This window comes from Pseudoalteromonas sp. ABE4_541 (assembly GCF_056312285.1).
Genome location: NZ_JBSVEM010000002.1, coordinates 57,672 through 115,342, shown reverse-complemented (window position 1 = coordinate 115,342; position 57,671 = coordinate 57,672). Strand labels below are relative to the sequence as shown.

The following is a 57,671-nucleotide window of genomic DNA, read 5'->3' as shown; positions in this document are numbered from 1 at the left end:
ATCAATATTTAATCTCAAAACCTGAGGCCACAGTAAGTCAGCCTTTTGGTGAAGGGGTCGATGTCTATAAAGTCAAAAACAAGATGTTTGCCACTTTAGCGCGGGGCGATAACATGGGCGGCAATGATGCGAGTCATTGGCGAATGAATCTGAAGTGCGATCCAGATGAAGCTCAAGCGTTAAGAGATATTTTTCCCTCTGTGCTGCCGGGCTATCATATGAATAAACGCTTGTGGAATACTGTGTTGTTGGATGGTTCTATCCCTCGAGGTGAAATAGAACGCATGATTGATAATTCATACTTACTTGTTGTGCAAAAAATGCCTAAGAAAGAGCAAGCATCTTTATTACTACATATCTAGCTGATGATATTCAGTACCCAAAAATGAAGCGTATTGCGTCGTGTCGTATCAACACCTTCCTGAAGCTAAATCGTTTTAGTTGCGTATACATTGTTGTAAACTTTTGTTTTATATAATAAAAATTCAGTTGTACCAATACACCTTAAGCCTAAATGTCGATAAAAGCCATTTGCCTCGTTTTCAACCCAGGTAACAAGCCAAAACTGCGAGCCAAACAGCGCAGTGATCTCATTCAATAACGCTTTGCCAATGCCTTGTCCCATAAAGTTTGGGTGGATATAAAGCTTCTCTACTTCATAACCATTTAAAGGGGTTTGGTAATGTGAATCCAGTTTGACTTGAACGAAGCCACATAATGCACCATTTTGCTCGCAAACTAATATCCTTTGGCTGGTTGATGCAAGATAATGTGAAAAAGACTTTTCTGAGAAGTGTTCGATCGCATATAGAGAGTGTTCATTATGGATACCTTCTTTGGCATAAGTATTCAGCCAGACTTGAATACTTAGTGCGGCTAAGTTGATACAATCTTGCTGCTGTGCGGGGCGTATTTCCATGGTAAATGTGTGACAGTTTAAAATTCCATTATGTCGCTTTTTATATTTTAAAACCATATATAGATCAATTAATTATAAATTTCTTTAAAAAAGATCCTTGAAAACATTTGCATCGGTCCATAGATAGGAAAGTGAGGACGCCGACAGGGCCTCATCTAATTTAAGTTAATGTTTTATATGCTGTTTATTGGTTTTTTTAAAGAGTGAACAGCATTTGTTATTGCTCTATGAGGATACAAATTATGCAAACAGTTGATCTATCTCCACTATACCGTTCTTTCATTGGTTTTGACCATTTAGCGTCCCTAATGGATGCCGCTGCTCGCAGCGAAAAACAGCCTAGCTTTCCGCCGTATAATATTGAAGCTTTAGGCAAAGACAAATATCAAATTACCATGGCCGTTGCAGGTTTTTCTGAGCAAGAGTTATCGCTACACTCAGAAGGTAATGCTTTAACGGTTAAAGGTGAAAAGCAAAATAAAGAATCCGGTGAAGATAACAAACAGGCGCGTAAATTTATCCACCAAGGAATCGCACAGCGCAACTTTGAAAGAAAATTCCAGCTTGGAGATCACGTTAAAGTTATCGGTGCTGAACTTGAAAATGGGTTGCTCCTTATTAACCTAGAGCGAGAGATCCCCGAAGCACTGAAACCACGTAAAATTGAGATTGGTGTGTCTAAATTACTTGAGAGCAAGTAAAAAAATAACGTCCTTAGTTCATGTTGATTTCCACAAAGCCGCCTTTTTGGGCGGCTTTTTTGTCGTCTATTTGAGGCTTTTTTGATTGGCGCTAGTTAAGTACTTTAAGTTGCGTTAAATCGGTCACTTTTACAAAAGTTTGAAAGTAGTACGCGTCAGTTCTTTTGTGTTGACAATAAAAATCGATTTTCATCTGTCGGGCTTCGCCAGTCACTTCAATTTGTTTGTTTATGAAAAAGTCCTTTGGTTCTTGGCCATACAGTTTGATAAATTGGCGTTTAGCTTTGGGTGTTAGTTCAATGGTGATCGCGCGTCTATCTCTATAGTCGAGCTCGGTATTGAGGTACGTATATCCGCGCTGTTGGCCTACTGCTTTGATAAAAAAGCTGAACTTTCCTTTTACGGCATTGGGTGCCGCTGCTTCTGTTTGTGCGATCAACTTCATTGTCGCGAGCGTGTTAGCATCTATTTGTGTGTGAGATTGGGGTAACGAGCTACAGGCACTTAATGTAAGGCTCGCGACTAACGTAAAAACTCTCATTGCTTCGTCCATAAAAAAGGTAAATAGGCTGGGCAATTTACCATTATTTTATGGACTTGTGTGAGTTTTTGCTCCAATAACCAGCCAATAAAGAGCCACTGACATTATGCCAAATAGAAAATATTGTGCCTGCGATGGCACTGGCGGGGGTGAAGAACTTCATGGCCAACGCAACAGCGAGTCCCGAGTTTTGCATGCCTACTTCAAATGCGATAGTACGGCATGTTTTTTCATCTTGCTTGAGTAATTTAGGAATGAGGTAGCCGAGTACGAGTCCAAATGTATTGTGTAACACCACAGCCATTAGCACACTGGTACCCACAGACAATAATTTATCGTGACTTAATGCCACAATAATTGCAATGATCACTGTGATTGCAAGGACTGATATAGTTGGTAGGTATTTACTCACTTTGCAAATTTTCTCTGCCATAAGGGTATTCAATAGCAGTCCAATTCCTACTGGTAGCAAAACAATTTGCAGCAAACTTTTTAGCATGGCAAATGTGTCGATGTTGACCACTTGTCCTATGAAAAGCGTCGTGAGTAATGGGGTAAACAACACCCCTACCAAGGTGCTGATAGCCGTCATTGATATAGAGAGGGCAACATCGCCTTTAGCCAGATAGCACATTACATTACTGGCTGTGCCACCAGCAACGGTGCCAACTAAAACCATGCCAATGAGTAATTCGTCATTGAATGACATAAGTTGAGAAAGCACAAAGGCTAGTAGCGGCATAACACTAAACTGAAGCGCTATGCCTATTAGAATCGCTACTTTATTCTGTAAAGCACGCCTAAAATCAGTTGCTGACAGTGTTAACCCCATAGACAACATAATAATCATAAGCAGCGGGATAATTGTGCTTTTCAAGTTGATGAATAGGTTGGGTATCATCATTGCAATCATGCTTAAAGCAATTGCAAATGCAGGGAAGTATCTGACTATTAAAGACATAATATGGCGTTATTTGGGCAATAAGCGTCAGATACTAGCGTGGGTGGCTGCAAAATACCACCCATAAGCTCAATCAGTGAAACACTAAAATTGATAGTTTAGGGAAACCCCTACTTGACGGGGGGACGCTAAATAATACTCCGATACACCAAACGCAGCGGTGAAGTCATTGGCACCAATAACATGGTATTTATCGGTCAAATTAGTCACAAACAACGATGCTTTGAGTTGCTCTGTAATAGGGTAATCAGCATATAAGTTAATCAGAGAAATATCGTTTTGTTTTGCGTGTTCATTGTTGAATACATCATTATAAACATCGCTTCGATATGCCCAGCTTAGCCTTGCAGTGAGAGCTTTTGAGTTGTTGATCTGCCAGCTTTTTTTTATGCTAATTGTACTTGTCCATCTCGGTGTTTTGATTAAAGTACTGTCGGTTGTCACTTCCGTGGCGGTGCCAACGTCGGTGAATTTAGCATCCGTATAAGATACGCTCATAGATAAACTAGTGGCATGGGCAATCAAGGCCTCCAGCTCTAATTCTGCACCTTTAGTTTTGGTTGTACCGACGTTATCAATGAAGATTTCAACACCTGAATCTTCACCTGATTCACCGCCTCGTAGCTGCATATCTTTATGGTCAATTAAAAATGCTGTGGCATTCAAACGTAGTTGACTATCAAACCACTCAGAGCGCACTCCCAACTCATAAGAAGTTAAGTACTCGGGTTCAAAGGGTCGAGCGGAAACAGCGGTGTTGGCCACGCCGTTGAAGCCACCAGACTTAAAACCTCTTGAGGCATTAGTAAACCACATGATGTCTTCTGACTGGTGATATTGTATCCCTAGCAATGGCGAAAACACTCGCCAACTTTTTTCTATTGGCCCATCGATACTTGAGTCGGTCCTATCTATGACAACTTTATCGGCGACGTTTAAACGAGTGACAATCTGTTGCTTTTTATCTTCCCAAGTTAGTCGACCACCCAAAGTGACTGTCCATTTGGGCGCAAACCGGTAATTGCCATGTGCAAAAATAGCCAGGCTTTTATTATCTATTTCATTGTTAAAGGTATTGTCTAGATCAAGTCCAATATTTAAAGGATTGTTTGGTCCACCAATGCTGGTTGGGTTCTCAAGGGGCGAGCCGTCAAGCGGCCCAGGAATTGTTTCCAGCCCCAAATAAAGATTCTCGAGGAAGACAAATCTAAAGTCGTAGTCAATGTGCTCATCAATTGCAAATAGCCCTAATAGCCATTTAAAACCGCTTTTGTTATCGCTAGATAGGTTGAACTCTTGGCTGATTTGTCGCTGCGATTGTTCATCACGGGTGAAGCCAATATTAACGGGGTTGTTATCAAAATCACGGCCATAAATGGCACTCATGTCACGATAACTTGTAATCGACTTAAAATGCATTGTATCGGATATATGCCATTCTACCGTGCCACGATAACCGATTTGATCTAAGCGATTTTCATTCTCTGCATTGGACGCATTGAGATAGGGATCAGAAAACGTTTTTAACTTGGGTATAGGTTCAATTTCGGGGGAATAGAGCGCTATAAAATTAAATAAAGTAATTAAGTCGGCTTCGTCATTTTTTTTGCTTAACACCGATGGCGCGCTGCCATTTTTTTGCAGTTGACGATCAGCACTCAGTTCAATACTAAATTGATTGGAAGGTTTATAGCGCACTTTGGCTAAAAGGCTAAGTTCATCCTGTCCACCTTCAGTTTCACCATTGAGACGTTTTACAAACCCATCTCGAGTATTTTTAGCGATGGCAACACGAGTGGCCCATTCGCCATTGATTGGGGTATTGGCAACCATGGATACGTCGAGACGGTTGAACTCACCCGTTGTTAAACTGGCCTTGGCAAGCTGTTCATTGCTGACCTTATTGGTTAAGACATTAATCGCGCCGCCTATTGAGTTTTTGCCATACAAAGTACCTTGCGGCCCCCTGAGTACCTCGATACGCTCGATGTCTAAAAACTGTATGATGGAGCCTGCGGCGCGGGCGTGGTAGACACCATCAATATATAAGCCAACACTGGGATCTGTGGTTGGGATAGGGTCAACCTGGCCAACACCTCGCATCGTTATCCCTGCGCAGTGCGTACACCCCGAATTTTCACCGACAGTTGTGATCTCAATGTTGGGAATGAAGTATGAAGTATCGACTAGGTTATCCAAACCACGTTCGCTGAGAAACTCATTTGACATCACAGACACTGATATGGGGATGCTTTGTAAATCCTCCGATACTTTTCTTGCTTCAACCGTCACGTTGAGTAACTCATTCAAATCCAGAGAAAACAAGTCCACATCATTTCCTGCATAGGCAGGGGTTATCAAAGTGAGCATTGCATACTTGCATGCGCGTGCAAGCTGGTTTCGAAAATGCATTGTGTATCCGATTGGCTTTATAGGTACCTTTACTCTTAGTATAGACACATCAATATGTTATTTATTAGTTAACATGCGTTTTTTGATATTGGCTGGGTGTCATGCCTGTTAACGTTTTGAATGCTTTGTAAAAAGAGGAACGGGTATTGAAGCCTACGGACATCGCAATCTCCAGCACCGTATTATTCTCCGTTAAAAGCTTCACTTTTGCCGCCTCAACACGGGCTTTGCTGATACATTCGAAAAATGACGTCTGTAGCGTTTGGCTCAGTGTTTGGGATACGTATTGGCTTGGCTCACCTAGATGCTTGGCAAGCTTATATAGGGTTAAATCTGGCTCTAAATACAGCTGTTCATCAACCAATGCATGATGAATTTTTTGAGCAATGTTTTGCGCATGAACATTGGATAATGCCGAACGTTGGTAGCTTGGTGTTTGGTTGCTCTGCACATTTTGCGACGGCGCTGGCTCTAGCGCTTGTATTTCTTGGTAGGTGGTTATAAAACCAGGTTGTTGCTTCATACCAAAATAACTGAGCCACCAAGTGGTAAATAAAATAAGGCATTGGCCCCATTGTGCTTCTAATAAAGGTATGGGTAACTCATCTAAAACGAGTGCCAATACGGCCCAAAGCCAATTGACAATAAAAACGCTTGCTATCACTAACAGCCATCGTAATTGTTTACTGTGAATATCGCAAAATACCTGCTTGAGCATGAAGTGGTATTGTGCGCAAAGTTTAACGAGTCGATAGGCATAGAGCACTGTTTGTAAAAACCAGAAGGCGATCACAGCCATGATTGCCACACTGATAAAAACAACCAAGGGGGAATTTACAACCGTTTCATCAGTAAAAAACATGCTATGAAGAGTGCCTGATGGCACGATGAGTATTGCGAATGACAGGCTTAAAGACAGTAGTGCGGGGATATAATGTATAAGGTGCTTAGGTTTAAAACTCCAAGGTTTATTTGCAACCAAAGCATTGCTATATAACCAAAGACTGGGTGCTAACGTTAAAAAGCAGGGGGCGAGTAAAGCAATATATATCAGTGAGTACTGTGCAAATAAGTTGAAAATTACGCCACCCAAGCTGAGCAAAGTTAAAGCCAGCAGGAGTAAAAGCAATGGAATATAAAAGGCTGATTGGCGTACTTTGGTAGCGAAAAAGTGGCTGGAAAAAACGCCAATACCTAAGGCTAGACTCGAAAAAAGCAACTCCAATGGGTTATACATATAACTTCTCTGATTTTTATTTTATTGATTCTTAAGCTTATTTATTTTTTCTGTGTCCATGTTACGTGGCGTGGACGATATCCTTTAAATACAAGCTTAGCATGTACCTAACTTGAACGGACAATTTAATTGGGAGTGAGTATGTCACAATCTTTGGTACTTTATTTTCACATTCTAACTGGCACTATCGCGGTACTGGCAGGCTATATCGCATTATTTTCCAAAAAAGGTCAGTCACAGCATATTAAAGCCGGCAACTGGTATGTGGTTACGATGATCTTAATGGCCATCTCGGGTGCGGTGGTTGCGTATCTCAAGCCAATGGATATTAGTGTGATAGCGGGTATTTTTAGTGGTTACTTGGTGGTATCTGGCGTAGCCGTGTTTAGGTATGCCAATGAAAGAAAAGGTACGCTTAATGTTTTGCTTAGTTTACTTACTTTAGCAACTGGGTCGTATAGTTTGTACTGTGTGTACCTTGTAGAGCAGTCTGGCGTTGGCCATTACCAAGGCTTTGCTGCAGAACCTTATTGGATGTTTGCTATTTTACCCTTATTGAGCTTCATGTTTGATTTAAAGTATATGCTGGCTACAAACATTTCATACACCAGCCGATTGACCCGCCATATCTGGCGTATGTGTTTTGCAATGTTTATTGCTGTTGGCTCTTTTGTCGGTCAAGGGCTGCAAAGTATGCCTGAGGCTGTGAAATCGTTCGTATTAGTAGAGTACGCGGATCTGATTATTTTGCTGATTATGCTGTATTGGATAATTCGTTCACGCCGTATTTTTCCTCGTATAAAAAACAAACTGCTAGGTTTAGGTTAAGGAGTAAAGGGATCTTCAATCCTCATTTTTTCAGGTAGCTTCACTGCAAGAGCTGGGTGAAGCTTGTTGTTAATATAGGTGTGTAATGTAATCTCTACGAGAGGTCGTGTTAGAATTTGAATGTCCATATGTAAATTTGCTATTTCTGCTAGTAAGCGCTCGGCTGTGGACTTACTCGTTATGGCTATATTCCACGCGCTCAATATTTTATAGCTCAAGTGTAGGCTTGTTAGCGATACAAAGGTGGCGATGGGGCGTTAAAGTTGGCATTGATTGAGGTGAAATTCAGAAATTGAGCGAAGTCGCTAAAAAGTTTTAAGGGTTAACCCCAAGGCACGTAAAATGCGCTCAGGGTTAATGTTGGGGAGTTAATCTGCTTGTTTGACAGCAGCCACAACTGATACTTCTACTAGCAATTCTGGCCTTGCCATTGCCGCTTGCACGCAGGCTCTTGCTGGAGCATGACCTTCAGGTACCCATGCATCCCAAACTGCATTCATATCAGCAAAGTACTTCATATCGCTAATGTAAACGGTAGCACTTAATAAATGGTATTTGTCACTGTTTGCTTGCGAGAGTAACTCATCTACCTTGGCAAGCATGGTTTGGGTTTGCTCCGTGATACCTTGCGTGGCATCGCTACAAACTTGCCCACATAAATAAACCGTATTGTTGTGGACCACAATTCGGCTCATTCTCTGATTTGTATGCTGGCGAGAGATTGTCATATTTAGCTCCTACGTAAAACTGTAATTGTACACATAACACGGTCAATTTAGTTAGATAACAAGTTTAAATTAACCTTTATTTAACCTTTTTCAGGGTTCCATTCTTAACCATTGCGTTATCCTCACTTGTTTTTTTGTTTTACTCCTTGTAAATCATTGGTTTAAGTTGGTTTTGGCGAGTCTTTTATTTTGTGTTTTGCAAATGTTAATTTTATGGTGTAGCTTTGCTCTTTGAGTGCAATCTCACAGATCAAAGGAAACTATTATGACAACCATAAAAAGACGGATCGCCTTGTGCACAAGCTTACTGATGCTCGCTTGTCACGTTGTGGCGGTTGAAAATACTCAAACTGTTCTAGCAAGTAGTAAAGTCAACAGCTCGGACGAGGAGCCTAGCTTGGATGAAAAGTTAGCCAAGTTGATTGAGCAACATGGATTAACAGGAGATTTAACAACGGGTGCCAATATCCCCTCAGTTGACGAACCTGAGGTCAAACTTGGTAAGTTGCTGTTTTTCTCAAAAGCGCTGAGTGGTAACAAGGATGTAGCATGTGCAAGCTGCCACCACCCTTATTTAGGGGGAGGTGATGGTTTGGCATTGCCAGTAGGCACGTTAGCGAAAGATCACGATGTTTTAGGGCCGGGCAGGGAAACAATAACCGGGCAGTTTTATGTGCCAAGAAACTCGCCAACTTTATTTAATGCTTGGACTGAAAAGCGCAGCTTATTCAGAGATGCGCGCGTTGAGTTTTTAGACTGGTTAGCGCCAGAAAAAGGGATTAGTACGCCAGATGTGCCTTTTCTTGAAGCTGATCCGAATGCGGGTGATAGCTTGCTCGCAGCGCAAGCACGCTTTCCTGTTGTTACAAATTCGGAAATGCGCGGCTTTGACTTCATGCCTGGGCAGCCAAATGAAGCGGTACGGGCGCATTTAGCCGCACGTATCGGTGACTATGGTGCCGCGCAAGGGGAGTTATTCAAAAACAACTGGCGTGAACATTTTGAGCGTGTGTATGGGGCTGATACACCCCAAGGACAGGAGGTTGTGACTTACGCTAATATTAGCAAGGCGTTGGCCGCTTATCAAAAGTCGATGAACTTCACCAACAACCCTTGGTTTGCTTATGTACGCGGTGATAAATCAGCTATCAGTGAATCACAAAAACGTGGTGCCTATTTGTATTTGTTCTTGCCACCGCCACCGTCAGACGGGGGAGAAGCACCTGAGGAAATTCCAACTCAATGTATTGGTTGTCATAACACGGATAGTTTTACGCAAACCAAAGTATCAAACTATCACCGCTTAGCATTTCCACAAATAGGGCCTGGTACTAATTCGGGGGAAACCATGACTAACGACCTTGGTCGAATGCACCGCAACGGTAGCGAAGCTGACATGTTTAGTTTCCGCTCTGGCACATTACTGAATATTGAAGTTACAGGGCCATATGGGCATGCGGGTAATTACGATACGCTCAGAGAGGTTATGGACCATTACAACGATTATCGACCAGTACTGAGAGACTACTTTGATAACAAAGGCTGGTGTAAGCAAGCTCAATTTAAACACCGTGCCGATTGTGAAAGCTTGTTTCCTGACGCTGAGGTTAATACTGAAAAAGCGGCGGAAATTGTTGACTTTGAAATTCAAGATGGTGCGCCGGTACTCGTGCCGTTAGAGCTAGACGAGCAAGCACTGACCGACTTGGTAAACTTTATGAAAGCACTCACCGATCCTTGCGTGAAAGACGCTGCTTGTTTACAAGCTTGGCTACCGCAACCTCAAGAGGGAGACCCAGATGGTTTACAATTGCGTGCTAAAAATGAGTTGGGCGCGCCTTTGTATTTACCTGCGAATTGCCTAGAAGGAGATACGGTAAGCTCGGGTGATATGCTTGCATTAGATCAGGGTGAATGTATCAGTGGCAAACAGCAGTATTTTAAAGTGCGTGTGGAGCAAGACAATACCACACTCTATTTCAGCACTCGAGGCGCTCAGGCGAGTACGCGCCTGCTTTATAATGTCAATACATGGGCATCTCCTGAAAATGTGCAGGTAAGCTCTGAGTCCATTAATGGTGAACAAGTATTAAAAGTAACGGTGAATAAAGGCATACATTATTTAAGTGTGTCAGACCCAGTTCATTATCAATCCATGATGATCGCTGCCAGTTTTGAAAGTGCATTAAGGGAGCCTGGAGAAAAACCTAAAGTGATTGAAAATGCCTGCGCCACTTCTGCCCCCATAGATTACGGGCAACTTTTTGACGAGCAAGCGATGTGCATCGCGTCGGGTAAGTCACATTTCTATATCAAAATTGAGCAGCCAAATAGTCAAGTTGTGATCCGTACTGAGCATGGTCTGGGTAATACTGATATTTATGCTGGCTCTTTTTGGCCAAGCCGTAGTTTCTATGATTTTGCCTCACAAAATAGGGGTAATCATGAATATTTAAGACTCGATGGACTGGCACCTGGATGGTACTTTATTTCTGCTATTGGCGATGGCAGTAATATTGGTTCGTCAATCGAAGTAGATATTAAGTAGCAATTATTAAAAAGCGAGCCAATAGCGGTTTAAGCTATTGGCTCCAAAGTCACTTGCAGTGACTTAGGGTTGGGTAATTATCCATTTAGCAGAGTCTTGTTCTGGCTTACCATGGCGATTTAGGTGAATGCTATTGTCGCTGCTATCTAGCCAAAAGTACTGTTGCCAGTGCGTATTTTTGATATTCCATATGCCACCTTGATAGATAAGTTGATAGGCAGACTGGCGAGGTGAATCAACCAGCTTGGCATCGCCTGAACTGCGGCTGCTATAGCTAAAAAATAACTCAGGGTTATTTTTGCTACGCAGGTAGAAGCTGTTCTGTTCGAGGGGAACTTTGATAAACTCTGTCGCTTGCGGATCGTCGGCAAATAGTTTGGCATTATTATTTAAGCCTGAACCGCTGCTAACTGCTTGACCACTTAAGGCGGACTTTATGGTGATCACTTCTCCTTTATCAGCAGGTTGCGCAGTGGGTTGCCAATCACTTGGTGGGGTTTTCCAAGTCAGAGATTTCCAACGCCAGTTATACGGCATATTCATATGCGGGTCGAATAAATCTTCATAACCCGATTGTGCCTCTATATTGTATAAGCATTGACGGCGTTCAGAATCAAGTTGTGCGACGCGCTCTGATTGGCTGAGTGTGCCTACTTTTAGCTCGCCCATGCACTCGCTGAGGGTTTTACCAATACCAGTTTCACCAGGTGCTAGTACATAGGTATGATCGCGGTGATTTTGTTGTTCGTACCAGTTCAGCATTGCTTGCTCGTCAAAAGACAGCCAATTGTTGACCAATTGCTGCGCTTCTGCGCGGGCCACATTTTCTCTTTGTTCTGGGAGTGTGGCCATGGTACGAATAAATGCGGCCCATAAGTCTTTGCTGGCTTCAAGTGCAACCAGTGCTACGGGCTTCATGCTACTCGCTTTGTAACTGTCCCAGCCAGCTTCTAATCTGGTCGACTCGTTCCAAATTACATCACCGCTGGTGAAGTCCAACACATCTTTGGTATCGTGGCTATGCTGTTCAGCACCCTCTGAACATAAGTAGGCTTTTACTTGCCACACTTTTTCGTAGTTGTCTGCAGGCAAACGTACTGTGTGTTCTGGACTAAATGAGTCTTGGAATAGGTGGACGGCGCGACCAAACAAAAAGTAATTATGATCCACCTCTGTTAAAGCTGAGTATCCGCCGCCATCCCATACTTTAATCCGTTTTTGTTCTGCCATAGCGGCATCTATGAAATGTTGTACGAAGCGCTGCTGGGCGCGGCTCGCTGCATCTACACCGCCTTGACCACCTACATCATCGTAGCGTCGCATGAAGTGATCTTGCTGCAGATCAGCAGGTTCTTGCGAGACTGCGCTAAAGCAGTTTGGCCCCGTAGGGTCTACACTGGCATTGGACACATTGAAACCTGCGATGTCTACCCAACGCTCACCGACAATCGCCGCATAAATACTGTCAAATCTAGGCTGGTAAAGCTTATTACTATTTGCCTGTGCGCTAATCTTTTCAATTTCGCTGTAAGCACTGCTCAGATCGGTATTTTTAGCGAGCCCTTTTTGCCAATTCACTCTAGGATCATTGGGGTCGGGGGTAATGATGTGCTCTGCATCTAGTATTTCCAGTGCAGCTGTGCGAGTGAGCCATTCGTGCCCCATTGGCATCACACCGCTACCGCCGAGTTGTGTAAATGCAAAACTCGATGACGTAGTTGTTAATGCAATAATTAGAGCAAGATTGGTTGCTTTCATAGGATCTCCCGTGGATAACTTATTATTTTTATAAACATTCATCCTAGAATGTTTTATCCAAGAGACACTAAATCATTTTTATTAATATTACAAATTTTTTACTTTGTGTGGTTTTTTGTATCAAATTTACCTTTTTTGTATCTAATTTTCCCCTTACAGGTAGCTCAATACGAGCCTATTAGAACGACGTTTTAAGGCTGCATATTGTTTACATGGATAGTAGAGAATCGCAATGAGCAACATCCAAACTAAGTAACTTAGAGTGAGGTTAGCTTGATAATTACTTGGTAAGTTATTTGCGAAAAAGAGGTTGAGTGGCTCACCATATTGCAACCAGGTGTAAAGGTGTGCCCCGACATTAATAATCGGCACATGAACGACGTAAAAGAACAACGGCACGGAGCCAAACACTTTAAGCCACAGTAAGCTTCGGTATAAAAAAGGACTTGTGACTAAGCGTTCAAGCTGTGCAAGCAATACCAAACCAGGGCCTAACGTCATACACAAATACTGTAACGAAGGCGGGTATTTATGGGTATTTAAAAACGACATAACAGAGCTTATCCACTCGCTTTGAGTTTCGAACACGTTGTTGTCACCATAAAAATTAGTGGCACGTAATAACATAAATAACAATGTGATGGCGATGCCAAGCCGAGTTAAGAATTGGATGCGCTGTGGTTGCGACCAATTGTAAACATGCGCTGTTACATAACCAATAGACATCACACTAAACCATGGCACGATTGGATACGCGACATTGAATTGAATATTTAATGTGGTGATGGATAACAAGCCGGGTAAATGTAGTGCCGTCCACAATCCACCCATTGAACCAAGTAAGGTCATCATAAGCTGGTCATCGAAGGCGTTGTGAAATAGCAAAAATGGCACACAGACAATTAAAATCCAAGTATTACTGAGGTAAATAAGTAATGACAGCAATATCATGGAGCAGCCTATTGCCCACATAACTTGTAATATCAAAAGGTTGTAGCTTATTTGCCAACTAGGCGTGATGATCGCAATCTCTAGAATGATAAGCCATACACCCCGACTAAAAAGAAAGTTTCTAAGTTGTGTCTTGTCTTTGACTTTCTGGCCATACAAAAATGCGCTAACGCCTGTTAAAAAAATAAATAGAGGGGCACAAAAATGGGTGATCCAGCGGGTAAAAAACCAACTCCAATCGGTTTGGGCTAGGTCGGTTGGCGAAAAACTGGTCGCGCTCCAAAATGCTCTACTGTGGTCTAATGCCATTAAAACAATGATTAAACCACGTAAAATGTCGATTGAGTCTAATCGAGGTGATTGATGACAAGCCTCGTTCCCCATACTTACCTACTCTATATTTTTGCTATCTGTTGTGTATTTATGAGTGTAGGTAATTCGCCATAAATGTAAATTTTTTGTTTAAAATTGAGTTTTTAATTGGAGTTCGTGGTGGCTTTTTGTGCAACAAGCCACTCAAGTGCGGGTTGTTCATTAAAGAAACTTTTTACATTGAGCTTGTGTTTGATGGCAAAGGCTTCAATTAAGTCACTTTTGAAATCAGCTGGGTCCACGATTCTGGCCAATGTTAATGTTTTAAACATGCGTCGTACGCGTTTTAGAACACTCAGCACATCGCTACTGTGGTACTCAAGCTTAAGTAAGGTCACATCAAGTAGTAAAAGATTGATTTGTGTTGTCTTGGAGGTGTTGGCAATACATTCATACATACTCACGACTTCTTGTGGGGTGCAGCGACCTTTTGCTATCACATGGATATAGCCAATAGCATGGTGGATCTCCATGGTGTAAGAAAAGTCATCAAGCGCGGGATCCTCGTTCATACAAGTAGACCAAAGTTCTGAAATATACCCTTATTTTTAGCAAACAGAGGGCGAAGCAACAAGTTGTTAATGTGAAGGAATGAAAAGAAAATAAATTCGAAAAAATGAAATTAACTTTGTCCCTCTTTTTCATATGCTTACCCGAAAATTATGTATTTTTTTATATCTTATTCGTTAAATTTATATTGCGCTTTTGATATTCGTTCGTTACGTTGTACCTGTATAGGGTTTTTGTGAAGGGGTTACTTTTGACCAAAAATCTATCACGCAAGCATTCAAAAAAGGAATGCTATAACAATAATTAACAGCGAAATTGGATACAACATGAACAAACAGTTTACCTTGAGTGCGCTCGCATTATCGCTTTTGGCGGCTAGCAGCAACAGCGCGATAGCAAATGAAGAAAAAACGTATATAGTGAAGAGTAGCCTTTTAACTTTGCAGGGGCAGCACAGCGCAATGGCGCAACAAGCGGATAGCCTTGTCCAGCAAAATAAACTCCAAACGCTTTCTTCAACGCTGGAAGCACAAATTAGTACCGTGACCTTGAGTGCAGAGCAAGCGCAAATCTTGCGTAATTCTGGACAGTTTGAATACATTGAAGAAGACTTTGAATACCAACCATTTTCAGCAGTACAGGTCAGCCCTTATGGGATTGCAGAGGTTCAGGCAGATTTACTTTCTGACAGTAACGCTGATTTGCTAAAAGTATGTATTATCGATTCTGGATATGACTTAGGTCATCCAGACTTACCACAAAATGCGACGGGTTTTGCGGATGCTGAAGTGGGACTATGGTACCGAGATGGCAGCGGCCACGGTACACACGTAGCGGGTACTGTTGCAGCGCTTAATAACACGCGAGGCGTCGTTGGTGTTTTACCAAATGATAAAGTGGCTATCCATGCGGTTCGTGTATTCGATGACAACGGTAAAAAAGGGTATAACTCGCGAATTGGCCGAGCGGTAGATAACTGTGTGTCTAATGGAGCTGATGTGATCAACATGAGCTTAGGTGGTGCAGGTAAAAGTCAATATTTAGAAGAACGCCTCAACGCAGCCTATGATAAAGGCGTTTTGCTCATCGCAGCCGCAGGTAATGCTGGCGATACCTCATTAAGCTATCCTGCTAGCTACGATAGTGTTATGTCGGTCGCAAACATTAATGAACATCGAGAAAAATCAGAGTCATCTCAGTACAATGCGCAAGTAGAGATTGCCGCCCCAGGCAGTGATGTTTTATCAACCGTACCTAGAGGTACAGGGGTTGTTGCGGGAGTCAGTGTTGCAGGGCAAACATTTGACGCCAGCGGTATGACGCATTCTTTTGAAGGCAATGTAACCGCAACACTCAGTGATTGTGGTGATGGCTTAGCGGTTTGTTCTGCTCCTTCGAGTATTTGTTTGATTGAACGCGGTGGTGCTTCGTTTGCGCAAAAAGCGAAAAATTGTCAATCAGGTGGTGGTGTAGCTGCGCTTATTTACAACAATGTTGCTGCGGCATTTTCGGGTACTTTAGGTGATGACAATAGTGGTGTGACGATCCCTGTTCTTGGCCTTTCACAAACTGATGGTCAACGCTTAAAAGCCTACATCGGGCAGCAAACTAACGCGCAACTAGAAGCCATCTCGGACTATGATAAAAAGTCTGGTACCTCTATGGCAAGCCCTCATGTTGCGGGCGTTGCAGCACTTGTTTGGAGTCAGCATACGCAATGCTCCAATGTCGAAATACGCCAAGCTTTAACAGCGACTGCCATCGATTTGGGTGACGCGGGTCGTGACCACAAATTTGGTTATGGCTTGGTACAAGCTAAAGCGGCTTCTGATTACCTTGCTGCGAAAGGATGTGGTGGCGATACGCAAAATCAATTGCCACAAGCCGCATTTACTGCATCTTGCGACGCGTTAAGCTGTACTTTTGACGGCAGAAACAGTACAGATCCTGATGGTCAAATCGTCAGCTATGAATGGCGAGTTGATGGACAAGCCTATACAGGTCAAACAATCACTCACCAATTTGCTCAGGCTGGTCGTTATTCGGTATCGCTTACAGTGACTGACAACGGTTCTGCAAGTACGTCGGCCACAAACACTGTGACAGTATCTGAAGGCAATACGGGAAGTGGGTGTGATGGCTTAGAAGCTTGGTCTGCGACCAAAACTTATTCAGTTAAAGGCGCTCTGGTTTCTTATCAAGGTAAAAAATACCGTAGCAATTGGTGGAATATCAATAAGAATCCAGCAGAGCATTCAAATGTTGGCAATGCATGGCAAGTATGGACCGATTTAGGTACTTGTAATTAAACTGTCTCTCAAACAAAGAATAAGGCCGAATAAATCGGCCTTATTCTAGTTTATCTTTATTGTTTATATATTTGCCCATCTTTCATCACAAAGGTGACATTTTCCAAGGTTGCAATATTGTCCAGTGGGTTCTCTTCTACTGCAATGATATCTGCCAAGTAGCCTTCGGCGATTTTACCCAGCTTGGGGTGTTGCATAAGCGTTGCGCTATTAATAGTTGCTGCTTGAATAGCCTGCAACGGTGTCATACCAAACTCTACCATACGAGAAAACTGTTTGCCGTTATCGCCATGGGGATAGATAGCTGCATCTGAACCAAATACCATTTTCAAGCCTGCTTTGACGGCTCTTCGGAAGCTTTCACGTTGTGCTGCAGACACTTGACGCTCTTTGTTGAGGTTTTCTTCAGGCACGCCATTGGCTTCGCCAAACGCTAAGGTGTATTCAGTGTTATAAATGTCGCAGGATAAAAAGGTACCATGTTGCTTGGCAAGATCCATGGCCTCCTCATCCATAAAGCTACAATGTTCGATACTGTCAACACCCGCTCTAATCGCTGCTTTGATGCCATTAGTACCGTGTGCATGTGCTGCAATGACAAGCCCTCGAAGGTGTGCCTCTTGCGCTGCGGCTCTCAATTCTTGCTCAGTAAACTGTTGCGCACCGACTTTAGTACCTTTGGAAAATACGCCTCCCGTGGCGCAAATTTTTATCGTGTTGGCGCCATATTTGATATTTTCACGCACTTTAGCACGCACAGCCCACGGGCCATCGGCAACCCCTTCGGCAACGGATTTTTTCTCTGGTGCGCTGAAGTTGTCATCACAGTGACCACCAGTTATCGAAATCGAATGCCCTGCACTGTATATTCTTGGGCCTGTGACTTCACCAGCATCAATGGCATCTCTTGCAGCAATGACGCTGTATCCGGGAGCACCTAAATTACGCACTGTTGTAAAACCTGCCATCAGGGTTGTCTGAGCATTTTTAACCGCTTTAATGGTTTTTCTCGGAATCGAGTAATTTTTAGCAGCGAGAAAGTTATCGGTTGGATCACTGGTGAGGTGCACATGCATATCCATCAAGCCAGGAAGCAACGTTTTTCCTGAGAGATTAATGACTTTTGCATCGATTGGGATGGTCATCTGTCCCTGTTTGGTTATTTTAACGATGTGATTGTCTTCAATGACAACACTTGGGTTGGAAATACGTTCACCTGTTTCTACATCTATATAGGCGCTTGCGTTGAGCACGGTTATCTGGGCTTGTGCATTGGCGGCATTTAAAAGCAAAGTTGCACATGATGTTAAGAGTATTTTTTTCATCGTTGTTAGTTCTTAGTTTTTACATCGGATTGCTCAGTATAGGAAAGTAATCAGTCATCGTGACAAAGTTGCGACAAAGATCAGGTAACAAGCGCTTAGTTACCTGATACCTGTTGTGGGTATTTAGCCATATTTTTATCAAATAGTGTCGTTACTCTTTCTAATTCAGAGTCAATATCGCCTGTGATATGAATCGCGTCCATAATAATGAAGCGCTTGCTACGGTAATCGAGTGCCATAGGTACGACGGGAACATGGGCCGATTTAGCGATATGTAAAAAGCCGGTTTTCCATGTTGTTGTTTTTTTACGAGTCCCTTCAGGGGCAATGCCTAAGATCAGTGCTTCTTGATTGGTAAATACTTGAGTTATTTGACTGACCATACCATGCGCATGGCTGCGTTCGACGGGGATCCCTCCCCATTTTTTTAACAGCCAACCTACAGGGCCAATAAAAATACTGTGTTTACCTAGAAACTTGATCTCTATATCTAGGCTGAGTTTGACGGCAATCGCAATAAAGAAATCCCAATTGGATGTATGTGGGGCAACTGCTGCGACAAATTTACTATGTTCAGGGAAGTGCCCCTGAACTTGCCAACCTAATAAGCGAAGTAGGGCTTTGCCAATCGCTCTTCCTAAAAAACTGTTTGTTCGAGGAATTTGTTTTGGGATGTCAGTCATATTTGTATTCTTATTTTATTTGTCAGTGGGCCGAGCATATTGAACGCGATGGCCTGTACTGTTTTACATATCAACATGTTGCATGCCCAAGATAACATTAGCAACATCCAGCAAGTATACATCTTCGAGCAGGCCTATCACGTCATTCCAGCGCGGATTGTACTCATTGTTTTCCCAACGTCTCAATGTGCGTTCTTCAATGCCGTAGCTTGCGGCTGATTCCGCTTGTGTGTAACCACGGCATTTGCGCGCAAATTTTAAAATATCAGACCCTTTAGGCGTACGGCACGGTTGAATATCAACTTTTGACAGCATAATTTATAATTTCCTTCATTTATTACGCAAATTTTCGATTGTTCAGTGAAAAGTTACATTATCTGATGTACAATGCATCGATAAATACGCGCTAGCGGAGACATAAATGGATTTCTCGACTGTATGAGTGCGTATTAAATTGAATTTTAGATCTAAAAATTACGCATTTCAAATGTTATTTTTACTTTTACACCATTTTTTGATCTGGTTGGTGTTAGAAAACGCGGAATTTTTTACTCTCTAATATGAAGGGAAAATAGGTATGTCTGATAACTTAAACAATAGCGCAGATAGCGTGGGTTCTGCTTCTACTTCATTTTCTACGCGAGTTGAACAAGCTATTAAACCAGACAGTATTCGCACGTTTGCGTCGAAAATTGGTGTTTCTGAAGGTACTTTGCGTAGAATATTAAAGGGAGAAGACCCTAAGCTGAGCGTGATTGAGCGGATCGCTGAGCAATCGGGTGTTGACTTTATGTGGTTAGTCAAGGGAATGGGTGAAGCACATGCTCAAGGTACTTCTCCGCTATTGAGCCAACGCGTCGTCAGCGTTGATGAATTTGAAGAAGAGTTTATTTTGGTTCCTGGCTATCATATTTCTGTGAGCACAGGGCATGGCGCATTTAATGATGCGGCACGTATCGAACGCCATTTAGCATTTAGGAAAAAATGGATAGATTATAAAGGGCTAGACAAAAGCCAGTTGGCCGTCGTGTTTGCTAAAGGTGACTCAATGGAGCCAACTATTCACAACAATAATACTATCTTGGTAGATTTATCTGATAAAAAGCTCAGTGAAGGTTTAATCTATGTAGTTCGTTTAGGGGAAGAGCTCTATGCCAAGCGATTACAACAGTATCTTGACGGTTCTGTAAGATTGATCAGTGACAATAAAGAGTATGTCGATCAACATGTTCAACCACATGAATTAGAACAACTAGAAATTATTGGCAAAGTGGTGTGGATAGGTAAAGATTTGGCGTAAAACGGTGTATCAAAATGATACACCGTGGTGTTTCTGGGGATTATAAATGAACGATGCTGTCAGCATTACCGTCTGGATCGCCGTTGGCTTTGCCGTCTGTGCTAGGGTTGCCATTGCTCATCATGATCACAGCACAAGCCGCTGGTGATGCCATTGATGTGCCTGACATAGTGGTTGTGCCACCACCGCTGCGTGTTGACAGAATACTTACACCCGGCGCCGCGTAATCAACTGGTGGATTACCATAGTTTGAGAAGCTAGCGAAATTGTCGTTAGCGTCAGTTGCTGAAATGGTAAATACGCGATTATGTGATGCACTTGCTGGAGATACATTGCTTGCATGTTGGCTTTCGTTACCAGCTGCAACGACAAAAAATGCACCTGACTGCTGAGCTGCGTTTTCAACTGCATCATTTAGTTCTTGGTTAAAACCACCGCCTAAACTCATGTTCGCGCAATCACCAGAGCTTGCATTTGCTGCAACGTGGTCAATACCGGCTAATACGCCAGACCAACTGCCCGAGCCGCGTGCATCTAGAACTTTTACTGGCACGACAGTAGCACCTGCGGCCACACCGACAACATCAATGTTGTTATCTAGTGCAGCGATTGTGCCTGCTACGTGTGTACCGTGACCATTTTTATCATCCATGCCAGCATTACGGCCTTTGGTAAACGCTGAAAAACCTTTGCTTGCATCCACATTTAAGTCGGCGTGATCAAGGTCAATACCTGTATCAAGAACCCACGCTGTATGGTTGCTGCCATCAACAGGACCACCCACACGCGTTACACTCCATGGCGTTTGTTGCGCTGCACTGATATTTACATCAGGTGCTGCCTGAATGTTTGCTGGGTTTGCATACACTTTACCATCAGGTGTGAAGCGCATAACATCGCCACTGTCGGCAAATAATGTTTTTGCTTTATCACAACTCATATTAACAGCCATACCTTTGATGCTGTTTTTATAAATGTGCTTAGCTTGCGCGTTGGCTTTTGTCACCATACCTCGTGCTTTTCCTTCCACATCAAACTTTGAGATACCGTCATTGAAACGCACGATACAGGTATTTGCGATTTCAATATCCGCAGCCGCACCTTGGAAGCTGGCATCTTGCGCAAATGAAGCTGTGCTAGACATAGCAAAAGCGATAGACAAAGTTAGAAGAGATTTTTTCATCATGTTGTTCCTATTTTATAATTATTAGTTTTTTAACCTTTGTTAAAGGTTGTTTACAAATTTGGACATAATTTAACAGTTGTCAAAGTTGAAATGATAAAAAATCTATATTTCCCCTTCTAGGTGCATAAATGAGTTTTATTGTGGTTTGATGTGGAAATTTAATTTCATTTGTAGATCTTGATGGGTATAAATATGCGGTCTCGGTGGTTTTCTGCCCATGCGCAATTTGGCGATAATTCGCTTTTTCAGTATGCAAATTTCTACTTAACCTCAGCTGCGGATAAGAGTTTTGATAGCTAGCAATAGAAACATTGCAACTATTTCGACATCCAATGATGATATTTCGCTTAATATCAAGGCATTTTCGCGAAGTAATAGTAGGCTATTACAAGTGGAAATAACGCAGAGAGTGAGCGAAATAGCTTTATTGGGCAAATTCGCTTATGTGCAGCTGAGGTTATTTAGCTTAGAGAGGTGAATCTAAAGGAAGCAATGATGAATCATGATTTTTATTGTGAGCAGGTATTGAGTGGTAAAACGCCAATCGATATTGTTTATGAGAGTGAAAAAGTGTTGGCATTTCATCATACTCAACCATTTTGGCCTGTACATATTGTTGTCATTCCTAAGCAACACATTCCCTCACTCACTCATTTAGGAGAGGCTACTGAAGTGCAACTACATCAAGTGCTTGAGGTGGTTCGCATTGTGGCGCAGGATGTAGAGCAGCGTTTTGGTGCCTGTCGTGTTCTGACTAATCTAGGTGATTACCAAGACTCAAAACATCTGCATTTTCACGTTAACTATGGTGATCTTCTTGGTACACCATAGTTAAGAGAACCTAAGCTGAGTTACGCAATTTGTCGTTCGGCAGTGCGGATAGGTATTTCATTAATGCTGGCATCCCGAGTGTGCATCAAGCCCTGCTCATCAAATTGCCAATGTTCATTGCCATATGCTCGATACCATTGGCCTGCCTCATCTTGATATTCATACTGAAAATGAACGGCAATACGGTCATCACTGAAGGTAAATAATTCTTTTCGAAGCTTATAATTTAACTCTTTTTGCCATTTTTGCGTTAAAAATGCTTCGATTTGCTCGCGGCCTTGTAAAAATACACCTCGGTTTCGCCACTTTGAGTCGGGCGTATAAGCGAGAGCTACTTCATCTGGGGCTTTACGGTTCCATAAATCTTCTGCTCTTTTGACTTTTTCCTTTGCAGTTTCAAGCGTGAATGGGGGAATAAGTGGTTTTGTCATTGATTGCTCCAAAGTAAACAGATTTGTCTCCCTTTTAAGGTATACAGATTTGTTTCCTTTCGCAACCGTTTTTTGTATTGAGTTTCTGAAATAGACGTTGGATAATCTAATTTGATACTAAACTTATCTGTTTACCTTTATAAGGAGAGGTTATGCCCGCGGTGTCCAAGCGAGCGCATTTGATAGCGCATGCCTTAGAGCTGTTTTATCGCCATGGCTTTCATGCTACTGGTATCGACTTGATCATCGCGACTGCCAAGGTGTCGAAGAAGACACTTTATAATCACTTTGAATCTAAAGATGCACTGATAGCGGCGGTTTTAGAGAAGCGCGATAATGATTTTTTTGATTTTCTAACGAGCGGTGCAGTGGCTAACAGTGAATACCCAAAAATGCAGCTCATCGGTTTATTTGATGTTTTAGATGAATGGTTCAATCAGGATAATTTTTTTGGTTGTATGTTTATTAACGCCGCTGGTGAGTTTTCTCAATTTGAGCATCCTTGCCATCAATTGTGTGCGTCTCACAAGCAACGAATTGCTAATTGGGTATTGGGCTTGTGTGAACGCGCTAAGCTTATTTCGCCGGACGTTTTAACCAAACAACTGATGTTGCTCATGGAGGGCGCGATTGTTGATGCCCATGTAAATGGCAATAAAAATGCAGCAATTGACGCCAAAACGGTCGCTAAGTTGTTGGTAAATATTCATAACCAGCATTAAGTTATCGTAACATTAAAATATTTGAGTAAGCACTTAGCTTTTTGCGATGAAAAGCACTACCGCAAAAAGCTAATTTTTCTAGTTTAATTATTTACTATCAAATTCTTCGTCTGGTCCCTTAATTTGCTTTTCAAAAATAATATCCTTCATTTTTAGCAAATACCTTTGCATTCTTGTTGTACGGTAAAATTGACGTACACTGCCATCTTAGATAACCCACATTGAAGTATGCCCCATAACCAACATTATTCATGCTTGCCGCAGTCTCTGCCCAGCCACCAAAGCTTCCCGAGTTTGCTGCACTGGAACAATTATCATCACATAATATGGTGATATGCTCGTCTGGAACAGAAAAGGCATTGTAATGTGGACTATGCTTTTTAGCACTCGGATATAGTGCACTCGTATCGTGCATGACAATTGCGTCTACTTGATCTACAGGGATGTTGAATTGAAGACTGACGTCGTAGAGCTTGGCTTGTATGACTGCATTTGCATTTTGACGAGTTAACTCATCAGTGGGGTTAGCATGCAATGCTTCTATGGCGCTGATAACTTGCGGATTGTTTAAGAAACTGTCTAACACATTTTGTTGTAAATCAACAGTGCTCGAAGCGTGACTGAATGCACTACAAAAAGTAAGCGCAAGTATTGAAGGTTTCAGCATATTTATCATGTCATTCCTTTGTTTGTTAATTATTCGGGTACTAAGTTATTTTTATTTGATTATTTGTCAAGTTTGCTGTTTTTTTGCATTGTTTTATCGGTTTGGCTAACCTAGCTCATAATTTAGGAACTAGAGAATAATAATGAAAAAATCGCTCATAACCTTATCCTTAGTTAGTGCCTTTCTAGCCAATGCATCTTCTTTAGATGTCAGTGTAAAGGCTGATATGCCTTCGCTCGAAAGCTTGTATCTACACTTGCACCAAAATCCTGAGCTGTCATATCAGGAAAAAAACACCGCAGCTCGTCTTGCTAAAGAGCTGAAAGGCATAGGCTTTGAGGTAATAGAGCATGTCGGTGGACATGGTGTTGTGGGCTTATTAAAAAATGGCGATGGGCCAACGGTGATGATCCGAGCTGATACCGACGGTTTGCCGATCATTGAGCAAACCGGTAAAGCTTATGCGTCAAAGGTTAAAACGTTAGATAAAAATAACAACGAAGTGGGTGTGATGCATGGCTGTGGCCATGATATTCATATGACTAGTTTTATTGGTACTGCCAAACAACTCGCAATGCACAAAGAAAAATGGCGGGGCACCTTGATGATGGTGGCGCAGCCAGCTGAAGAGGTTGGGGCGGGGGCCAAAGCCATGCTCAAGGATGGCTTATTTAAAAAGTTTGCCAAGCCTGATCATGTACTGGGTCTGCATGTGAGTGCATCGGTGCCTGCAGGGAAAGTTGCAATTGCACCGGGCTATGCATTGGCTAATGTGGACTCAGTTGATATAACAGTGAAAGGTAAGGGGGGACATGGCGCGTACCCACATACGACGGTTGACCCTGTGGTACTGGCCTCACGTATTGTGTTGGCATTGCAAACCATAACCAGTCGTGAGATTTCACCTTTGCAGCCATCGGTGATCACCGTCGGCTCTATCCATGGTGGCTCTAAACACAATATCATTTCCAACGAAGTGAAATTACAACTGACTTTGCGTTCATACGATCCAAAGGTAAGAGCGCAACAAATTGCCACCTTAGAACGTTTAACTAAGGGCATTGCATTGAGTGCGGGTTTGCCAGAAGAGATGGCGCCTGTGGTGTATGTGCACGAAGAGGAAACGATTCCTTCCACATACAACGACCCTGTGCTGGCTGAAAAAGTGACGCTAGCAATTAAAAATGAATTGGGTGAAAACCATGTGTGGCAGTCTGAGCCGGTTATGGCGGGGGAGGACTTTGGTTTGTATGGGCTCACCGATGAAGATATTCCTATCACCATTTTTTGGCTAGGCGGGGTTGAGCCTAACTTGTACCAACAAGCGCAAGACAATGGAGATACACTGCCGTCACTGCATTCAAGCAAATTTGCACCAGACTACCCTAAAACTATTCACACGGGCGTTAGGGCGATGACAGCCAGTGCATTAGGGTTGTTTAACAAGTAACATCCCTATTGCGAGCTCCCAAAACGCTTATCCGCAGCTAAGGTTAAGTAAGCTCAAAAAAGCGCTATACACAGCCGTTTGTGAATGAATTTTGCTTCTAGCAAGTTCTTAACTTCACAAAAGGACTGTGAGAATGTAAGTAGCTAACGTTGTAAGCACATTTAACCGTTATGGCCATGCCAAATTGTGTCACCGAGAAGGCAATACTTTGCCTTCTGAGCCTTTTACTGTTCAAGGTAGTAGCCGTGCGATTGATATGCGTAACATTGGCCTTAATGAGCTCAATGCTTTGATCCGTGAAACGGGCGATGACCGGTTACTCTTTCGACTGCCTGTCGACCATTTTATATTGGAAAATGGGGAACTCAAAGGCAAATCAAATGGTAATTTTTTAGCGCAAATAGAACAAGAAATTGCGTTTGAACGCGCCCGTGGAGCGGATACCGAAAAACTGGAACAATTTCTGGGGGTACTCAATCGCTATCAGGGATACCAATTAGCAACCCAAATTGATGTGAAGGTTTAACGTTTGAGCTGTATCATTAAAGTCAATGCGGCTAATTAAAACGGCACTGGTGCCTCAAAAGTCATCAATTGCTCTGTGACAGGGTGGCTTATTTGCAGCATCTCGGCATGCAGTTGTAAACGTGGTGCAGCTGAAAGCGCTTTGTCTTTTGCATACAGTCTATCACCCAAGATAACATGGCCTAATGACAGCATATGGACGCGTAATTGGTGAGAGCGACCAGTGATTGGCGTGAGCTTCACGCGCGTGGCAGTATCCTCGTAATTGAGTACTTCAAAGTGGGTGAGTGAAGGTTTACCTGTTTCGTGACAGACCATTTGTTTGGGCCTATTTGGCCAATCACAAATGAGAGGTAAGTCAACAGACCCTGTTTGCTGTTCAAGCTTGCCAAATACACGGGCAATATAATGTTTATTGGTTAGTCTGTCTTGAAATTGAATACTCAGAAAGCGGTGTGCCTCTTTACTCATGGCAAGACACAGTACACCCGATGTGGCCATATCTAAACGGTGCACAATACGGGCGGTTGGAAATACGGCATTAACACGGCTGATGGCGCTGTCTGCATGCTTGGGATCTTTACCGGGCACAGTGAGTAAACCACTAGGCTTATTGATCACTAACATGTGGTCGTCTTGGTACAAAATTTCAAGATAGGGGTCGCGCGGCGGCGCGTAATTTAACAGCACAATAAAGCCCTTTGAATCATTCAGCCCGCTATTTTAACGGGGTTTTGAGTATTAGCAAATAATGGCTGTTAAGAAAGGGCCATATGCCAGAGACTGACATACGGCCAAAGTCGTATGATTATTCGTGAGTAACAACAATTAAACGAATTGCATCGAGTTTCAATTGCGCCTTGGCGATGTGGCTTGTGAGAGCTTCTCTTTGTTTATCAAATACCTTAATTTCTTCATCACGAATATTTGGGTTGATGGCTTTTAGTGCGGTTAAGCGGCTTTGTTCATCTTCCATCACATTGAGCATCTTTTGCTGAGCTTGCGTTTGAATGTTATCCAGTTCACCTGAAGCTAATTCATTGGCTTTGGCTATCAATGGGTGAATCGCCCCTTGTAAGGCATTGGCCAGTTTACTTGCCGTTTGGCGACCCACTGCCGATAACTGATTATTAAACGCATCAAACGCCACATTAGCTGCCAAGTTGTTACCTGCTTTATCCATCAAAATACGGATAGGTGTCGGTGGTAAGAAGCGACCTAGTTGTAAGGCTTTTGGTGCTGATGCTTCGGCGATAAAAATGAGTTCAACAAAGAAGGTACCAGCAGGCAACTTCTTGTTTTTCAGTAGAGCAACAGAGGCACTACCAAAATCATCATCACAGATCATATCCATGGTGCCTTGTACCATAGGGTGATCCCAACTGATGAAATGCGCATCTTCTTGAGACAAGGCTGTTGCACGGTCAAAAGTCACGGTGATGCCATCGTCTTTTAAACAAGGGAATGATGGGTTGAGCATGTGCTCAGTCGGTTTTAAGATAATGGTGTTTTCACCTTTATCTTCTTGTGAGACACCGAAAATATCAAAAGCATTGATCATGTATGCTGGTAGCACCACGTCATCATCTAGCTGCTCAATTTCAGCAACCAGCTTTTCCGCTTTACCTTGGCCGCTTGAGTGTAGCTCTAACAAGCGGTCTCGGCCTTGCTCCATTTGTGAGCGTAGCACGCGATTTTGCTTTGATACTTGTTCTAGCAGCGGATCTAAGCTCTCCTCGTCGCAGTTGTGCTCACCAACCAATTCCAACAACTCTTCCGAAAATTCTTTGTAAAGTAATTGACCCGTGGTGCTCGTTGTCTCAAACGCATCTAGGCCTTCTTCATACCAACGTAGTAATACTTCTTGAGCGGTATTTTCAAAGTAAGGCACGTGAATATTTACATCAAACTTTTGCCCGATACGGTCAAGACGACCTATACGCTGCTCGAGTAAATCAGGGTTAAGTGGCAAATCAAACAACACTAAGTGGTGCGAGAATTGGAAGTTACGTCCTTCTGAGCCTATTTCTGAACATAACAGTACTTGTGCGCTGTCATATTCATCGGCAAAAAATGCTGCCGCGCGGTCACGCTCAACGATTGACATGCCTTCGTGGAATACCGCTGCTTTGATAGCTTCGCGCTCACGCAATATTTGTTCAAGACTGATGGCAGTTTGTGCTTCAGCACAGATCAACAGCACTTTTTCATGTTTTAATGTTTTAAGCGTTTCGATTAACCAATCAACGCGCGGATCGAAGGTTGCCCAGCTGCTGCCAGCTCCTTCAAACTCTTGGAATATTTTTTCAGGGAATAGGGCGCGTAAAGCCGATTTTTCAGCACTTTGGATACCACCCATACTGCCAAGTACCGACATCGCGGTTTTGTATTGTTTTGGCAGCTCAACGGGGTAGCTGTGTAATTTACGGCTTGGATAACCATCAATGCCGCTACGGCTGTTACGGAACAAAATACGTCCCGTACCGTGACGGTCTAATAGCATGGATAAGATTTCTTGCTTGGCGTCTTCATCACCCGATTGAGCTTGCTTTAATAATGCCGAAATGTCGGTTTCTTTGAGCAGTTGCGTGATAGTGGCTTCGCCTTTTTCATCCAATGCGCCATCTTGTAGTAATTGATTAGCGGCATCGGCTACTTCTTTGTAGTGACTTTCTTCTTCAACGAATTTGTCATAGTCGTAGAACCTGTCAGGGTCTAGCAGCTGTAAGCGCGCAAAGTGGCTGTAATGGCCAAGTTGATCAGGGGTTGCTGTGAGCAAGATTAAGCCCGGAATGTCTTGGCTTAGTTCTGCCATGCGCAAATATTCAGTACTTGGCTTGTCTTTAGTGATGGTTAAATGGTGCGCTTCGTCAATAACCAGTAGATCCCAATCAGCCAACGTTGCTTGTTCAAACCAGCGGCGTTTTTTTGTAATAAATTCAAGGCTAACTAAAACAAGTTGCTCGGTTTCAAAGACATTCGGTGAATCAGCAAAGGCTTCGTCACAGCGTTCTTCATCAAATATAGAAAAACGTAAGTTGAAGCGACGCAGCATCTCTACAAGCCACTGATGTTGCAAATTCTCAGGTACAACAATCAAAACGCGGTTGGCGCGACCAGTTAAGATCTGTTGATGTAAAATCATACCCGCTTCGATGGTTTTACCTAGTCCCACTTCATCCGATAACAAAACACGTGGTGCGAAACGCTTGCCAACCTCATCGGCAATATACAACTGGTGTGGAATAAGGCTTGCGCGTTGTCCAACAACCCCTTTCAGATGTGATTGTTGACGATTGAATTGGTGCTGCCATGTTTGGTAGCGCAACGTGTAGCGGTCAAAACGGTCAACTTGGCCTGCAAATAGTCTGTCTTGCGGTTTGTTAAACTTGATGAAGTGATCAAGAAACATTTCTTTTAAAATGGTTTTTTCTTGTGTATCTAGACGAGTGCCGTGGTAGCAAAGTAGATCGCCCTGCTGTTCAATCGTTTCTACTTGGAGCTCCCACTCTTCAACGTGACGAATGACATCACCTGGATTAAATACAACACGAGTTACTGGTGCCTCTTGCATTGAATAAACTCGGTTTTCTCCACTGGCGGGGAACAATATAGTCACTTGGCGGCCTTCAATAGCCACGATGGTACCTAATCCTAAATCTGATTCAGTATCACTGATCCAGCGCTGACCTAATGAAAAGTTCATGTTTGTCTCGTCTAAGCAGAAAAAAGGCGGCTATGTTACCCGTTCACATGACGTTGTTCAATCTTGTATATTGACGTTTTATGTGCATATCTGGCAATGTGAATTTGCAGTATATGAAACGCACAAATACAGCTACGGCTTGGCTAAAAAGTGCGCAGTCAGTTGTCATGAAACAGACTTTCATGACAAATAGACTAAACTTGGTTTATAGCCATCGGGTTTTTGATGCCACCATCAATGAATCTAATGGGTATAGCATATATCATTGCAAACGACAGGAATGCGCTATGGGAAAAGATCAAGACCTCGACAGAAAAGTGTACGTGCTTGACACCAACGTACTACTCCATGAACCCCTCGCTTATCTTTCCTTTCAAGAACATGACGTGGTAATTCCCATGACAGTGCTTGAAGAGCTAGATCACATCAAAGACCGAAAGAGCGATGTAAGTCGTGATGCCAGAGTGGCAATTCGTAGCCTAGACGGCGTACTAAAGGATGCAACCCCAGAACAAATGTTGGAAGGGGTTCGTTTACCGAGTATTCAATCAAGCAAAGAGGTAGATACGCTCGCCCGAGGCAAGCTGGTTATTGTGAACGATCATTTATTTCCAGATAGCATTTCAGGCTTGCCGGGAAATGAGAACGACCATCGTATCATCAACTGTGCAGTACAATTACAAAAACAGTACAGCGACAAAAAAGTGGTGTTGGTCACTAAAGATATAAACATGCGCCTTAAAGCTAAAGGTGCAGGTTTGAAGTTTGTTGAAGACTATCGTACCGATCAGCTTATCGATGATATTCAGCTGCTTAGTACTGGTTTTAAAAAGATAGAAGGAGACTTTTGGCAAAACGTTGGCGATTGTACGTCAGAACAACAAGGCCGATACACGGTACACCATGTGCCAACTTCGTTAATGCCAGATGTGTTTTGTAATGAATACTTGATAGATGATGGTGAGCACTTTGCCGCTCGCGTATCAGGCTATGATGAGAATCTAATTACACTTAAAGACTTAAGCCGAGAGCGCCTGATGCATCAAATGGCATGGGGTGTTAAACCGAAGAATATTTATCAAGGCATGGCACTCGATGCGTTACTAGACCCAGATATTGAACTGGTGATTTTAACGGGGCCTGCGGGGTGTGGTAAAACGTTACTCGCTTTGGCTAGTGCACTGGAGATGATTATTGAAAAAGGCGTTTATGATAAGGTCATTGTGACGAGAAACACCCCGGAAATCGCTGAAAGCATCGGTTTTTTGCCAGGCACGGAAGAAGAGAAAATGGCGCCTTGGCTAGCGGCAATTACAGACACGCTAGAAGTGCTTCACAAAAATGATGAAAGCCCTATTTCTAGTCGCAATTACATTATGGAAAAGGCGAATATTCAATTCAAATCGGTTAACTTCATGCGCGGGCGTAGCATTCAAAATGCGGTAGTGATTTTGGACGAAAGTCAAAACTTGACCGCTTCACAGCTTAAAACAATCATCACCCGTTGTGGTGAGGGTACCAAGTTAATTTGTACGGGTAACTTAGCGCAAATTGATAGCAACTATCTAACCCCTGTCACGTCAGGCTTAACCTATTTAGTTGAACGCTTTAAACACTTCGAAGGAAGTGCAACCATCAATCTCAATGGCGTAGTGCGCAGTCGCTTAGCCTCTTTTGCAGAAGAAAATCTATAGTAATCAAGCAGGCTACTTATATGGCCTGCTCTCTCATTTTGATAGACATCAGTCAGATTACTGGTAATGTTTGCGTTATAAAATCATAACTATGCCATCTTAATGGACACAACTCTCGACTTCATACCACTTAAAAAATATCGCAGAGCAGCCGTGATAGGGTTGTGCATTTCGATATTGGTGGCGGCTTTTCTTTGTTTGCATTTTTATCATCTTAAGCTCACAAGAGCATATGAGGAGCGTGTTGCTCATTTTCAAGCATTGGATGCGCAGTTTGATCAAAGAATGGCACAAGCAAGCAGTGTGCTCGATGGTGTTTTTCTGACGCTTGAGCAAGCGCCTATTGATGATGCTTTTGAGTCAATTGAGCCAAAAGCAGCGGCGGATACGGATTACTTTTATCAAAAACTGAGCCATTCTGGTGTAGAATTTGTGGGTTTTAAACACTTTCGCTACGAGGCCGTGAAGCAATCTCAATGGTATCAACTTTCCTCGCTGGCACCAGCATTTAACACGGTATTGTCGTTAATGTCGTCTGTTGAAGCGATTGCTTATGTAAAAGAGGGGCACTACGCGTTTGTAAAGAGAAGGGCGAGTGATACTAGCCATATGCTCAGTGCACTTTTAGAAGGAGAATTAGAGCCTGATTTTAGTATGACGAATTTTAGCAGTAGTCGTACGGTTAAAATTAATGGAGAGCGATTTTTTAGTATCGCAAAACAGCGTGGTAGCGCCCACAATGAGTATGTCATTCTTGTTTATAGCGTTGAGAGGGTCGCAGGTTGGCTAGAGAGCGTATCATTAGGGCAAAGCCAAGTACTGTTAATAAATAAAGATAAACGAAACATACTTGATGCACAGAGATTTGAGTTTAAATCCCCGATACAGCAACAAGGTGCGTCCCCTTGGTCTGATGGCATTGAACTGTATGAATTAAAATCTCAACGTCCGTTAGATTTGGTGTATTTGCAGCAAGAATTTCAGTTTCGTAAGCCGATATTGTATGAGCTTGCTCTTGAATTTGCTTTTATCTTATTGTTCGTTTTAGCAACTTATATGATGCTCAGTTGGTTGTGTCATCGTATTTTCATTTTGCCTGTGAGTTATTTTGTCCGCTATTTGACGCACCAAGAGCAGTCACCGCAAAGCACCTTTGATTATGTGATCCCCATAGATTGGCAACCGTGGTTTGCACAGGTAAAGCAAGTTGTGATGCAAAAGGAATCACTGCTTTTGCGCTTACAATTGCATAACGAGGAACTGGATGAGGAAGTACAAAAGCAACGTCGTGCTTTATCTCGTTCGCTCGATGCCAAAGAACGGCAAGCGGCGTTACTTGATAAAGTGCTTGATACGGTGCCAGATCTGATCTATTTCAAAAATATCGACGGTTCTTTTATTGGTTGCAACCGTGCTTTTGAACAGTTTTTGGGGGTTGAAAAGTCGCAATTAGTTGGACGTGAGCATCAAGAGGTAACCGAACTTTATCCTGAGCTACTCTTACTCGAACAGAAAATGCGAGATCAACAGTATGCTTTTACGACCACATTGCAGCTCGATGAGAAAAGTTACATGTTGACACTGGCCCCATTTCTGGACGGGCAAAAGGGATTACTGGGCACTTTGGGCGTTGCCCGGGATGTAACGGAGCAACAACGCGCCATGCGCGCTTTACAGACCTCAGAAGAAAACTTCAAAGCGGCCATGGAGTACGCGCCAAATGGGGTTATTTTGGTGTCGCTAAAGCAAACGGTATTGGTCATGAACAAAGCTGCCAAGCGTTACTTGGGGAAGGTGCATAATGAGTCGCATGCGCATTTGTCGTCGATGTTCAATTCAGACAGTTATTTAGCGATATCCCACCTGCTCAACATGTTGTTGAAAGACTCGAAAAAAGTACTCGAACTCAGTTTATCGCAACCAGAGCCGTTTAAGTGGCTGCACTTAAGTGCTTCACTGGTATGGGATAAAAACAAAACACCCAAGTACTACGTATTGCACTTACAAGATATAACCAGTCTCACACAAGCTAAACTGGATGCCGAGCGTGCGACGCTTGCGAAAAGCCGCTTTATTGCCAATATTAGCCATGAGATACGAACTCCATTAAATGTCATTCAAGGGCTGGTGGATATTGTTAAAAAACAGGGCGTGACGGAACAACAGCAAGTGCACCTTGGTCAGGTGGAGCATGCATCTGATCAGTTACTTAACATGCTAGACAGCATTTTGTCGTATGCCAAAGTTGAGGGGCGAGTGGCTGTTCCTTGTGTTGCCGAGTTTTGTATCGCGACACTTGTCAAAGACTGCCTTGAGCTTATCACCCCGTTAAGTGAGAAAAAACAGTTACAGCTCATTACTCAGGTGGATGAGCGTGTTTGGCCTATCTTAAACAGTAATGAAAATAGAATTAAACAAATATTGATTAATTTATTGAACAACGCGGTTAAGTATACAGAGCATGGCCAGATCACACTGAGTATGGAAGTACTGAATGAAAGTGAGGAAAAGCAGGATATTTGCTTTTGTGTTAGCGATACTGGAGTGGGAATAAAACCACAAGATCAGAACCGTTTATTTGATGCGTTTACACAAGGTGATGAGTCATTCTCGCGTTACCACGAAGGCATAGGGCTCGGGCTGGCGATTGTGAAACATGAAGTAGCATCGCTTGGCAGTCACATTGAATTGAAAAGTGAGCTTGGACAAGGGAGCCAGTTTTTCTTCACGCTGTCGTTAGATAAAGTACCAACCCATATTTTCGAAGAGAATGTACCGGTACTGTGTTTATGCAGCAAAGAGCGTGAAATGCCTTTTCTTTCACACCCACATATTCAAGTTGTTCATAGTGCAAATCAAGCATTACAAGCTCTGAAACAAGGTGTTTATCGATACCTAGTATTGGCTGATTCGCCAGACGCTCGTGTTTTGTTAAATGAACATGATGCTACTTTGCAAGCACTTGAGCAAATCATAGCTCCAGACTCGCTGACTGATTTTACCAATTCGCGGCTTACTTTTGTCAATGCAAACGTATTTATGCAAGGTGCGGTGTGCCTTTTAGGTCGTAAACTTGAAGTCAATGCACTTCATAAATTGGGTCAAAAGGTTGCTGGGAAATTATGTTTAGTGGTGGATGATAACAGCCTAAATTTGGATATTGCAGCGAACATGCTTCAGTCTTTGCATGTTAATGTGGTTGTGCAACAGTCAGCAAAAATGCTCACTGAACTGGTCGCAACCTTACAACCCGATATTGTATTGATGGATATTCATATGCCTGGCGTTGACGGTTATCAAGCTACCAGTGATATTAGGGATGTACTGCAAGAGTTTGAAAGCCCGATTATTGCTCTCACTGCCAATTCACAGCTTAGTGAAAAAGAGCGTGCACTTGAAGTTGGCATGAATGACTACCTTACAAAGCCGATTTCGCAAACACAACTACAAGCGGCATTGCAAACTTACATGCACTCAGATGAAGTCTTTTTTGACAATGAATTAGCTTTGCAGCAAATGATGGGCAGTGATAAATTTCTTGATAGCATGCTGGATAAATTTGCGCTAATGTGTGCTGAGTATTTATCCAAACTCGAGCAAGACGGCGATGATATGCAACTTGAAACTGTTGCACACAGTGTAAAAGGAGCGGCCGGAGGAATTGGCTTTATTGCATTATCAGAAGCTGCGAAAGCGCTAGAGTGGCATTTAAAAGAATTTGGCTCCTTACAACAGCCTGCTTTGAAAGAAGTATTTGTTAAGCGATTAAATCAGGTAAAACAGTTTATACCTATGAGGTATCGAGGCGCATAAATGCAAGACAAAGGACGAGTTTTAGTCGTTGATAGTGATCCCTTAAACCGAGTTGTGTTAGAAAACACTTTGGCTGATGAGTGTTATTTGACCTTGCTTGAGTCTAGTGAAGAAGCAATGAGCTTCCTTGCCACGCACAATGTTGACTTAATCATTACAGATCTCAAACAAACTGACCGACAAGGTGTGGTCTTGTTACAAAGACTTAAAGATGCCCCTTCGACGTATATGATCCCAGTGATCATCATCTCAGCCAGTAATAGCTACAGTGATGAAGCACAAGGTTTGCAAATGGGGGCGGTTGACTACATTACGAAACCCTATAGCCCTCTGATTGTTAGAGCCAGAGTAAAAATTCACTTGTCACTTAAGAAAAAAAGAGACTTGCTTGAGAAGTTAGCCTCTATTGATGGCTTAACTGAATTACCAAATAGGCGCTTGTTTGATGAGCACCTAGCAAAAAGCTGTCGTACCTGTCATGCATCAGAGCAAAATCTCAGCTTGATGCTGATTGATATCGACTTTTTTAAAAATTATAACGACGCTTATGGGTATGCTTCGGGTGACGAATGTTTGATTAAAGTCGCTCACGCACTTAATTTAGTTGTTAATGAATATAATGGTTTCTTAGCGCGCTTTGATGGAGTTCGGTTTGCTGTACTGGCCGTAGGTTGTACTCATGAGGCGGTGCTGGAATTTGCCCATGCGTTGCATGACGCAGTCGATCAATTGTTATTGCCTCATCGGCGCTCACCAATATGTGCGCATGTAAGTGTTAGTATTGGTATTGCGTATATCAAGGGCCAATCTGGCACCGATGTGAATACTTGCTTACAGCATGTCAATGATGCTTTGTCTGAAGCGCAAAATAATCAACAAAGGCTGGTATTAAAGAGCCGCTAATCGAGAGATCAGCGGCGTATTCTATTAGCTTATAAAATATTTGCCATCGCGGTGTCGCCAAAACCAACGAGTAGGTTGTTTTTGAATACTAGCGGTGTGCACTCATCCTTCGTTACTTTGCCATCTGAGTGCTTGCTGTTGGTTGCAAAAAATAGCACTTGGTAAACATCATCACCTTTTTTGACCAACTCAGTAAAGTCAGGGGTATTGAATCGGCTTAAAACGTCTTGATAACTCGTTCCCATGCTTAGCTGAGAAATTTTTTGACGATTATCTCTTTGTGTTTTTTGCCAGTTGTTATGATCGTTTGCCCAACCACTTTCGACTTCACCATCAGAGATAGCAACAACACAACCAGATAACATAGGCACAGCGAGTGCAGCAACAATAAGTAATTTTTTCATTATAATAACTTCCTTCGTGAATATGGTTTCTACTAAAGCAAATATATTGCCAATAATATCAATTTCTACAATATCAATACGTTGTGTTTTCCTGTCCGTATTCGGAAACTTCGAACTTCGCGTAAATTGCTAATTTTTAGCTAATTAAACCACTCTGTTGGTCTGCTTGTTATTGCAAAAGTCAGCAATGTTTTGAGCAATGCCCGCGACCAATCGAGTGATAGATTCGTTACTGGCCCATGCCACATGCGGTGTAACTAACAAATTATTTCCTTGGTATTGAATGAGAGGGTTATCTGCATTTGCCGGTTCTTCGCTCAGTACATCAGTGGCTGCCCCTGCGATCATTTTCTTGTTTAGTGCTTTTGCGAGTGCATGTTCGTTCACAATACCACCACGAGCGGTATTAATTAAAATAGCTGAGGACTTCATCAGCGCTAATGTATCAAGATCAAATAAATTTTCAGTGTCACTGGTAAGCGGACAATGAATCGATACTATGTCGGCTTGTTTTACTGCATCAATAAATGGCACTCTACCAGCGCGAGTATCGGGGCGTTGACGTTGTTCTGCTACCAGCACCTGCGCACCATAAGCTTTAGCAACTTGGGCAACGGCTTGACCGAGTGTACCAAAACCAATGATTGCAATTTTTTTGCCATAAATTTCAGTGATCGTATGATCGAGCCGACAAAACATAGCACTTTTTTGCCACTCGCCTACTTGGCAATCGTGCGCATAGCGATGCACATTACCAAGTAAATTACTGATCAGTGCAAAGGTATGTTGTACTACCGAAGGAGTAGAGTAGCCAGCGACATTGGTTACTGCTATGTCAAATGACTTAGCGGTGTTTAAATCAATATTGTTAGTGCCGGTGGCCGCTACGCAAATGAGCTTTAGATTGTTGAGCTGTTGCATGATTTGTGCACCAATTACCACTTTATTGGTAATAACGACATGTGCATCTCTACAGCGCTCAATCACTTCCTCGCTTTGGGTGTGAGCGTATACGGTGAGTTGTCCGAACTGCTGAAGTGGCTCCAGAGAGACTTCGCCGAGGGTTTGTGCATCCAATAATACAATATTCATATTTCTCTCTAAAAAGCTTGACCTTGGTGTTTACTCTAAGGTTTATACTTTACCATGAACTTAGGAGAGAATGATGAAAATTGGCGTGTTAGCAAAGCAATTAGGCGTATCAACAGATACGCTTCGGTATTATGAACAACATCAGTTATTGATGCCTTCTGGGCGTAGTGATGCCGGCTACCGTGTCTATGATGAAGCGCAGCTCAAGCAGATGCAATTTATTTTACGGGCTAAAGAGGTCGGTTTTAGTCTTAAAGAAATTCAAGAACTGTTAGAAATCAAAATAGATAAACACCAGCATAGCTGTGAGGAAGTCAAAACGATTACCTCACAAAAATTAGCGCTGGTACGAGAACGCATTGCGGAGCTACAGCGTTTTGAACAGTCGCTTGCCAAATTGGCAAAGCGTTGTTGTGGTGGCCCTGAAAGCGCCGATTTTTGTTCAATATTGACGGCATTGGAGGATATCGATGGATCTAATCAATAACTTTTGGCAGCTATTTTTACTGTCGGCCCCGTGGCTTATGCTAGGGCTACTTTTAGCTGGCTTGATTAATGTATTCATACCCAAAGATTTTTTACAAAAACATCTTGGTAAAGAGGGGCTTTGGACAACGGTAAAAGCCGCGCTGATTGGCGCGCCTATGCCCTTGTGTTCTTGCGGTGTGATCCCCGCAGCCGTTGGCTTACGTCGGGCTGGTGGCTCTAAAAGTGCGACAACAGCGTTTTTGGTGTCTACACCTGAGACCGGGGTCGATTCTATATCTGTGTCTTATGTATTACTCGGGCCATTTATGGCGGTGATCAGGCCCATTGCGGCCGTCAGTAGTGCGATAGTTGCGGGTGTGTTAGTTGGTCGGGAAGATAAGCCGGAACATGCTCGTGTTTCTATAGCAAATGGGGATAACGCCAGCAGCTGTTGTTCGGCGTCTGCTAGCGTTAGCCGACAACAAGACAGTTGCTGCGCGAGTAAAGAAGAAATAGTCGTGCAAACTACATCGAGCTGTTGCGTCCCACACGCTGAGAAAGCTATTGCCGTTGACAGCTGTTGTGACAGTGAAAAAGCACACAATATGTGTTGTGAGGGTGATAATGCTTCTGAGCAAGTACCGCTTGTAAACAAACTATGGCAAGCCGTTAAATTCAGTTCAAATAAATTGCTATCTGACACCATGACTTGGTTAATGATAGGGCTGTTTTTTGCGGCTTTAGTGCAAACTTATGTGCCAGAGTCGTTTCTTAGTCAGTGGGGCAGTGGCGTGCTCGCTATGTTGGTGGTGATCCTGATAAGCATTCCGATGTACATTTGTGCCACCGCCTCCACACCGATCGCAGCGGGCTTGCTAATGGCAGGTGTATCACCTGGCGCTGTATTGGTGTTTATGCTCGCGGGTCCGGCGACCAATATTGCCACTTTAGGCGTGGTTGCAAAAGAGCTGGGTCGGCGTGCGGTAGCCGCTTATTTATCTGGCGTGATTGGTGTTGCACTCGTGTTTGGCTTTTTAACCGATATTTTAGTGTCGAGATTTGGTTTTTCAGTCGAGCCAATGATGCAAATGCATCATGAGGTGCTGCCTGCTTGGTTAAGCATGGGGGCGGGTTTATTGCTGCTGATCTTGATGGGCAGATTGGTGATCATTTCCTTGTGGGGAAAAATAAATGCAAATAAGGAATTGTCTAGTTGCAAAGGTGGTCAGACTTGATAATCTTGGCGTAAACAAGACAAGCGCGATAAAATATCGCGCTTTGTAATTTAATCCTTTTGAAAATGAGTTGTTTAGTGGATAAGTACGCACAAATAAGACCTTACAATGATGATGAAGTACCCGCCGCACTGAAGCGTTTGTTGGCTGATAACAGCTTTATTGATGTTATTGCCAAATATAACTTACCTCAGTGGCTAAGTCGTTGGTCTACCGTTGCTCGTCCATTAGTACGCGCTCGTTTAAATGTGAAATGGGGCAAGTTTTCTACCGTTGAGCAGGTTCAGCATGAGGTTGCTTACTATCTTGAAATGCTGATTAATAATACCACCAGTAAAGTGACCTACTCGGGGTTAGAAAAACTTGATAACGACGCTGCTTATTTGTTCATTTCGAATCACAGAGATATTGTGCTTGATCCCGCATTAATGAACTGGGGCTTACATAAGCACAATATGAATACAGTGCGTATCGCCATCGGTGATAACTTATTGCAAGTCCCTTATATCACCGAGCTTATGAGGCTTAATAAGAGCTTTATTGTGAATCGCTCAGCAAAAGCTCCAAAAGAAATGCTCAAAGCGCTGAGTGAACTGTCAAGTTACATTTATGACTCATTAGATTCAGGGCACTCGATTTGGATTGCGCAAAAAGAGGGGCGAGCAAAGGATGGTGTGGATAAAACCGATCCAGCACTGTTAAAAATGCTTCAATTACAGGGCCGCAAGTTGAAAATGCCATTTGATGATTATGTGCGTCAATTGAAGATAGTGCCGGTTTCCATTTCATATCAGTTTGAGCCATGTGCGGTTGCTAAAGCCAAGGAACTTGTACATAAACGCGAGTTTGGTCAGTACGTGAAAGCGCAAGGTGAAGACATCGAAAGTATCTTGGAAGGTATTCGCACGGATAAAGGACATGTGCATGTGGCTTTTGGTGAGCCCATCGTTGATGAGTGTGAAACCCCAGATGAGCTTGCCTTGAGTATTGATAAGCAGATAGTTGGGCAATACTATCTTCATCCAACCAATTATATTGCGGCCGGTGAGAGCGCTAAAGTTTCAGACACTGAGCAACAAGACTTTCTGCAACGTTTAGAGCAAGTGCCTGAAGAGCTAAAAGAACAAGTAATGGCAATGTATGCAGAGCCATTTAAGCGAAAAGCCACATATTCATAGTGGTAAAGGTCATGACAAACAAAAAAGCACGTTTCATAAACGTGCTTTTTTGTTTGCTATTTGTCCATGTATTCGCGTTATACTCACTGAAGCAAAGTCGTGTGAATGTTATGGAACAAATAGAAATTTTCGAGATCCCCAGTCCGTGTAAGGGGATCTGCCAAGTAAATAATCGAGGTTATTGTAAGGGATGCTATCGCAGCCGAGAGGAGCGTTTTGCTTGGAATACACTCAGCAACGCACAAAAGCGTAAAGTTATTGCGTTATGTCAGCAGCGCTATAAGCGTTATCTTGCCAAGAAAACACAACAAGAAATTGAAAAAGGTGATCCCACTGATCAGCAGTCACTCGATTTTTAGTTTGTCTTATGTTCCGCGCGTATCTTTGAGTTATGGTACAATCTTGATTCCCTGTAATTTTATGTGACTGTTATGAGCTACAACCTGTGTAAATTGCCAAGACAAGAAAAATACCAAATTCAACTTGATTATGAAGCGTCATTTTGGGCGTATCAAATCAAGCGTGGTAAAAACACGCGAGAAGCTGTTTATGGCGCCATTAATAATCGTCCCATATCGGAGCAGGCGACTCTAAAACAACGCTTTGAGTATTATTTAAGTGTCATGTTAGCGGGCTAGGGTGTTAGTTACTCAAGTTCCAGCTATGGCGACTCCACTGGTAAACAAGTTTTATAAACAGTACCGGGGTCGTGGCAGAGCGACCAAACAAGATCAAAATTGGGTCGTTAAATTACCTCATATCGTCGCTGCATGTCGAGTTCAGCAAAAAGCCGGGGTACTGTTTTTATCTTCAGTGCTAGTGGCGCCAGAGTATCGCGGTCAAGGTATTGCTAAAGCATTGTTAAAGGACGTGTTGCTCGCACAACAGTCGACAGTCTATACATTTGCTTATCGACATTTATGTCAACTTTATCAGCAGTTGGGGTTTCAAACGTGTGATATCCCACACACTCTACAACCCTATTTCAACAGCTATATTGCGCAAAAACGTGATATTGTGGCAATGTGTCTATTCAAATAATTCATGTTCAGAAGTATGAGTCGCATTATTCACAAGTTTATTGCTTTTTACCTGTCAGTTATCTTGTTAGGCGTTGTATCTATAGGCTATGCCAATGCAGCTCAGGTTGAGCGCTTATCCCCAGCTGAAGGTTTATCGCAAAGTTATGTCAACACATTGATGTTTGATAAAAATGGCTTTCTTTGGTTGTCTACCGAAGGCGGACTGAATCGTTACGATGGTTATCAAGTTATGTCAGTCAAAGGGCCTGATGGCATACTAGATGAAGATATTATCGACAGAATTTATCAAGATACCAAGGGGCGAATTTGGATTGCATCGAGAGCTTTTGGCTTATTCAGCTATGATCCTGACAAAGACAAGTTTCGCAAATACATCAATGCGCCACGCAATGAGCAAGAGTTTATGCAAACAGCGGTCAATCGAATGCTCGCGAAAAGTGACCGTCAGTTGTGGCTCGCCAGAGGTGATAATGTCGCTGTTTTAGACATTCATAGCGGCAATATTTCCAAAGAGATCCCACTGCCAATCAGTAAAGAAACGGGTGTTGTAAGAGACATCATGAGTTCGGGAGATTACTTGTTCATCGCCACTTCTGAAGGTACGTTTGCTTATCATGATAAAAAACAAAAACTGATAAAAATAGAGCATTTGGATATTGAAGAGCATGAATACCAAAGTCATACCAAGTCACTAGCATTGCTCGATCCACAAACATTGTTAATAGGCGCGGTACAGGGCTTATATCAGGTTGATATTAGTCAATTAGAAGAGCAGTTCGAATACTCAGAGAACCGTTGGCAATATGAAACGCTGATAGATGACTTAAATATCTGGAAAATTGCCATTGAGCGTGAATACCTCATGTTAGGTACTAACAAAGGGTTAATGTATCTTGACCTTGGTACAAAAAAGTTACATCGAGATGAGCGCATAGCCAATAGCACCTATAAGAGCCTCACAGACAGTAGCATTATTGATTTTGTTGAAGACAAACAAGGTTCTTTGTGGGTAGCAACAAGAACTGATGGTGCGTTTTATCTACCCAAGATACAGGCTGATTTTACCAATGTAAGCCCCTTAAGCGCAAAGGGAGATGGATTCTCTCATAATAATGTATGGGATTTACAATATTACAAAGGAGATATCTGGGCTGCGACCCATGATGGATTAACCCGTTATAACCCTAAAACGGGAAAGACGGCTATCTTTCTTAAAGGGTATTTAGGAGAAGCTGTTTTACCTGAATTTGCGGTAGCACAGGTATTTTTATTCAAAGACGATTTTTGGTTAATGACAAACCGTGGTTTATTTGTCTTTAACCCACAAACACATGAAATTCGACGGCCTTATGCAAAGACGAAAAGCGACCAAGAAATTGTGCAAGACTTTGTATTTGGCGTCACTTTGCTGCCCAATGGCGATCTGTATTTTGTAAGCAGTGATAAAGGCTATTTTCGCTACAATATTGAAAAGCAATCGTTGCAAAAAATTGAAGGTGATCTGACAAACGAAGACCCATTTTTATCGTTTGGATTTCGCACGCCTTTACCTGATAAACCTGAGCAACCTTTGTTTTTCAGTGGTGGTACCTTGTATCGATTTGTGCCTGAGACACAAAAACTCGACAAAATATATGCAGTGCCGAATGCCAATGAACACTCTCCAGATAACTTACTTTCTTACACCATAGATAAAAATGGCATTTTGTGGCTAGCGATGTCGAACATGGGCCTAATTGGCCTTGATTCGAAAAGCTATGAAGTAATGCACACAATTGATTTAAAGATGCTAAAGCTCGATACCCCTATGTATGAGATGCATGCCGATGAAAAAGGGATGATCTGGATGTCGTCCCATAAAGGGATTTGGCGCTTAGACCCTGATAATTTGCACATGCAGCAATTTACGACTGAAGATGGCTTATACGCAAATGAGTTCAATTGGGGGGCGTCGACTAAACTGGGTGATGGTCGTTTGGCTTATGGGTCTTTGAAAGGCTTTACTATTTTTGATCCGTCTGTGAACCGACCAACAAAACCATTGTTGTCGCAAGTGAATATTACGTCTGTAGAGCTTATGTCACGAAAGCTTGAGCATCATGGTTTAAAAGCAATTGAAGAAATTGAATTAAATCATGATGATCTTGGTTTAGAAGTGTCGTTCTCGGCAATGATCTTTAACCACCGAGATAGAGTGGTATTTGAATATCAGATTTCAGGTGGACAAAAAACCATGACTCGAAATAACAATCGGGTGGTATTTCCTAAGCTTAATCCTGGTCACTATCAGCTGAAAGTGTGGGCGAAAGACCCTTTGACAGGGGACTATACTGAGCCTGCAAAGCTAAACATTAACGTTAAATATCCTATCTGGCGCTCTCCAATCGCATTGGCTGCTTATATTCTTTTTATTTTGTTCTCGCTGAGTTTTTGGATGTATAGGAAGAACAAAGTAGAGCAGATGATCATTGCTGCGCATAAAGAAACACAAAACAGTGAAGCACGGCTTAAGTTAGCACTTGAAAGTAGTGGGTCAGGGGTTTGGGATTGGAAGCTTGATAATCACTTGATATATCAGCCTCGTTTAACCGCTGAATTGGGCTATCCTCATGATAATGTGACATTAGATGAATACCTTCATATAGTTCACCCAAGTGATCGGGCCTTATTTAGGATTGAATGGTTAGAGTTTGTGTCAACCAATAAGGGCGTGTTTAATTGCACCTACCGATTACAACATCGTAAAGGCCATTGGAGGTGGTATAAGGACTATGGCAAGGTTATGGCGTGGCGGGATAGCATTCCTGAGCGTGTAACGGGAACATATACCAATTTAACCCGAGAACGTATTTTTGAAGAGCGTGCGCGCCTGTTTGGTGCGGCCTTTGAGCAGACTCGAGACTGGGTGTTTATATTAGATAAGAACCTGAGAATTCAAGCGTGTAATACCACAATACAGCAAGCGTTTGGCATTGAGGCCGAACCCGCTTCAAGCACAAAACTTAGTCTTGGCTTGAGCCGCCAAGTGCGCATGCGTTACCTACGTGCCATGACTGAGCTAAAACCTGGAGAACATTACAGCTCTGAAGAGCAGCTCACACAGCCCAGTGGTGAGGTGTGCTATGTGCTTATTAAAGTCAGTGCAGTGGCTGACTCGAACGGTGAATTAGAGAACTATGTTGTCGTACTTACTGATATTTCTTCACAAAAGAGAACAGAAAAAGAACTATACCAATTAGCGAACTACGATTTATTGACCCAGTTGCCTAATAAAGTCTTGTTTATAGACAGAGTTCAACATGCCTTGTCACAGCGTATTCAGAACTCACCTGTGGTTATTGTTGCTGTGCGTTTTGGCGCGCTCTCACATTATCAAGAAACGCTATCGGCTGAATTATATGCTCATGTAGTTAGGCATTTAGTTGGGATTATTCGACAATGTTTTCGTACACAAGACAGCATTGGTGTTGAAGGTGGCCAAGAGTTTTATATTTTGCTTGAGCAACTTAAAGGTTTAGCTGAAGCAACCAGGTGTATTCGCAATCTGCTGCACCAGTTTGAACAACCCACCCTAATTGCGGAGCAATCGTTGACATTAAAGCCTTTTGTCGGCGTCGCTTATGCGCCTGAGGATGGTTTGGAGGCTTTTGCATTGTGTCAAAATGCGAAGGTGGCGCTTAATCATGCGATGCACCAATCTTTCGCTGGTGTACACTTTTTCAGGCAAGAAATGAATCAGCAGGTTCAGAAGACTTTTGTAATAGAAAAAGATTTGCGCCAAGCTTTATATGATGGTGAATTTTCAAACTTGTACCAACCTATCATCAATGGCACGAGTAAGACGGTTGACGGTTTTGAAGTGTCAATAAAGTGGCCTAAAATTGCGCGCTTTGATAGCCAAGATTCTATGTTTTGTGCAGCACAAATAGGCCTTTGTAAAGATATATTTCTATACACTCTAGAAAGGGCATTGATAGAGCTTAAACAATGGCATAGTACATACCCAGAATTGTATATATCACTTAACCTCTCTAGTTTGGACTTTATTGAGGTTGATTTGGTAGAACAAGTAGGATCCTTGTTAAAGCGTTTAGCTATGCAAGGCAAATATGTCGCTTTTGAAGTATCAGAGTCTTTGATGATGGGAGATACTGAGCATGTTATAGAAGCGATGTATCAACTAAAAGTACTCGGTTGTCGTTTGTTTATGGATGACTTTGGTACGGGCTACGCTTCGTTGACGCAACTTAAGCGATTCCCTATTGATGTACTTAAAGTTGCACATAACTTTGTTGCTGATATTGGTGTAGATAAAGAGCATGAAGTGATTATTCACTCAAGTTTGTCGCTTGCTCATAGTTTGGGTATGCAGTGTGTGGCGCAAGGTATTGCCACAAAAGAGCAACTGCGATTTTTACGTATGCACGATTGTGATTATTTTCAAGGGCCTTTATTTAGCGAGGCCCTAGGTGGTGAGCAAGTGGCTACCATGCTTGAAAATACTTGGCAGCCCATGTTTAGTTAACCTCAGCTGCGGATAAGAGTTTTGATAGCTAGCAATAGAAACATTGCAACTATTTCGACATCCAATGATGTTATTTCGCTTAATATCAAGGCATTTTCGCGAAGTAATAGCAGGCTATTACAAGTAGAAATAACGCAGAGAGTGAGCGAAATAGCTTTATTGGGCAAATTCGCTTATGTGCAGCTGAGGTTAGTTAGCCTCTACTGCACAAAAGCGAAGCTGAGCTATCAACATGTTTATGTGCAACTGAAGTTAGATAATGTTAGAACTGGCGTGATGCTCAGAGCTTGTTTCCGCAATGTTTGCAATAAAGCGCGTGAGCACGTTGGCTACTCATGATTTTTATTGCTTGGTTAGCTTCAGTATGACTTAGCCCTAATTCGACGCGCAGTATTTCTAAGTGCTCGCGCTCGGCGTCGTCTATCACACCATCACTTAGGCTATGCAGCACAGCTTCGTTAAACGCGTCGCGACGCTTGCGTAGCTGGTCGGCGAAACTAGACGCTAATAAGCCCGTTGGGATTGCCACCATGCCCATACTGAGTAAGGTGATCACACCACCAAAAAAGCGCCCTGCAGCCGTAATAGGCACAACATCCCCGTAGCCCACGGTTGTGAGCGTCGCCATCGCCCACCACATGGCCTGAGGAATTGAGCCAAATTTATCAGGTTGTACACCGTGTTCTAGTAAGTAAATTCCACATGACGCCATGATGAGTACCACAGACATAATAAAAAAAGCGGCCAGTAAGCTGCTACTCTCTTCTTTAAATGCTGCCAACAATAACTGCATAGCGCGAGAATATCGGGTGAGCTTAAAAATCCTTAGTAAACGAATAACGCGCAAAAAACGTAAATCAAAGGTGATAAACATCATCAGCAAGGTTGGTAAAATCGCAATTAAATCAATTAATGCTAAAGGAGAAAGAAAGTAATGAATACGCTTTTTAAGCGTGCCATATTCCAAATGCTTATATTCGATTTTATCTACGCAGCACCACAGTCGCAGTAAGTACTCAATGGAAAAAATACTCACAGACACTAACTCTAAATTAAGAAAGTGCTGGTGGTATTCTTTTGCCAGACTTGGCACAGACTCAAGCACAATAGCCACCACATTGATCATGATGAGTGAGATCAAAAATAAATCGATGTAATGACCCTGTTTTTGATATTTTCCGCTGCCTTCTAGTAGCGCAGCCATTTTTTCTCGATGGGTATTTAGCATAATGATGTTAATTGTAGTTGCATGTTAACGGTGCCTTCTTCGAAGTCACGGCTCACACTAAAACCTAATTTCTTTGATAGCTCAATCATACCGCTATTTTCAGGCAAGGTAATGCCTGAAATTAACTCAAGCCCTTGCTGTTTAGCATAGTCGATAATGGCAGACATGAGGATGGTACCAAGCCCCAAGCCTTGGCAATCTGAGCGCACGACCACCGCAAATTCAGCGCTGCTGTTATCAGGCTCAATGAGTATACGTGATACGCCCAATGTTCTATGGCTGCTTTTATGGGGTTCGCTGACAATAAACGCCATTTCTCGGTCATAATCTATTTGCGTCATTTTTGCTAACTGCTCATGGTTGAACTGAGGTAACTCGCCGAAAAAGCGTCGGTATCTGTCTTCCTTAGTTAATGATTGATCAAACTCTTGATGTGCTCGTTCATCCTCCGGACGAATAGGGCGAAGTATGGCATGACAGCCATTTTTGAGGGTGATCTGTTTAACCAAGTCCTTTGGGTAAGGGCGGATCACCAGTCGCTTTTTACCGAGTTGAGGTTGATATGGCGCAAGCGTTACATTGGCATCGAGCACTAAAAATTGGCCCGCACTAGCGAGGATTGGATTTAGCTCAAGGCTGATAATATCAGGTTGATCGATCACCAGTTGCGATACTCGCGTGAGTAAATCGCATAACTTATATTTGTCTACTTTGTCAGGAAGCGCGCGCTCTTTAAGAAAGCCTTTGTCTTGTGCTGCGGCAATCAAGTATTTGGCTAGATTCATATTCAAAGGAGGAAAAGCGACCGCAGCTTGCGAAAATGACAGCCCTGTTCCTGCTTCTCCTAATAAAATAACTGGACCAAAGTAGGCCTCTGTTTTCACTGCAATGCGAAGTTCTTGTGCGCCAGCTCTTGGTGCCATTTTCTGCAATGAGAAGCCCTCAATAGTGGCATCTGGGTAGGTTTGTTTAATACGCAGCAACATAGCAAAAGCGGTTTGTTCCACTTCTTCGGCATCATTGAGGTTGAGAACAACACCGCCAACTTCAGATTTTGATGCTATGGAGGGGCTGAGCAGTTTCAATGCAACTGGGAAGCCCAATTCGATGGCTTGCTCTTTTGCTTCACTTGGCGTCATTGCTACCTGTGTCTCTATGCAATTGATGTCATAGTGACTGAGTAATTGGCTGGCCAAATGCGTGGAGAGCTGTTTATGGCCTTGTTTTAGTAACGATTGGATATGGCGCTTAGCACTTTTATTGTCGATATTCGCACCATCGCTGGTGGATTCAGGCGTTTGTGTTAAGTGTTTTTGATTGCGACGATAACTGACTAAATGCATAAAAGCACCCACGGCACCCTCCGGGGTGCGATAGGTTGGAATTGCATTATCAGCGCAAATATCACGTGCTGCATAAGCCGCCTGTTCACCCATAAAGTTGGTCATCACAAACGGGCGTGACATTTTGGGGATTTTTTGTAATGTATCGGCGATTATTTTTGCATATTCTTCACTTGGCGCTAGTGCCGATGGAGTGTGAATGATCAATAAGTTTCTTACTTCTGGGGCTTTGAGTAATATCTCCAACGCTTTTTGATAACGAGACGGTGATGAATCACCAAATAAATCAATTGGGTTGGATGTCACATCAGATTGTGGGATCACGGCATTGAGTGCATCTTTGGTTTGCGCTTCAAGTTGTGCCAGCTTGCCCGAATTTTGCAGTAGCGTATCAACGGCCATAATGCCCGGACCGCCGCCATTGGTGAGTATGGTCAGCTGCTCGACTTGCAGTAATTTGGGGTGTAACGCCAAGGTTTGGGTCGCTGCAAACAACTCTCGTAAGTCGTTTACTCTCAACATACCAGCACGTTGGAACATCGCATCATATACGGCATCATCCGATGTTCGCCCGCCGGTATGAATGTAAGCGGCCTCCGCTCCAGCGTGCGTTTTGCCTGTTTTTATCACAATCACTGGTTTGCTAAAAGCAGCGGCTCTCGCTGCGGAAATAAAACGGCGTACATCGTCTATGTTGTCAATGTAGAGCAGGATGGCTTTGGTCTTGGCGTCTCGCCCTAGAAAGTCCAGTAACTCATCAAAATCAATACCAAGACAGTCACCGACGGAAATGAAATAAGAAAAGCCGATCCGTTTGTGTTGAGCCCAGTCTAAAATCGTTGAACACACAGCTGCAGATTGAGAAATGAAAGCCAGTTTTCCCTGTGAGGCGATTGTGTGCGAAAAACTCGCATTGAGGCCAATGTGTGGAATAAGCAAGCCCAAACAGTTGGGGCCGAGAATGATTATATCGTGTTGCTTAGCTGCCAGCTTTAGCGCGTTTTTTTGCTGATTACTTAACCCTGAGGCAATGATAATGACGTGTTTACAACCTAAGTTTCCTAACTCATGAATAATGTTTGCGAGGGTGTTTTTGTTGGTACAAAGTACGGCTAAATCAGGTACTTTTGGCAAGGCATTAATATTGGGGTAAGCCAGCACGCCGTGCACAGCGCTGTGCTTTGGTGATACAGGCATGATAGGGCCCTTGAATCCACCTTGCAGCAAATTACGCATGACTACATGGCCTGCACGTCCCGGTGTATTTGAAGCGCCAATCACAGCTACGGAACGGGGATTAAAAAACTGACCAATTTGCTTTATGCTCATGTGATGTCCTACTAACCGAACTCGGATAACTAAGTCTCAATAGATGGTAATGGTTTTTTTTGTTGAATTGGGTATACATCATGTGTTCAGTGACATGTCTGTATAATCCGCCTGAAAAGTTATTCAACATATTAAAACTCAACTACTTACACTCTAATCAGTTTTTAACTAATGGTCGAGCTGTAACGTATGAGACTTTGATCTCATCACTCAAATTTTGGAGTATTAAGCTTATGAAAGAAGCGCTCAGTAAACATTTTGGCGCAGCCTGTGTGTTGGCTGTGGGGGTGATCGTGAGTACGTGGGTGCTCTCAGGTACACTCAAAGATATGAAGTCAATGGAACGTACCGTAGAGGTAAAAGGTTTGGCTGAGCTTGAAGTTGCTGCCGACACGGTAATTTGGCCTGTTTTTTATAAAGATGCTGATAATGATTTAGAAGCGCTGGTCGCACGAATTGAAGAAAAAAACTCTGCGATCCGAGCCTTTTTAACTTTGCATGGCTTTAACGAGCAAGAATTGAGTTTGTCTGCGCCGTCGATCACCGATAAGTTTGCACAAGAATATGGGCAAAATGAGCGTGGCTTTAGGTATGTTGCCAAGTCGGGTGTAACGGTATTTAGTAAGCAACCAGACAAAGTGAAGCTTGCCTTGGCGCAGTTAAATAAGCTTGCCAAACAGGGCATTGCTATTACGCAAGATGATTATCAAAATCGCGTAGAGTATATGTTTACAGGGTTGAATGACATTAAGCCGAAAATGGTTCAACAAGCAACTCAAAAAGCCAGAGAAGTGGCGATGAAATTTGCTAAAGACTCGGACTCACAGCTAGGGAAGATTAAATCAGCAAGGCAAGGGCAATTTAGTATTCGCGATAGAGACAGCAATAACCCGCAAATCAAAACCGTTCGTGTTGTGACAAGCGTTGAGTATTATTTGTCTGACTGAGGCAAAGGCAGTTGCCAACGCTCAAGGATTTTGTTGTAGATACCTTGGCGTTTGATTGTGTTCATGCCTTCGCGTAGCGCCTTAATGGTGTTGCTGGGCAGATTCAGGTTGGCGGCTAACCATAATTCAGATGGGAAGTCGCCAAGGTGTAGTTTCTTTTCTAGCAAAGTGGGGTCAAGCCCGCTGTTGAGCACCTCATAATTGAGAGTCAGCGTATTAGTCATAACCAAGTCAGTACGTTTTTTAAATAATAATTGCCAAAGCTGCTGGTAATGGCTGACCAGTACAAGGGTATCATCTTCGGAGAAGCCAGCTTGGCGCAAATACTTTTCACTGGAGTAGCCGCGTATGGTGCTAACTCGGTACTTTTGCGCGCCTTGTAAATTCTCCGTTATGTGTTCGGCCGCCTTTAATCCAACTAAATATGCATCGGCAAAATATGTTTTTGCGAGCCAGTGAAATTGCGTTTCTCTAGATGGCGTTTTGAGTAAGGAAAGCATTAGTGCGTCAGGTACTGTTTGTAATTCTTTATAGGCCCTAGCCATCGGCACGATGTGAAACTGGCCCTTGAGTTGTGCCGCTTTTAACGCTTCTTGTACAATCTCAACTAAAGCCCCAGAGGTTTTCCCGTGTGCATTTTTAAAGTGATAAGGCGGTAAGTCTTCAGCATAAAAAGTTAAGCTGTATGTGGGCGTACAGAGAAAGACACAGACAGTGATAAAAATACAAATAATGCTTTTAAACGACATACAACCTCCGTTATGAGACCAACCATTGTAGATAAATTATGCTCAGAGGTATATGAATATTGACTATTGTGCACATAGCTTAGCCAAGTTTGTGCACAGTTGATAATTTACAATAACTTAGATTTGATTTCTTGTAGCAAAAACAACTCGCGAGTTAATGATTGTCCTTGTTTCTCGCTTTGTTCGAGGGTGCGTATGTTATGGACGATTGCTTCATCTATTTCCATCCAGACGGGTTTCATGCCGTTAGCTTTTTCGTATTCTTCCATTTTGGGCTGATCAAATTGACCGCAAATTTCGCACACAAAGCAATCAGAGACGATGTGAATATAGTCGTGCCCTGGCTTGTACCATTCTCGGTATTCCTCGTAGCGACCAAATGGAGTTACATTGATAATACTTTTAACGCCTGTTTCTTCTTGTAGTTCCCTTTCTAAGGCTTGTTCAATGTCTTCATTCTCATCAACGCCGCCACCTGGAAGCGAGTAATCATCATATCGTTGCGTGTAAAGCAGCAATATACGGCTGCCATTTAAGACGATGGCGCGTGCAGTTTGACGGGTAAAGCAGGTGCCCGATGTGGGTTTGTCGGGCGTAGTATTTAGTGGGCGCATAAGGTCTCACACAAGGTTACTTATGCGGGGATTATACGTAATCTGAGTCCTATAAAACAGATGCAGCAGTGTGGCAAAAGTTATACCTTTGCCACACTGGTTTGTGTATTTGTTTAAAACGGCGAAGGAAAACGTCGCAACCAGACATCGATGATATCTAGTTGTTGTTGGTCTAGCTGCAAATTAAAGGCATTCATATTTTCTTTGAGCTGCACCATTGAGGTTGCACCAATGATTGTTGACGTAACACCATCTACTTGATTGACCCAAGCAAGCGCTAACTGTGCAGGCGAAACTTTAACTTCTTGAGCAAGTTCAACAAATTCGGCAATAGCTTGATTTACCGCAGGTGTATCTCTAAATAGGCCGTTACGTTGCATCATACTCCAACGTGTACCTTCAGGCCTTGCTCCATTTAAATATTTACCCGTGAGTGAGCCTGCGGCTAAAGGTGACCATGGTAGATAAGCGATATCTTCATGGACACAGTTTTCAACCAAGTATGGCCAATCTTTGGTGTGTAATAAGTTAAATTCATTCTGAATTGAAACCGGTTTAGCGAGATTATTGTCGTTGGCTAGTTTCAGGTAGCTGTTGATCCCCCAAGTTGTATCATCAGATAAGCCCCAATGACGTATTTTCCCTGCGTTAATACAACTTTGTAGTGCTTCGAGAATATCTAGCATAGATGCCAGTTCTTGCTTGGTATTCACGTCTGTAAATTTGACAACTCCCGGCCAATGCTGCGAAAAATGTGGTGAGCGCCTGTTAGGCCAGTGTAGCTGATATAGGTCGATATAATCGGTTTGTAACCGCTTTAATGATGAGTCTACCGCTTCAATGACAGCTGCGCCTGTAATCGGAGAGCCATTTCTTACCCAACTTAAACCCGGTCCGGCAATTTTGGTTGCCAAGGTGACATCTTTTCTTTTCTCTTGATGTCGACCTAACCAATTACCAATGATGCTCTCTGTTGCACCATAGGTGTCGGGGGAAGGGGGGACTGCATACATTTCAGCAGTATCGATAAAGTTAACACCATGGCTAAGGGCATAATTGATTTGCTCGTCTGCATCATGCTGGTTGTTTTGTAAACCCCAGGTCATACTGCCTAAACAGACGCGAGATACTTCAAGTTGGCTACTGCCTAGTCGACTATATAGCATGTTAGATCCTTGTTTTATTCTAATATCAATCCGCAATAACAGTTAATCCTTCAAAATAGACCACTTAGTTAAGCTGATTGCTATAATTGTGTAATGCCAAGATTTTCCCAGTTTAGTTGATCCTGAGCATGAGGAAAAGTTGCACATTCTTGAAATTTGTGATGATATTTAACTGTATATAATTACAGTAAGTCAGTAATGCGTAAATTCATTCACATCGATATGGATTGCTTTTATGCCGCAGTTGAAATGCGCGACAATCCAGAGCTTGCCAATGTACCGATGGCGATTGGTGGAAATAGCCATCGCGGGGTACTTTCAACAGCAAATTACTTAGCCCGCGAATATGGTGTTCGCTCTGCGATGTCTAATTACCAAGCGAAAAAACTTTGTCCCCACTTAGTAATCGTGCCTGGGCGCATGGCTGTGTACAAGGAGGTATCACAGCAAATTAGAGCGATTTTTGCCCGTTACACGCACCTAATAGAGCCGCTTTCATTAGATGAAGCTTATCTGGATGTGACTGAATGTACGCTTTTTCACGGCAGTGCAACTCTGATCGCGCAACAAATTAGAGCGGATATAGAAAGTGAAACTGGCCTTACCGCTTCTGCTGGGGTGGCACCAATTAAGTTTCTCGCGAAAATTGCCAGTGATGAAAACAAACCGAATGGCCAATTTGTGATCACCCCAGATGAGGTTAGTGGCTTTATTGATACTTTGCCATTGAAGAAAATTCCGGGTGTTGGCAAGGTGACTCAGGAAAAACTACTAACTTTGGGGTTGCAGTATGGTTGTGATGTAAAGGCCTCTAGCGAAGACTTTTTATATCAGCGTTTTGGGAAATTTGGCTTAGTGCTTTGGCGTCGTTGCCAAGGAATAGACGAGCGACAAGTAGAGACTGAACGGGTACGCAAATCTGTCGGAGTAGAAACAACTTTTAATGAAGATACCAACGATATTGACGAACTTAAGCGAAGGCTAACACAAAAGCTGTATCCAGAACTGACTCGCAGGGCCGAGCCCTACATACAGAGCAGAGGGATGAGTAAGTTGGGAGTGAAAGTAAAATTCTTTGATTTTCAGGTGGTGAGCAAAGAGTGTCAATTGACTTACCTAGATGCAGATATACTGTGTACGCTACTTTGTGAATTACTAGAACGTTACCCTCATAAGCCGGTACGTCTAATTGGTATTAATGTAGGTTTATCACAAGAAAAAGATAATCAAGGACAATTGGGTCTATTCGATTGCGACTAAAAGGTGAGTGCATTATTTGTTTACTGTGTTAATTTCTAAAGTTTAATTTAGACAACAAAAAGAGCAGGAGCCTTGAATGCAGTCAATCATGATAGTGCTATTTGGTATAGCAGGTATGCTATTTGGCTGGTTTGTTTATTCCAAATTTATAGCCCAGAAAATCTTCAAAATGGATGACAACTTTGTCACCCCAGCACACGAACTCAATGATGGCGTTGATTTTGTGCCGACAAACAAAGTGGTGCTTTGGGGACATCATTTTACATCTGTTGCAGGGGCTGCGCCGATTGTTGGGCCCGCTATCGCCGTTTATTGGGGTTGGGTCCCCGCTGTGTTGTGGGTGGTGTTTGGCACCATCTTTTTTGCCGGTGTGCACGATATGGGGGCGCTCTGGGCAAGTGCTCGCCACAAAGGAAAATCGATGGGAGCGCTCTCTGAGAGTGTGATAGGTAAACGCACTCGTGCGCTTTTCATGATCGTTGTTTTTCTCGTCTTACTTATGGTTAATGCTGTGTTCGGGGTCGTTATAGCCAACTCTTTTGTTGCCAACCCAAGCGCCGTATTCCCAGCTTGGGCCGCGATTGTCGTCGCTTTGATCATTGGCCAGCTGTTAAAACGTCAGGTGCCTCTCATTCCTTTATGTGTGATTGGTGTTGCCATCTTGTATGCGACAATTTACATGGGGTCTGGCATGCCACTGGCATTGCCAACGGAATTGTTTGGGCTATCGGATAAAGCAAATTGGATAGTGATCTTATTTATCTATGCGGCGGTGGCTTCTTTATTGCCAGTTTGGCTGTTGCTACAACCACGAGATTTTATTAATGGTATGCAGCTGCTAGTTGGCTTGGTGCTGCTTTATGGCGCCGTTTTTGTGGTGATGCCTGATATCACGGCTCCTGCGTTTAATACGCAGGTTGCAGCACAAACACCAAGCATTATTCCGTTGTTGTTTGTCACCATTGCCTGTGGTGCTGTGTCTGGTTTTCACGGTATTGTGTCTTCGGGCACCAGCTCAAAACAATTAAATAAAGAGACTGATGGGCGCTTTGTGGGTTACTTGGGAGCCGTAGGAGAGGGTTCACTTGCTTTGATCACGCTGGTGGCGGTCAGTGGCGTGATGTTAGCGGTATCACCTGAGCAATGGCATGAGATCTACAGCCACTTAGGTGCCGGTAGTGTTGGTGCGTTTATTACTGGTGGCTCTAATTTGATCAGTAGTGGCTGGGGCATTCCGGCTGAAATTGCTGCTACCTTGTTGGCTGTGATGGTAGTACTTTTTGCGGGAACAACCATGGACTCGGGCGTGCGTTTACAACGTTACATCATTCAAGAGTGGGGTGATATTTATCAAATTAACTTGCTTAAAAATGGCATCGTGGCAACCTTCGTCGCGGTTGGCTGTTGTTTGTTACTAGCGTTTGGTGCCGGTGGGGCTTCAGGCAGCGGTGGTATGATAATTTGGCCCTTGTTTGGCTCTACCAATCAAATCCTTGCAAGCTTAACGCTACTGGTGATCTCGGTGTATTTGATTAAGTTAGGTCGCCCGGCAAAATACACTTTGATCCCCATGATTTTTGTGTTGCTTATGGCATTTTTTGCGGGACTGATAAAGTTGGTTGAGTACTATCAGCAAAGTAAGTGGCTTTTAGTCGGGCTTGATGTCATCGTGTTAGTTGTGAGTGTACTGGTGATGCTTGAGGCATGGTCGGTCATTAGTCAACATAAGCGTACACAAACGCAAACAGCACGGTAAGCGCGTTTACTAGCAAACTGTTTTTAAATCCCCCATAATCGGGCCTTTATAATGATAATCAAGGGCTCGATTATGTCTTTTCCTCGTGCACTGTCTTGTAACGACTTTATTAATGCGCAATCCGATGCGCTCATCGTTATCACTTCAGATATTAATAACTTAGGTGATGCGCGCTTAGATAGCGCAATTGCCCCCTATCTTGCCGTCGACGCGCGTATTGCTAGTAAAGCGTCGCTGGTTTTAGCTGGTGATTTACCAGGCAAGCGCCTGATCGTCTCACCAACAGGCCCACTAAACCGCGATTATGATGATGTACGTCGTGTATTTGATGCGGCAAAAAGTGCCATTGCTGAAGCGAAAGCGGCTGGCGTGACTGCACCGACCCTGTTAGTGGTTGGTATGCCAGAAGATGGCCGATACGAAAATGCTTTGGAAGTGGCTTATCTAGGTATGTGCCAGGCATTGTGGCAACCATTGGAAGCGCGTGAATATCGTGGCGAAAGCATCGAACCTGTTAAAGAAATTAGTTTGGTTGGGGCTTCAGAACAACAATGCCTGCAATTGAATGCCTTAGCCGCGGGTCACTATGCAGCGCGCGATCTTTGCGGTACCGAGCCTGAGCGTATGGCACCACCTAAATTTGCTGACTATTGTGTTGAGTTATTCCAAAACACCAGTGTAAGCACAGAAGTGATTTCTGATCTCAATACGATTGAGGAAAATTATCCGATGCTTGCCACCGTTGCGCGTGCATCGTACACAGTTGAACGTCATCACCCGCGCGTCGTTAAACTGGTTTACACCCCAAGTGACGAAGTAACACGTACCCTGATGTTTGTTGGTAAAGGCTTGGTTTACGACACAGGTGGTGCGGATCTTAAAGTGGGTGGCTTTATGGCGGGTATGAGCCGCGATAAAGGCGGGGCTGCTTCTGTTGCTGGTTTTATGAAGGCGGTAGCTGATTATCAGCCAAAGGGCGTAAAAGTGATTGCTTACCTTGCCGTAGTGCGTAATTCAATCGGTTCAGATTGTTTTGTACCAGATGAAATAATCACGTGTCGTGAAGGCTTAAAAGTACGTATTGGCAATACCGATGCGGAAGGGCGCTTGGCAATGGGTGACTTACTGAGTGAGATAAAAGATTTGGCTAAGTCGCAGGTGAACCCTGAGCTGTTTACCGTTGCAACGTTAACGGGGCACGCTGCACGTGCTGTAGGGCCTTACAGTGCTTATGTCGAAAATGGTCCAGCCAGAGCCGCAAAAGTGTCTCGTCAATTAGCAGACATTGGCGATCTATGGGCTGATGGGGCTGAGTTGTCGCGC

Annotated in this window: 48 protein-coding genes (2 of these 48 cut by a window edge); 24 read left to right on the top strand and 24 right to left on the bottom strand. The window is 43.0% G+C overall.

Annotated elements, in window-relative coordinates:
• Positions 1-362: the 3' portion of an MmcQ/YjbR family DNA-binding protein gene (locus tag ACW689_RS03160; protein ID WP_476288448.1), read on the top strand. It extends 19 nt beyond the left edge of the window; only the last 362 of its 381 coding nucleotides appear in the window; its start codon lies off the left edge, out of view; its stop codon occupies positions 360-362.
• A gap of 65 nt (positions 363-427) precedes the next feature.
• Here ACW689_RS03160 and ACW689_RS03155 read toward each other — a convergent pair whose 3' ends face one another.
• Complete coding sequence (locus ACW689_RS03155) at positions 428-919, bottom strand: N-acetyltransferase family protein (protein WP_476288447.1); 492 nt, start codon at positions 917-919, stop codon at positions 428-430.
• Between the two features lie 242 nt (positions 920-1,161).
• Between ACW689_RS03155 and ACW689_RS03150 the strand changes: the two genes are divergently transcribed.
• Complete coding sequence (locus ACW689_RS03150) at positions 1,162-1,620, top strand: Hsp20 family protein (RefSeq protein ID WP_476288446.1); 459 nt, start codon at positions 1,162-1,164, stop codon at positions 1,618-1,620.
• A gap of 91 nt (positions 1,621-1,711) precedes the next feature.
• Here ACW689_RS03150 and ACW689_RS03145 read toward each other — a convergent pair whose 3' ends face one another.
• The 4 genes from ACW689_RS03145 to ACW689_RS03130 form a co-directional block, all read right to left on the bottom strand.
• Complete coding sequence (locus ACW689_RS03145) at positions 1,712-2,161, bottom strand: hypothetical protein (protein ID WP_476288445.1); 450 nt, start codon at positions 2,159-2,161, stop codon at positions 1,712-1,714.
• 43 nt (positions 2,162-2,204) lie between these two features.
• Positions 2,205-3,125: a bile acid:sodium symporter family protein gene (locus ACW689_RS03140; protein WP_476288601.1), complete on the bottom strand. Its 921-nt coding sequence runs from the start codon at positions 3,123-3,125 to the stop codon at positions 2,205-2,207.
• An 81-nt stretch (positions 3,126-3,206) separates the two neighbouring features.
• Complete coding sequence (locus ACW689_RS03135; RefSeq protein WP_476288444.1) at positions 3,207-5,534, bottom strand: TonB-dependent receptor; 2,328 nt, start codon at positions 5,532-5,534, stop codon at positions 3,207-3,209.
• A 64-nt stretch (positions 5,535-5,598) separates the two neighbouring features.
• Complete coding sequence (locus tag ACW689_RS03130) at positions 5,599-6,771, bottom strand: helix-turn-helix domain-containing protein (RefSeq protein ID WP_476288443.1); 1,173 nt, start codon at positions 6,769-6,771, stop codon at positions 5,599-5,601.
• Positions 6,772-6,912: 141 nt separating this feature from the next.
• On the opposite strand from ACW689_RS03130, the gene ACW689_RS03125 reads away from it, so the two are divergent.
• The gene (locus ACW689_RS03125; RefSeq protein ID WP_476288442.1) at positions 6,913-7,599 is read left to right on the top strand and encodes a hypothetical protein; all 687 of its coding nucleotides are present in this window, start codon (positions 6,913-6,915) and stop codon (positions 7,597-7,599) included.
• A 368-nt stretch (positions 7,600-7,967) separates the two neighbouring features.
• Here ACW689_RS03125 and ACW689_RS03120 read toward each other — a convergent pair whose 3' ends face one another.
• Positions 7,968-8,327 (bottom strand): RidA family protein, encoded by a 360-nt coding sequence (locus ACW689_RS03120; protein ID WP_476288441.1) that lies wholly within the window; start codon positions 8,325-8,327, stop codon positions 7,968-7,970.
• A 265-nt stretch (positions 8,328-8,592) separates the two neighbouring features.
• Between ACW689_RS03120 and ACW689_RS03115 the strand changes: the two genes are divergently transcribed.
• Positions 8,593-10,875, top strand: coding sequence for a cytochrome c peroxidase (locus ACW689_RS03115; protein WP_476288440.1), 2,283 nt, complete (start codon positions 8,593-8,595; stop codon positions 10,873-10,875).
• 63 nt (positions 10,876-10,938) lie between these two features.
• Here ACW689_RS03115 and ACW689_RS03110 read toward each other — a convergent pair whose 3' ends face one another.
• From ACW689_RS03110 to ACW689_RS03100, 3 genes are all read right to left on the bottom strand, one after another.
• The gene (locus ACW689_RS03110) at positions 10,939-12,633 is read right to left on the bottom strand and encodes a hemolysin D (protein WP_476288439.1); all 1,695 of its coding nucleotides are present in this window, start codon (positions 12,631-12,633) and stop codon (positions 10,939-10,941) included.
• Positions 12,634-12,786: 153 nt separating this feature from the next.
• Positions 12,787-13,968 (bottom strand): acetyltransferase domain-containing protein, encoded by a 1,182-nt coding sequence (locus ACW689_RS03105; protein ID WP_476288438.1) that lies wholly within the window; start codon positions 13,966-13,968, stop codon positions 12,787-12,789.
• A 92-nt stretch (positions 13,969-14,060) separates the two neighbouring features.
• The gene (locus ACW689_RS03100; RefSeq protein ID WP_476288437.1) at positions 14,061-14,468 is read right to left on the bottom strand and encodes a hypothetical protein; all 408 of its coding nucleotides are present in this window, start codon (positions 14,466-14,468) and stop codon (positions 14,061-14,063) included.
• 324 nt (positions 14,469-14,792) lie between these two features.
• Here ACW689_RS03100 and ACW689_RS03095 point away from each other — a divergent pair, with 324 nt between their 5' ends.
• Complete coding sequence (locus ACW689_RS03095) at positions 14,793-16,775, top strand: S8 family serine peptidase (RefSeq protein WP_476288436.1); 1,983 nt, start codon at positions 14,793-14,795, stop codon at positions 16,773-16,775.
• 56 nt (positions 16,776-16,831) lie between these two features.
• Here ACW689_RS03095 and ACW689_RS03090 read toward each other — a convergent pair whose 3' ends face one another.
• The 3 genes from ACW689_RS03090 to ACW689_RS03080 form a co-directional block, all read right to left on the bottom strand.
• Positions 16,832-18,100: a Xaa-Pro dipeptidase gene (locus tag ACW689_RS03090; protein WP_476288435.1), complete on the bottom strand. Its 1,269-nt coding sequence runs from the start codon at positions 18,098-18,100 to the stop codon at positions 16,832-16,834.
• Positions 18,101-18,195: 95 nt separating this feature from the next.
• Positions 18,196-18,783, bottom strand: coding sequence for a 1-acyl-sn-glycerol-3-phosphate acyltransferase (locus ACW689_RS03085; protein WP_476288434.1), 588 nt, complete (start codon positions 18,781-18,783; stop codon positions 18,196-18,198).
• Between the two features lie 63 nt (positions 18,784-18,846).
• The gene (locus tag ACW689_RS03080) at positions 18,847-19,098 is read right to left on the bottom strand and encodes a helix-turn-helix domain-containing protein (protein WP_476288433.1); all 252 of its coding nucleotides are present in this window, start codon (positions 19,096-19,098) and stop codon (positions 18,847-18,849) included.
• Positions 19,099-19,360: 262 nt separating this feature from the next.
• On the opposite strand from ACW689_RS03080, the gene ACW689_RS03075 reads away from it, so the two are divergent.
• Positions 19,361-20,083 carry an XRE family transcriptional regulator gene (locus ACW689_RS03075; protein WP_476288432.1) on the top strand — a complete coding sequence of 241 codons (723 nt, stop codon included), beginning with the start codon at positions 19,361-19,363 and terminating at the stop codon, positions 20,081-20,083.
• 40 nt (positions 20,084-20,123) lie between these two features.
• Here the strand turns inward: ACW689_RS03075 and ACW689_RS03070 are convergent, their stop codons facing one another.
• Positions 20,124-21,269 carry a S8 family serine peptidase gene (locus ACW689_RS03070; RefSeq protein ID WP_476288431.1) on the bottom strand — a complete coding sequence of 382 codons (1,146 nt, stop codon included), beginning with the start codon at positions 21,267-21,269 and terminating at the stop codon, positions 20,124-20,126.
• 492 nt (positions 21,270-21,761) lie between these two features.
• Here ACW689_RS03070 and ACW689_RS03065 point away from each other — a divergent pair, with 492 nt between their 5' ends.
• Positions 21,762-22,100 (top strand): HIT family protein, encoded by a 339-nt coding sequence (locus ACW689_RS03065; protein WP_476288430.1) that lies wholly within the window; start codon positions 21,762-21,764, stop codon positions 22,098-22,100.
• 20 nt (positions 22,101-22,120) lie between these two features.
• Here the strand turns inward: ACW689_RS03065 and ACW689_RS03060 are convergent, their stop codons facing one another.
• Positions 22,121-22,531: a nuclear transport factor 2 family protein gene (locus ACW689_RS03060; RefSeq protein ID WP_476288429.1), complete on the bottom strand. Its 411-nt coding sequence runs from the start codon at positions 22,529-22,531 to the stop codon at positions 22,121-22,123.
• A gap of 152 nt (positions 22,532-22,683) precedes the next feature.
• On the opposite strand from ACW689_RS03060, the gene ACW689_RS03055 reads away from it, so the two are divergent.
• Positions 22,684-23,253, top strand: a complete 570-nt coding sequence (locus ACW689_RS03055) for a TetR/AcrR family transcriptional regulator (RefSeq protein ID WP_476288428.1) — start codon at positions 22,684-22,686, stop codon at positions 23,251-23,253.
• 130 nt (positions 23,254-23,383) lie between these two features.
• On the opposite strand, the gene ACW689_RS03050 is transcribed toward ACW689_RS03055, so the two are convergent.
• Positions 23,384-23,929 (bottom strand): hypothetical protein, encoded by a 546-nt coding sequence (locus ACW689_RS03050; RefSeq protein WP_476288427.1) that lies wholly within the window; start codon positions 23,927-23,929, stop codon positions 23,384-23,386.
• Positions 23,930-24,062: 133 nt separating this feature from the next.
• Between ACW689_RS03050 and ACW689_RS03045 the strand changes: the two genes are divergently transcribed.
• Together ACW689_RS03045 and ACW689_RS03040 are read left to right on the top strand one after the other, a co-directional pair.
• Positions 24,063-25,370 (top strand): amidohydrolase, encoded by a 1,308-nt coding sequence (locus ACW689_RS03045; RefSeq protein ID WP_476288426.1) that lies wholly within the window; start codon positions 24,063-24,065, stop codon positions 25,368-25,370.
• A gap of 208 nt (positions 25,371-25,578) precedes the next feature.
• Complete coding sequence (locus ACW689_RS03040) at positions 25,579-25,896, top strand: hypothetical protein (RefSeq protein ID WP_476288425.1); 318 nt, start codon at positions 25,579-25,581, stop codon at positions 25,894-25,896.
• Between the two features lie 35 nt (positions 25,897-25,931).
• On the opposite strand, the gene rluA is transcribed toward ACW689_RS03040, so the two are convergent.
• Together rluA and rapA are read right to left on the bottom strand one after the other, a co-directional pair.
• On the bottom strand, positions 25,932-26,585 hold the full coding sequence (gene rluA, locus ACW689_RS03035; RefSeq protein WP_476288424.1) for a bifunctional tRNA pseudouridine(32) synthase/23S rRNA pseudouridine(746) synthase RluA: 654 nt from the start codon (positions 26,583-26,585) through the stop codon (positions 25,932-25,934).
• A 118-nt stretch (positions 26,586-26,703) separates the two neighbouring features.
• Positions 26,704-29,601 carry an RNA polymerase-associated protein RapA gene (rapA, locus tag ACW689_RS03030; RefSeq protein ID WP_476288423.1) on the bottom strand — a complete coding sequence of 966 codons (2,898 nt, stop codon included), beginning with the start codon at positions 29,599-29,601 and terminating at the stop codon, positions 26,704-26,706.
• Positions 29,602-29,888: 287 nt separating this feature from the next.
• Between rapA and ACW689_RS03025 the strand changes: the two genes are divergently transcribed.
• The 3 genes from ACW689_RS03025 (at position 29,889) to ACW689_RS03015 (ending at position 36,011) form a co-directional block, all read left to right on the top strand.
• Positions 29,889-31,295, top strand: coding sequence for a PhoH family protein (locus tag ACW689_RS03025; protein ID WP_476288422.1), 1,407 nt, complete (start codon positions 29,889-29,891; stop codon positions 31,293-31,295).
• Positions 31,296-31,397: 102 nt separating this feature from the next.
• Complete coding sequence (locus ACW689_RS03020; protein ID WP_476288421.1) at positions 31,398-35,108, top strand: response regulator; 3,711 nt, start codon at positions 31,398-31,400, stop codon at positions 35,106-35,108.
• Positions 35,109-36,011, top strand: a complete 903-nt coding sequence (locus tag ACW689_RS03015) for a GGDEF domain-containing response regulator (RefSeq protein ID WP_476288420.1) — start codon at positions 35,109-35,111, stop codon at positions 36,009-36,011.
• Between the two features lie 29 nt (positions 36,012-36,040).
• On the opposite strand, the gene ACW689_RS03010 is transcribed toward ACW689_RS03015, so the two are convergent.
• Both ACW689_RS03010 and ACW689_RS03005 read right to left on the bottom strand, forming a co-directional pair.
• Positions 36,041-36,415, bottom strand: a complete 375-nt coding sequence (locus ACW689_RS03010; protein ID WP_476288419.1) for a DUF3192 domain-containing protein — start codon at positions 36,413-36,415, stop codon at positions 36,041-36,043.
• A 144-nt stretch (positions 36,416-36,559) separates the two neighbouring features.
• Positions 36,560-37,507: a D-2-hydroxyacid dehydrogenase gene (locus tag ACW689_RS03005; protein ID WP_476288418.1), complete on the bottom strand. Its 948-nt coding sequence runs from the start codon at positions 37,505-37,507 to the stop codon at positions 36,560-36,562.
• A 70-nt stretch (positions 37,508-37,577) separates the two neighbouring features.
• Here ACW689_RS03005 and zntR point away from each other — a divergent pair, with 70 nt between their 5' ends.
• The 7 genes from zntR to ACW689_RS02970 all read left to right on the top strand — a co-directional run bounded on the left by zntR (position 37,578) and on the right by ACW689_RS02970 (position 45,956).
• Positions 37,578-37,994: a Zn(2+)-responsive transcriptional regulator gene (zntR, locus tag ACW689_RS03000; RefSeq protein WP_476288417.1), complete on the top strand. Its 417-nt coding sequence runs from the start codon at positions 37,578-37,580 to the stop codon at positions 37,992-37,994.
• Positions 37,978-39,210 (top strand): SO_0444 family Cu/Zn efflux transporter, encoded by a 1,233-nt coding sequence (locus ACW689_RS02995; RefSeq protein ID WP_476288416.1) that lies wholly within the window; start codon positions 37,978-37,980, stop codon positions 39,208-39,210. The genes zntR and ACW689_RS02995 overlap by 17 nt, the downstream gene beginning before the upstream one ends.
• Before the next feature lie 77 nt (positions 39,211-39,287).
• On the top strand, positions 39,288-40,388 hold the full coding sequence (locus ACW689_RS02990; RefSeq protein ID WP_476288415.1) for a 1-acyl-sn-glycerol-3-phosphate acyltransferase: 1,101 nt from the start codon (positions 39,288-39,290) through the stop codon (positions 40,386-40,388).
• A 110-nt stretch (positions 40,389-40,498) separates the two neighbouring features.
• Positions 40,499-40,747: a DUF1289 domain-containing protein gene (locus tag ACW689_RS02985; RefSeq protein WP_476288600.1), complete on the top strand. Its 249-nt coding sequence runs from the start codon at positions 40,499-40,501 to the stop codon at positions 40,745-40,747.
• A 72-nt stretch (positions 40,748-40,819) separates the two neighbouring features.
• The gene (locus tag ACW689_RS02980; RefSeq protein ID WP_476288414.1) at positions 40,820-41,026 is read left to right on the top strand and encodes a DUF3283 family protein; all 207 of its coding nucleotides are present in this window, start codon (positions 40,820-40,822) and stop codon (positions 41,024-41,026) included.
• 25 nt (positions 41,027-41,051) lie between these two features.
• Positions 41,052-41,429, top strand: coding sequence for a GNAT family N-acetyltransferase (locus ACW689_RS02975; RefSeq protein ID WP_476288413.1), 378 nt, complete (start codon positions 41,052-41,054; stop codon positions 41,427-41,429).
• 15 nt (positions 41,430-41,444) lie between these two features.
• Positions 41,445-45,956 carry an EAL domain-containing protein gene (locus tag ACW689_RS02970; RefSeq protein WP_476288412.1) on the top strand — a complete coding sequence of 1,504 codons (4,512 nt, stop codon included), beginning with the start codon at positions 41,445-41,447 and terminating at the stop codon, positions 45,954-45,956.
• A 280-nt stretch (positions 45,957-46,236) separates the two neighbouring features.
• Here the strand turns inward: ACW689_RS02970 and ACW689_RS02965 are convergent, their stop codons facing one another.
• Complete coding sequence (locus ACW689_RS02965) at positions 46,237-47,160, bottom strand: ion transporter (protein WP_476288411.1); 924 nt, start codon at positions 47,158-47,160, stop codon at positions 46,237-46,239.
• A gap of 17 nt (positions 47,161-47,177) precedes the next feature.
• Positions 47,178-49,856, bottom strand: a complete 2,679-nt coding sequence (locus ACW689_RS02960) for a bifunctional acetate--CoA ligase family protein/GNAT family N-acetyltransferase (protein ID WP_476288410.1) — start codon at positions 49,854-49,856, stop codon at positions 47,178-47,180.
• 233 nt (positions 49,857-50,089) lie between these two features.
• On the opposite strand from ACW689_RS02960, the gene ACW689_RS02955 reads away from it, so the two are divergent.
• Positions 50,090-50,803 (top strand): SIMPL domain-containing protein, encoded by a 714-nt coding sequence (locus ACW689_RS02955; RefSeq protein ID WP_476288409.1) that lies wholly within the window; start codon positions 50,090-50,092, stop codon positions 50,801-50,803.
• Here ACW689_RS02955 and ACW689_RS02950 read toward each other — a convergent pair.
• From ACW689_RS02950 to ACW689_RS02940, 3 genes are all read right to left on the bottom strand, one after another.
• Complete coding sequence (locus ACW689_RS02950; protein ID WP_476288408.1) at positions 50,788-51,552, bottom strand: substrate-binding periplasmic protein; 765 nt, start codon at positions 51,550-51,552, stop codon at positions 50,788-50,790. The genes ACW689_RS02955 and ACW689_RS02950 overlap by 16 nt on opposite strands.
• A 107-nt stretch (positions 51,553-51,659) precedes the next feature.
• The gene (locus ACW689_RS02945; RefSeq protein ID WP_476288407.1) at positions 51,660-52,166 is read right to left on the bottom strand and encodes an NUDIX hydrolase; all 507 of its coding nucleotides are present in this window, start codon (positions 52,164-52,166) and stop codon (positions 51,660-51,662) included.
• A 113-nt stretch (positions 52,167-52,279) separates the two neighbouring features.
• The gene (locus tag ACW689_RS02940; protein WP_476288406.1) at positions 52,280-53,332 is read right to left on the bottom strand and encodes an aldo/keto reductase; all 1,053 of its coding nucleotides are present in this window, start codon (positions 53,330-53,332) and stop codon (positions 52,280-52,282) included.
• 198 nt (positions 53,333-53,530) lie between these two features.
• Between ACW689_RS02940 and dinB the strand changes: the two genes are divergently transcribed.
• From dinB to ACW689_RS02925, 3 genes are all read left to right on the top strand, one after another.
• Complete coding sequence (dinB, locus tag ACW689_RS02935) at positions 53,531-54,592, top strand: DNA polymerase IV (protein ID WP_476288405.1); 1,062 nt, start codon at positions 53,531-53,533, stop codon at positions 54,590-54,592.
• 76 nt (positions 54,593-54,668) lie between these two features.
• Positions 54,669-56,348, top strand: a complete 1,680-nt coding sequence (locus ACW689_RS02930) for a carbon starvation CstA family protein (protein ID WP_476288404.1) — start codon at positions 54,669-54,671, stop codon at positions 56,346-56,348.
• Positions 56,349-56,420: 72 nt separating this feature from the next.
• Positions 56,421-57,671 carry the 5' portion of a M17 family metallopeptidase gene (locus tag ACW689_RS02925; RefSeq protein WP_476288403.1) on the top strand. The gene runs 282 nt beyond the window's last position, so only the first 1,251 of its 1,533 coding nucleotides appear in the window; it begins with the start codon at positions 56,421-56,423; the stop codon falls past the right edge of the window.

Coding starts and splice junctions, on each gene's coding strand:
- ACW689_RS03155 (WP_476288447.1), bottom strand. CDS start 919: ATGGAAATACGCCCCGCACAGCAGCAAGATTGTATCAACTTAGCCGCA.
- ACW689_RS03150 (WP_476288446.1), top strand. CDS start 1,162: ATGCAAACAGTTGATCTATCTCCACTATACCGTTCTTTCATTGGTTTT.
- ACW689_RS03145 (WP_476288445.1), bottom strand. CDS start 2,161: ATGAGAGTTTTTACGTTAGTCGCGAGCCTTACATTAAGTGCCTGTAGC.
- ACW689_RS03135 (WP_476288444.1), bottom strand. CDS start 5,534: ATGCATTTTCGAAACCAGCTTGCACGCGCATGCAAGTATGCAATGCTC.
- ACW689_RS03130 (WP_476288443.1), bottom strand. CDS start 6,771: ATGTATAACCCATTGGAGTTGCTTTTTTCGAGTCTAGCCTTAGGTATT.
- ACW689_RS03125 (WP_476288442.1), top strand. CDS start 6,913: ATGTCACAATCTTTGGTACTTTATTTTCACATTCTAACTGGCACTATC.
- ACW689_RS03120 (WP_476288441.1), bottom strand. CDS start 8,327: ATGACAATCTCTCGCCAGCATACAAATCAGAGAATGAGCCGAATTGTG.
- ACW689_RS03115 (WP_476288440.1), top strand. CDS start 8,593: ATGACAACCATAAAAAGACGGATCGCCTTGTGCACAAGCTTACTGATG.
- ACW689_RS03110 (WP_476288439.1), bottom strand. CDS start 12,633: ATGAAAGCAACCAATCTTGCTCTAATTATTGCATTAACAACTACGTCA.
- ACW689_RS03105 (WP_476288438.1), bottom strand. CDS start 13,968: ATGGGGAACGAGGCTTGTCATCAATCACCTCGATTAGACTCAATCGAC.
- ACW689_RS03100 (WP_476288437.1), bottom strand. CDS start 14,468: ATGAACGAGGATCCCGCGCTTGATGACTTTTCTTACACCATGGAGATC.
- ACW689_RS03095 (WP_476288436.1), top strand. CDS start 14,793: ATGAACAAACAGTTTACCTTGAGTGCGCTCGCATTATCGCTTTTGGCG.
- ACW689_RS03090 (WP_476288435.1), bottom strand. CDS start 18,100: ATGAAAAAAATACTCTTAACATCATGTGCAACTTTGCTTTTAAATGCC.
- ACW689_RS03085 (WP_476288434.1), bottom strand. CDS start 18,783: ATGACTGACATCCCAAAACAAATTCCTCGAACAAACAGTTTTTTAGGA.
- ACW689_RS03080 (WP_476288433.1), bottom strand. CDS start 19,098: ATGCTGTCAAAAGTTGATATTCAACCGTGCCGTACGCCTAAAGGGTCT.
- ACW689_RS03075 (WP_476288432.1), top strand. CDS start 19,361: ATGTCTGATAACTTAAACAATAGCGCAGATAGCGTGGGTTCTGCTTCT.
- ACW689_RS03070 (WP_476288431.1), bottom strand. CDS start 21,269: ATGATGAAAAAATCTCTTCTAACTTTGTCTATCGCTTTTGCTATGTCT.
- ACW689_RS03065 (WP_476288430.1), top strand. CDS start 21,762: ATGATGAATCATGATTTTTATTGTGAGCAGGTATTGAGTGGTAAAACG.
- ACW689_RS03060 (WP_476288429.1), bottom strand. CDS start 22,531: ATGACAAAACCACTTATTCCCCCATTCACGCTTGAAACTGCAAAGGAA.
- ACW689_RS03055 (WP_476288428.1), top strand. CDS start 22,684: ATGCCCGCGGTGTCCAAGCGAGCGCATTTGATAGCGCATGCCTTAGAG.
- ACW689_RS03050 (WP_476288427.1), bottom strand. CDS start 23,929: ATGATAAATATGCTGAAACCTTCAATACTTGCGCTTACTTTTTGTAGT.
- ACW689_RS03045 (WP_476288426.1), top strand. CDS start 24,063: ATGAAAAAATCGCTCATAACCTTATCCTTAGTTAGTGCCTTTCTAGCC.
- rapA (WP_476288423.1), bottom strand. CDS start 29,601: ATGAACTTTTCATTAGGTCAGCGCTGGATCAGTGATACTGAATCAGAT.
- ACW689_RS03025 (WP_476288422.1), top strand. CDS start 29,889: ATGGGAAAAGATCAAGACCTCGACAGAAAAGTGTACGTGCTTGACACC.
- ACW689_RS03020 (WP_476288421.1), top strand. CDS start 31,398: ATGGACACAACTCTCGACTTCATACCACTTAAAAAATATCGCAGAGCA.
- ACW689_RS03015 (WP_476288420.1), top strand. CDS start 35,109: ATGCAAGACAAAGGACGAGTTTTAGTCGTTGATAGTGATCCCTTAAAC.
- ACW689_RS03010 (WP_476288419.1), bottom strand. CDS start 36,415: ATGAAAAAATTACTTATTGTTGCTGCACTCGCTGTGCCTATGTTATCT.
- ACW689_RS03005 (WP_476288418.1), bottom strand. CDS start 37,507: ATGAATATTGTATTATTGGATGCACAAACCCTCGGCGAAGTCTCTCTG.
- zntR (WP_476288417.1), top strand. CDS start 37,578: ATGATGAAAATTGGCGTGTTAGCAAAGCAATTAGGCGTATCAACAGAT.
- ACW689_RS02995 (WP_476288416.1), top strand. CDS start 37,978: ATGGATCTAATCAATAACTTTTGGCAGCTATTTTTACTGTCGGCCCCG.
- ACW689_RS02985 (WP_476288600.1), top strand. CDS start 40,499: ATGGAACAAATAGAAATTTTCGAGATCCCCAGTCCGTGTAAGGGGATC.
- ACW689_RS02980 (WP_476288414.1), top strand. CDS start 40,820: ATGAGCTACAACCTGTGTAAATTGCCAAGACAAGAAAAATACCAAATT.
- ACW689_RS02975 (WP_476288413.1), top strand. CDS start 41,052: ATGGCGACTCCACTGGTAAACAAGTTTTATAAACAGTACCGGGGTCGT.
- ACW689_RS02970 (WP_476288412.1), top strand. CDS start 41,445: ATGAGTCGCATTATTCACAAGTTTATTGCTTTTTACCTGTCAGTTATC.
- ACW689_RS02965 (WP_476288411.1), bottom strand. CDS start 47,160: ATGGCTGCGCTACTAGAAGGCAGCGGAAAATATCAAAAACAGGGTCAT.
- ACW689_RS02960 (WP_476288410.1), bottom strand. CDS start 49,856: ATGAGCATAAAGCAAATTGGTCAGTTTTTTAATCCCCGTTCCGTAGCT.
- ACW689_RS02955 (WP_476288409.1), top strand. CDS start 50,090: ATGAAAGAAGCGCTCAGTAAACATTTTGGCGCAGCCTGTGTGTTGGCT.
- ACW689_RS02950 (WP_476288408.1), bottom strand. CDS start 51,552: ATGTCGTTTAAAAGCATTATTTGTATTTTTATCACTGTCTGTGTCTTT.
- ACW689_RS02945 (WP_476288407.1), bottom strand. CDS start 52,166: ATGCGCCCACTAAATACTACGCCCGACAAACCCACATCGGGCACCTGC.
- ACW689_RS02940 (WP_476288406.1), bottom strand. CDS start 53,332: ATGCTATATAGTCGACTAGGCAGTAGCCAACTTGAAGTATCTCGCGTC.
- dinB (WP_476288405.1), top strand. CDS start 53,531: ATGCGTAAATTCATTCACATCGATATGGATTGCTTTTATGCCGCAGTT.
- ACW689_RS02930 (WP_476288404.1), top strand. CDS start 54,669: ATGCAGTCAATCATGATAGTGCTATTTGGTATAGCAGGTATGCTATTT.